The organism is Gemmatimonadota bacterium (assembly GCA_016719105.1).
In the GTDB taxonomy this organism is placed as follows: domain Bacteria; phylum Gemmatimonadota; class Gemmatimonadetes; order Gemmatimonadales; family Gemmatimonadaceae; genus SCN-70-22.
Window position 1 is genome coordinate 230,687 of the sequence record JADKAQ010000013.1, and the last position, 57,671, is coordinate 288,357.

Here is a 57,671-nt window from a genome sequence, read left to right on the forward strand (position 1 = left end):
CACATCTCGGCCATCGTCGGCACGTCCATCCCCTCGGCCCACTTCTCGCGCTCCGACGGCTGGAACGCCCACGGCGAGCCGTTGCGCTCCAGCGACTCGAAGGCTGGCTGGATCTCCTCGGGAAAGCGCGACTCGGTGAGGACGAGGTTGCGCCGCATCTCGTTGATGATCTCGAGCTGGTCGATCGAGACCGGGCACTCGTACACGCAGGCGCGGCACGACGTGCACGCCCACAGCTCTTCCTCGGTGATGAAGTTGTCGAGCAGCTTGTGCTCGAGCACCGCGGCGCGCGTTCCGTCGTCGCCCTTCGCGGCGCCGATGAACGGCATCCCGAAGACGTCGTCGCCACCGACGATCACCGGCGCCACCTCGAGCAATCGTTGCCGGGTGTTCACCACGATCTTGCGCGGCGAGAGCAGCTTCCCCGTGAGGTTCGCCGGGCAGACCGAGGTGCAGCGTCCGCACTCGGTGCAGGCGTAACCGTCGAGCAGGTTCTTCCAGCTCAGGTGCGTGACGTCGGCGGCGCCGAAGACCTCCGTCTCCATCTCCAGGTCCATCGGCTTCATCGCCCCCACCGTCCCCGGCCCGCTCGTGTTGGAGAGGAAGGTGTTGGGGAGCGAGACGATGACGTGCAGGTGCTTGGAGTACGGGAGGTAGTTCAGGAAGGTGAGGATCAGCAGGGCGTGGATCCACCAGCTGGTGTTGCGGACGATCGTTGCAGCTCCCGGCGACATCCAGCCGAGCAACCCGGCCAGCGGCGCCGACAACGGCTGCGCCATGGTCGGGATGTCGGCGCCGAGCACGCGCTCCGCCGCCGCCGTGACGATGAGCGTGACCATCAGCCCGCCGATCACCGAGAGGATGAAGATCGCATCACCCGAGTGCACGCCGTCGCCCTGCAGCCGCTTGGGCTTCACGACGACGCGGCGGTACAGGAGCCAGGCCACCGCGGCCAGCACCGCACCCGCCGTCAGCTCCTGCGAGACGAGGAAGAGCCAGTGCAGGGGCGCGGGGAGGATGCTGGCGTAGCTGAAGCCCGGGATCAGGCCGTGGAGGATGATCTCCAGCGCGCCGACCTGCAGCACGAGGAAGCCCCAGAAGACGAGCGCATGCACGGGCCCCGCTGATGGATCGCGCAGGATCTTCGTCTGCGCGATGCCGATCATGAACAGGTTCCAGACGCGGCGCGGGATGTCGTTGAGCCGGAAGTCGCCGTTCCCGATGCGCAGGTAGCGGACCAGCCGCTGCGCGTTGTACGAGAAGAAGGCCAGCGCCAGCGCGAGGACGAAGGCGAACGCCACGTGGGACATGGAGGGGGGTGCGGAAGGTCAAACCGCGGCGAGCGCTCACGTTCGGCGCCCGCCGCGGCTACAGCATGATCAGTTCGACGACTGCTTGGCCTGCTGCACCGCCGCCGTCAGCGCCGGCACCACGTCGAAGACATCGCCCACGATCCCGTAGTCGGCCACCTTGAAGATGGGGGCCTCCTTGTCCTTGTTGATCGCCACGATGCACTTGGAGGTGCGCATCCCCGCCAGGTGCTGGATGGCGCCGGAGATGCCGACCGCGACGTAGAGATCGGGCGAGACGAGTCGCCCCGTCTGGCCGATCTGGTCGCTGTGCGGGCGCCACCCTTCGTCGGTGACGGCGCGGGTAGCCCCTACCGCCGCATTGCCGAAGGCCGCCGCGAGATCTTCCACCAGCTTGAAGTGCTCGGCCGCCTTGAGCCCGCGCCCGCCGCTGATGATGATCGGTGCCTCACCGAGGTCGAGCTTCTTGGTGTCGCCGAGGACCGTGTCGGTGATGACGACGCGCGCGGTCGACGAATCGGCGGAGAGCGTCGCGCCCTCGGTGCGGCCGGCCCCGGCCTTGGCGGCAGGGGTGATGGCCCCAGGGCGCAGCGAGAAGATGGCCGGCGTGCCGATGAGCCTGAGCGTCTGGACCACCTTTCCGGTGTAACCGGGGTGCGTGACGATCACCGCATCGGCGCTCACCGCAAACGACGTCACGTCGGTCGCAATCGCGCTCCGCAACTTGGCGGCAGTGCGCGGGGCGAGATCCTTTCCCTGCTGCGACGCCGAGAAGACGACGGCACGGTAGTCGCCGCCCTTCACGCGATCGGCGACCAGCGCCGCCGTCGCTTCGGGCGAGTAGTGCGTGAAGCCGGCGTGTTCGCTCACGATCACGACGTCCGCGCCGTACTCGGCGAGCGCCGCCGCCTTGGCCGCGATGCCGGGGGCCCCCACGAGGATCGCATGGACCTCGCCGCCAATCTGGTCGGCGACCTGGCGCGCGGCGGTCACCGCCTCGAACGCCACCTTGCGCAGCTCACCGCCACGCGCTTCTGCAAATGCCAGGACGTTAGGCATCAGAGCACCTTCGCTTCGGTCTGGAGGAGCTTCACGAGCTCGGGGACCGCCGCGGCCCCCTCACCGATGATGCGCCCGGCCGCGCGAGCGGGCGGGAGTTCCATCTTTTCCACCGTCAGGCGCACCTCGCCGAGCTGCGCCGGCTTGATCTCGAGCGGCTTCTTCTTGGCCGCCATGATCCCCTTGAGCGACGGATAGCGCGGACGCGCGATCCCTTCGTCGATGGAGACGATGGCCGGGAGGGAGAACTTCACCAGCTCGCCACCCCCTTCGATCTCGCGGCGCGCCGTCCCCTGGCCGCCGCTGATCTCCAGCTTGCTGCAGGCGTGCACGAGCGGGAGCCCCAGCAGCTCGGCGACGACGAACTGCGTGGCTCCATTGGCCCCGTCGATCGACATCTTGCCGAACATGATGAGGTCGTAGCCGCCGGCCGAGAGTTCGGCGGCCAGCGCGCTGCCCACAGCGAAGGCGTCGAAGGGGACAGCGTCGCACTTGAGCTGGACGGCCTTCGCGACCCCCATGCTCAGCGCCTTGCGCAGCGTCTCCTGCACGACGTCGGAGCCGAGGGAGATGACGTGCACCTCGCTGGCCGGATCCTTCTCCGTGAGCTGCAAGGCCGCTTCGACGGCGTAGCCGTCGAAGTCGGACATGTCCCACTTGAGCCCCGTCTCGTCCACGGACTTGCCGGAGGGGGCGATCTTGAAGTTCACGTCCATCTCGGGGACGCGCTTGATGCAAACGGCGATCTTCACCGTTCAGTCTCCAGGTGTAAGGAAGCGGGGGGAAATCTAGCGGTTGCCCTGCAGGAGTGGAGGACGCGTGAGCGGCCCCTTTGGAATCCCGGGCGCCCGCGCATCTTTCGCCCATGCGTGACGATGCTTCCCCGATGGCGCCCGCCGCCGCCACCCGCCCGACCGCCCTCATCACCGGCGCGACCGCCGGGCTGGGGGCCGCGTATGCCCGCGCCCTGGCGGCGCGCGGGCACCCCCTCGTCCTCGTGGCCCGCGACCGCGAGCGGCTGGCGGCCGCCGCCGAGGCGCTACAGGGGGCGCACGGCGTCCCGGTGGAGACGATCGCCGCCGATCTGTCGACCGACGCAGGGGTCGATACCGTCATCGCCCGGATCGCCGAGGGCGAGGGCGCCGAGGGGCGCGTGGTCGGGCTCCTGGTCAACAACGCCGGCTTTGGCACCAAGGGGTCGATCGCCCGGGGCGACGGCGCGGCGCAGGACGCGATGGTGCGGCTGCACATCCTGGCGGTCCACCGCCTCACCCAGGCGGCGATCAAGGTGATGGTCCCTCGCGGCCAGGGAGCCGTGATCACCGTCGCGTCGGTGGCCTCGTACCTAACGAGCCCCGGAACCGTGAACTACTGCGCCACCAAGGGCTACCAGCGCATGGCGATGGAGTCGCTGGCGGCCGAGGTGGCGCCACGCGGCGTCTACGTGCAGGCGCTCTGCCCCGGCTTCACGCGCACCGAGTTCCACGAGCGGGCCGCGATGTCCATGCACACAATCCCCGGGTGGATGTGGCTCGAGGCCGACGCGGTCGTCGCCGCCTCGCTGGCCGCCATGGAACGCGGCGGGCCGACCGTCGTGATTCCGGGTGCGTTGTACAAGGCGGCCGTCCTCCTGCTGCGCTTCCTTCCGCGCTGGGCCGTGCGCCTGATGAGCGGGCGGTATCGGGAGACGCGACGGGCGGTCGAGGGCTGACCGAGCGCCTGCCGATGCGCGCGCGTCGCAGTCGCCCGCGCGCGGCGGCCCGCGCCTAACGCGTCGCCGGTGCGCCGGGGGGCGGTGGATCGCCGGCGCCGGCAAGCGCAGCGAGATCGCGACGCAACCTCTCCCAATCCATCGACCCTTGCGGGTTCACCGACCGCAGGGCGTGGCGCACGATCCCGTCACGATCCACGAGGAAGGTCGCGCTCTCCTGGATGATGAACAGCGCCCGCGCCAAGCCGTACGCCTTGTACGTCGAGCGGTCGCGATCGACCAACGCGGGATACGGGAGCGCCATGGAGCGCACCAACCCCGTCCCCACCCCACCACCACCGATCACCAGCGCCGTGGCGCCGAGCTGCGTGAGTGTTGCCATCTCCCGCCCGACCCGGGCGGCGTGCCAGAGGCACGACGCTCACGTGAATTCGCGTGTGAAGTGGATGACGACATGATGCCCCTGCCGCACCTCGGCGAGGGAGACGATGCGCCCGTCGAGGTCGGGGAGGGCGAAGTCGGGGGCGCGATCGCCTACTCGCGGATGCGGATCGTCGCTCATGCGCTGGAGAGGCGAAGGATGGGGCGGAGAGTCTCCGCGCGGCCTTCGTCACCCCCAGGACGGTCCTACGGGCGAAACTCGATGGCCGAGTACATCTGGCTGAAGGCGTGGCGCGCCGGCCCCGTGGTGTATTCCTTCGACCGGGTGATCGCGCGCCATCCGACGGTCAACCGACGGATCCGCAGCGCAGTTCCGAACTCGTACTCGTTGACGGTGGGGACGCGCGTCACCTGACGGTCGGGGGTGCGCAGCAGCGTGCCGTCGAGCGAGAAGTCGTGCGCCACGTACTCGCGCCGGCCGGCGGCGCTCACGTTGAACTCCCAGTCGGCGCGCGCGCGCCAGGCGCGCGGGTCCCACGGATGCGACAGGTTGATCCCGAGCCGGAGCTTGCCCCCCATGTCGGCCGCCGTACGGATGTTGCCGAGCGTCCCGCCTACCGACGGCGCGAGGTCGAGAACCCCCACCCCTCCCGGCGCCCAGCGCAGGGCCAGCACGGTCTGGCGGAGCCCCAGCAGGACCCCCGGCTCGAAGCCGACCTGCGTCTCCCACCCCGTCGCCTTGGTGGTGTAGCGCGCGCTGATCTCGTGGGCCACGGCCTGGGCCAGCTTGCCTAACGCGGGGGCCCCGGTGACGCCGAGCGACAGCGCGTACGTGCGCAGCGCCCGCGACGAGACACGGCGCCCCTCGCCCCCGACGTAGAGCCAGGCCGCGTACGGGCGTTCGAACTCCCAGCCGATGTACGAGAAGGGCGGACGATCGAGGTTGGGGGTGTACATGTCCTGCCCGATGAAGAGCAGCGTCGACAGGCAGGCACGATCGCCGGGCTGTGCGTTGAGGCAGGCCGGCGCGCCGCCGCCCAACACCCCGCCCCACGCCGGGGCTCGGAGCGTCTCCATCCCCAGCACCACACCGTTGGTGTACTCCTCGTCGGAGCGGTGCCCGGGATGCAGCCAGAAGTTGTACGCGTCGTTGTCGAGCCGAACGCGCGGCAGCCACCCGGCCGACGGATGACGCGGTGAGCTTCGCGCCGCCTCGTCCTTCTTCTCGGGGGCGGGGCCGTTGCCCCCCGCGTCCTGCGCCTGCGCGCCCCCCGGCATCGCCACGACCAGCGCGAGCAAGGCCCCTACAACAACGAAGAGCCGGCGAGCCGGCTCTCCGAGGTGACGCGTGCGCTGGATCACGCCACGCAACTCAGTTGAACGCATTCAGCCCGGTCACGGCCTGCCCGAGGATGAGCGAGTGGACGTCGTGCGTCCCCTCGTACGTGTACACGCTCTCCAGGTTGGCCATGTGGCGCATCGCCGAGTACTCGGCGAGGATCCCGTTGGCGCCGAGGAGGCGGCGCGCCTCACGCGCGATGTTGGTCGCGATGTTGACGTTGTTGCGCTTGGCGAGCGAGACCTGCTGCGGCGTGAACGTCCCGGCATCCTTGAGGCGTCCCAGGTGCAACGAGACCAGCTGCGCCTTGACAATCTCGGTGATCATGTCCGCCAGGCGCTCCTGCTGCAGCTGGAAGCCGCCGATCGGCTTGTCGAACATGATGCGCGTCTTGGCATACGAGAGCGCCTCTTCGTAGCACGCCATCGCGGCGCCCAGCGCCCCCCACGAGATCCCGTAGCGCGCCTGCGTGAGGCACATCAGCGGCGACTTGAGCCCCCCCGACTTGGGCATCAGCGCGTCGGCCGGCAGGTGCACGTTGTCGAAGGTGAGCTCGCTCGTGTCCGACGCGCGCAGCGAGAGCTTCCCCTTCTGGTCCTTCGCCTTGAACCCCTTGCTGTCGGTGGGGACGACGAAGCCACGGATCGACGAGGCCTCCTTGTCGCCGTTGGTCTTGGCCCACACCACGGCCACGTGCGCCTGCGAGCCGTTGGTGATCCACATCTTGCCGCCGTTCAGCAGCCACGTGCCGTCGGCCTGCTGGTGGGCCATCGTGATCATCCCCGACGGGTTGGAGCCGTAGTCGGGCTCCGTGAGGCCGAAGCAGCCGATCGCCTCGCCCTTGGCGAGCTTGGGGAGCCAGTGGCGCTTATGCTCCTCGCTGCCGAAGGCGTAGATCGGGTACATGACCAGGGCGCCCTGCACCGATGCAAACGAACGGATGCCGGAATCGCCCCGTTCGAGCTCCTGCATGATGAGCCCATACGCCACGTTGTTGAGCCCCGCGCAGCCGTACTCCTCGGGGAGGTTGGCGCCCAGGACGCCCAGTTCGGCCATCTCGGGGATGAGCTCGCGCGGGAAACGCCCGTCCACGTAGCACTGCCCGATGATCGGGAGGACGCGCTCGTCGACGAAGCGACGCACGCTATCACGCACCGCACGCTCGTCTTCGGAGAGCGCGCTGTCGATGTTGAAGAAGTCAGTCGTCATGCGGGAGTAAGATAGCGCCCTCCGACCCGCGCGCCGAGGTAGGCGCTCGTTCCGGCGAGCAGGGCTGGAAAGGCGAGGGTGGCGACCAATGGCGCCCACCCGGGGAGCTGCATCGAGGTCGCCAGCGAGGCGGCAAAGCTCCCTACCGGGGCGCCGCCTACCGAGGCGAGGGCAAGGTACCCCCCCCATGCCAGCGCCCCGCTGCCGGCCGCCGTGAAGCCGGGGCGCGATGTGCGGTGCATCACGAATCCGTACGCGGCGGCCACCACCGGGACGACCCACCAGGCCAGGAGGACGGTGCCTAACGCGATCCCGATCGCGAGCATCAACAGGCGAAGGATGGCCATGTTCAGCGCCCTCCCGGGGTGAGGGTCAATCGCGCCGAGACCTGCGAGGGCGACAGCGAATCGATCGCGCTGGGGACGATGAGCAGCTCGAGGTCGCCGTCGCGCCAGAAGCGCAGGCGATCGGCGTAACGCGGCGAGGCAGGATTCCCGCTCTGCCCGCCCGGATACGTCCCCATCGCCCGAATGCGCGGACCGAGTTCGACCACCATGCGCCAGCTGGAGCCGAACCCTCCGCTCTGCACCGAGGGGTTGAGCGTCCCGCGCCCCCCCTGCACCGCGAGGTCGCGCGCCGAGAAGCCGGGGAGCCCGAGCAGGTGGTTCACCTGCGCCGACGCCGACTTCCCCCACGCCCACCCTCCCTTGGCGGGGGCGCCGTGGCGCTTGAACAGCGTGTCGTAGGCCGCGGCGAGCGCCTCGGCGACGATGGCGTCCCGGTCCTCCACCGCGTTCGCGGTGCCCCCGTCGTCCCACCAGACGCTGGCCGAGTCGGCCATCAGGGCGAGCAGGACCGCCGAACTTGGCGTCGCCACGCGCACGGTGTCGCCCTTCGGGACCAGCTCGTCCCACGTGCGCCGCCCGACGAGCGTCAACGCCGTCTCGAAGAGGATGGCTCCGTTGTTCCCGACGGTGTAGCGCCGGTCCCATGCTCCGAGGATCGAATCGGCGACGGCGAGGTCCTGCGGCGCGGCGCCACGCGCCAGCACCGCGGCGGCAGCGTTGCGCATGTAGGGGACGAACCAGTCGGCTCGCACGCTCCCCGGATCGGTCTGGAACCGGCGCATGTCGTCGAGCGTGACCTTGTCGTTGGCCCGCAGCAGGCGGTTGATCTGCAACGCGCGCCACGGCTCGTAGGCCGCGTCGTAGCCGAGGTAGGCCGGCGCCTGCTGCGGGTCGATCGGTTCCTGGTTGGCCGAGGCGAGGAAGCCCTGCGGCGGGTTCATCGCCTGCGGATACTGCGAGACCGGCCAGTAGCCGGTCCAGTCGCTGGCCGACGTCGAGCCATCGAGGATCGAGAGCCCGTCGCTCCCCGCCGGGCGCAACGGATAGTGCCCGGTGGAGCGGATCGCGATGGTCCCGCCCCGATCGGCGACGATCACGTTCTGCGCCGGCGCGAAGTAGTCGCGCGCAAAGACATCGAGGAACTCGGCGGCCGTCGTGGCGTGTGACGCGTGGTAGAACGCCGAGACGAGGTCGCTGGGCTCATTGACCGTCCAGCGCATCGACACCCACTCCTTGTTGAGCCGCTGGAGCGGGCCGCGATGCGTGAAGCGCACGGTGTCGACGCGCAGCACGCTCCCGGACTTGTCGCGATAGAGCTCTTCGCGCCGTTCGAGCTCCTTCCAGGTGTCGTCGACGAGGTACTTGGTGGGGTGCACCTGGTCGTCGACCGTCTCGCGATAGAAGTCGAGGACGTCGGCCCCCGTGTTGGTTAGCGACCAGGCGACGTCGCGCGTGAAGCCGATGACGATGCCGGGCGAACCGGGGATCGTCACGCCGTACACGTCGAGCTTTCCGGGGACGACCAGGTGCGCCTCGTACCAGATGCTCGGGAGGGTGAGCCCCAGGTGCGGGTCGCCGGCGAGCAAGGCGTGCGCGCTGCGACTGCGCGACGGCGCAACCGCCCAGTTGTTGGAGGCGAAGAGGCGCGAGACCTCTGCGTCGTCGCGCGACCGCATCGTCGACGGCAGATGATCGAGCAGTGCCATCGCCACCGAGTCAACGGCGCCCGGCGCGGGGATGCGCAGCGGGTCGATGCGCGACATCCCGGCGCCGTTAGGCTGGATCGGTTCCTGGATGGGGGTGTGCTCGGGAAAGAGGGCCCGCGCCGCCGCCTCGCCCACCAGCGCCCGCGCCGCGAGGCGGTCGCGCTCGCCGTCGAGGTAGGCGAGCGTGTGCCCCATGCGCGCGTACAGGTTGAGCGAGTGGAGCGGCGTCCAGCGTGTCGGGCGCCTGCCGAGCAGCTTGTACTCCACCGGCCACTCGGCCGGGGAGGCATGATCGAGGTAGGCATTGACGCCATCGGCGTAGGCATCGAGCAGGCGGCGCCCCAGCGACCCGGGCGCCATCGCGGCGAGCTTCTGCTCCGCCCCGCGCGGCATGCCGAGGGCACGCGGCTCGCTGTCGGCGGCCAGGGCCGCCTTGCCGACGAGTTCCGTGAGCGTCCCCGCCCCGGCGCGCGCCTGCAGTTCCATCTGGAAGAGGCGGTCGCGCGCCACGACGTAGCCTAACGCGCGGATTGCATCTTCCTCGCTGGCGGCAAAGATGTGCGGGACGCCGCGCGTGTCGTACCGCACCTCCACCGCGGCGCCCAGCCCCGGCAGTGCGCCGGCGGCGCTGTCGGCAAGCGAGGCGTAGGCCACCGCCCCCCAGGCCCCGCGCACCGGGTCGAGGAAGGGGCCGAGCGGCGGGAGCGGGCCGGCGCCCGAGGATCCGATGTAGAGCGCCCCGCCGAGCACGAGGAGCGCGCCGGCGACGGCGAAGGGGCGGAGTTTCATGAGGGCGAAGATACTGCCGAGTCAGGCAGGTCGTAATGCGACCGCCGCGGGGGGCGCCGGCGGCTAGCGCAACGTGCGCTTGGCGCGCGGCGTCGTTCCGACCTCGTGCGCCTTCTGGCGAAAGAGGGGGCCGTGGTCGATCGGGTGACCGTTCTCCTCCTGCCATTGATGCACCATCTCGTGGAGCAGCGTGTCGAACGCTTCCGTCCACCCGTGCCGCTTGATGTGGCGCCGGCTGATGGCGATCTCGGCCCCCTCTGGGTGCGATCGTGCCGGTGCGTAGTGCCCGAGTCGCGACTTCATGCGGCGTGAGACGGTGACGTGTACGACGCGCAGGGCGCCACCGAAGCAGACCAGGTTGAGTCGCGCATGCGCGCGCTGGAGGCGCTCGGCCATCACGCGGTCGTCGGGGTGCAGCGGGGTGCGGCGCGGCGGGCGCGGGGTGGCGTCGCGCTCCAGCGGATGCGAGACGATGAGGCGGCGCGCCGCGGCGCGCGCCGTGCCGCGCGCGGTGACGAAGACGGCGATGGCGCGCAGCACCTCCTCGGGGGCGCGGGCGAAGCCTTCGTGCACGCGGAGCGTCCCGCCGCGGTACGAGACGAGGGTGCTGCGGTTGCGCGTGAGGCGGAGCGCGCTGATCCCGAGCAGGCCGTGACCGCGGAGGCGCTGGAGAAGGAGGGCGCTCTCGGCGGGGGTGGGGCGAGGTTGTCCCGCCGGCCGTGGTGTGGGGGGGCGGGGGGCGTCGGGCGCGCGCTGCGGGGTGACGGTGGGGGGCGGCGGTGTGACGGGGGACGCCGGCGGTCGCGCGCCGCGACGCGCGTTGCGCCCGCCCCCCGTCCCCGGTGGTCCCTCGCGTCCCCCGTGCGCGACGCCCGTCCCCGCGCCGCCCAGCTCCATCTCGAGCTGCTCGGCCCCGCCGCTCGTTAGGCCGAGTCGTGCGAGGAGCGCGCGAAGCACTTGGAGGGACCGGGGGTGAAGGCCTGGTCGTCCGACGACCAGATGTGGGTCACGATGTGGATCTCGCGGGCGGTGATCGTGATGACGTTCACGCTGGACGGGCGCCCGCCGCGCGAGCGGTTGGAGACCGTGCCCGCGGTCGAGATCACCGTCCCCTTGCGGGTGTGCTCCACGTAGTGAATCGCTTCCTGGTGATCGTGCCCGCACAGCACGAGGTCGGTGCCGATCTGCGCGAAGGCCCCGAGGATCTGCTTGGTGTGCTTGAGGCCGTGGCGCTGCGACAGCTCGCCCTTCACCGGGTTGTGGTGCATCACGATCACCCGCGCATCCCCCGCCGGCGACGCCTCGAACTCACGGCGCGCGCGCTCGATCTGCGACTTGCGCAGGTCGCCGATGATGGAGATGTCGCGCATGTTCCAGGTGAGGGTGCGCCGGTTGACCCCCTGCGACGTGTTGAGCCCCACCACCGTGACGCCGGGGGCGCGCAGCACCGGCTCAAGCTCTGCGTCGACATACTGGCGATAGCGCGTGTACAGGCGGTCGGTGCCGCGCAGGTGCAACGGCGACTCCCACCACGCCACGTCGTGGTTGCCCGGGACGCAGAGCACCCGGCTCACCTTGCGCGCATCGCGGATGAAGGCGGCGGCCCGCTGGAACTCGCCCGCACGCGAGCGCTGCGACACATCGCCCGAGATGGCCACGATGTCGTAGCGCTCGGCCTGGATGTGCGCCTCGATCGCGTCGATCTGCGCGGGGACCGCGGGACGCCCGAAGTGCAGGTCGGAGACGTGAAAGAGGCGGACGGTCGACAAGGGTCGTCAGGCCTTGAGCCGCGCGATGACGGCGTCGGCAAACTGGCGCGTGCCGGCAGTCCCCCCCAGATCGCGCGTGACGGTCTTTCCCTCGCGCAGCGTGAGTTCCACCGCTTCCTGGATACGCCGCCCCAGCGCCTCGTGTCCCACGTGTTCGAGCATCAGGCAGGCGGCGAAGGTCAGCGCCGACGGGTTGGCGATCCCCTGCCCGGCGATGTCGGGGGCCGTGCCGTGCACCGCCTCGAAGATCGCCGCACCGGCGCCGATGTTGGCCCCCGGCGCGAGCCCGAGCCCCCCGACCAGCCCCGAGACGAGGTCGGAGAGGATGTCGCCGAACAGGTTGGTCGTCACGAGCACGTCGAACTGCTCGGGCTTGATCACCAACTGCATGGCGCAGGCGTCGACGATGCGCTCGTCGTAGGCGATGCGCCCCTCGTACTCCTTGGCGACCTGCTGCCCCACCGAACGGAACAGCCCCTGCGAGAACTTGAGGATGTTGGCCTTGTGCACGAGCGTGAGCTTCTTGCGCCCGTGGGCGATGGCGTACTCGAAGGCATAACGAATCACGCGCTCCGAACCGAGGCGCGTGATGAGCGCGATCGACTCGGCCGCCGCCTTCTCGTCCTCGCCGATCTTGATGTAGTGCTCGAGCCCCGCGTACAACCCCTCGGTGTTCTCGCGCACGAGCACGATGTCGACCTTGTCGAAGCGCCCGCCCTTGAGGATCACACGCGCCGGGCGGACGTTGGCATACAGGTCGAATGTCTTGCGCAGCGCCACGTTGACCGAGCGGAACCCTTCCCCCACCGGCGTCTCGAGCGGCCCCTTGAGCGCCAGGCGCGTGCGCTTGATCGACTCGAGCGTCGCGTCGGGCATCGGGTTGTTGTGCGCATGGACCGCTGCCATCCCGGCCAACTGTCGATCGAAGGCGAACGGGGCCCCAGCGGCTTCGAGGATGCGCACGGTGGCGTCGGTGATGTCGGGACCGATGCCGTCGCCGGGGATCAGGGTGCAGGGGATGGTCATGGTTGCGAGGTCGGTGAGCGGGGGACGACGAGATCGGCAACGCGACGCGCCAGGGAGGCCAGGACCGCGGGGCCGTACGCGGCGTGCGGATCGCCCGCCACCTCGCCGACCCACACCACCCGCGACGCGCGGGCATCGACCATCGCCACCTGGAGCACGGCACGCCCGGAGGTCCCATTCAGTATCGGCTCGAGGCGCAGCTCGAGCGGAATCAGGGCGTAGCGGCCATCACTCACCCCGGCCAACGACCGCAACTGCGAGGCGAAGGGCTCGGCGAACGAGTCGTCCGGCTTGCGCATCACCGCCCTAACCGGCCCGAGCGCCCGCACCGCCGCCGGATCGGTCACGTAGGTCGGATTGCGCCTGGCCGCACGCTGCAGCGCCGAGGAATAGACCCAGGTGGTGAGCGCGCGCTCGCCGAGTGCCGCCTCGATGCCAGCGTCGAGCGCCGCGATCAGGACGCGTTCGCCACCGCTCGACGCTCGCCATCCCAGGAGATCGGCGCTCCCGACCGACTGCGTGGGGAGGACGATGACGTTGAGGGCGGCAAAGCGGCCGAGGACCCCGGCCATTGGCGTTACCGTCGTCGCCGCGTCGGCCGATGCCGCCGGGGCCGCGCCCTGCGCAGGGGCGGGAGCCGTCGACACCGGTGGTGGTACCGGCGCAGTCCCTCCGCACGAGACGACGGCGATCAGCGACGCCGCTCGGGCCAGCGTTGAGGCGGTGGTCATGGTGCCGCGAAAGCTAATCGCCGCGCCTCGCGTTGGGAGCGCACCCGGCGTCCCCCTATCGCGCCCCTGAGCGTCGCGCAGCGCCCCCTCTTCGGTCCCCGCGCCGTCCCCGCACGACACGGCGTGCGATCGGCGACGGCTCGTGCGTTGACCCCACCCACCCCCCGCCCCATTTTCGTCGCGCGCGATCCCCCTCCCGCTCCCCCCCAGCGTTCGCTGGGGCGAGCCTTCTCCCGTCTCGATTCTCGTTATGCGTCGACTTCTGACCGTAGTCGCCTGGATCCTCGTCGCCGCCTGCGGCGCCGGGGCGTTCGCGTACATCGCCCTCAACCAGGGCGAACGCGTGAGCGCCGCGTGGCTGGTGACGGCGGCGCTGTGCTTCTACGTCGTCGCATACCGCTTCTACTCGCGCATCATCGCGAGCAACATCTTCGCCCTCGACGCCAACCGACGGACCCCGTCGGAACGGCTCAACGACGGGCGCGACTTCGTCCCCACCAATCGGTGGGTCGTCTTCGGCCACCACTTCGCCGCCATCGCCGGCCCCGGCCCGCTGGTCGGCCCCACGCTCGCCGCGCAGTTCGGCTTCCTTCCCGGGGCGCTCTGGATCGTGATCGGCGTCGCGCTGGGCGGCGCGGTGCAGGACTTCGTGATCCTCGCGGCCAGCGTGCGGCGCAACGGCAAGTCGCTGGGACAGATGGCCAAGGAGGAGATCGGCTCGGTTGCCGGGCTCACGGCGCTCGTCGCGGTGCTCGGCATCATGATCGTGCTCATCGCGGTGCTCGCCCTCATCGTCGTTAACGCGTTGGGCGAGAGCCCGTGGGGCGTGGTCACGGTCGGCCTCACCATCCCGATCGCTCTCATCATGGGCGGCTACATGCGATGGCTGCGTCCGCACAAGGTGCTCGAAGCGACGGTGATGGGGCTCATCCTCCTCGTCTTCGCCCTGTACATCGGGCGTGCGGTGGCCGAGAACCCGGCGCTGGCCCCGACGTTCACGCTGAGCCGCACCGCGCTGGCGTGGTCGATCATGATCTACGGCTTCTGCGCCAGCGTCCTCCCGGTGTGGCTGCTGCTCGCCCCGCGCGACTACCTCAGCGCCTTCGTGAAGATCGGCGTGGTGGTCGCGTTGGCGTTAGGCATCCTGTTCGTCCTGCCGCCGCTGGAGATGCCGGCCATCACCCGCTTCGTCGACGGCTCGGGGCCGGTCTTCGCCGGGAAGGTCTTCCCGTTCTGCTTCATCACGATCGCCTGCGGCGCCATCTCCGGCTTCCACTCGCTCATCTCGTCAGGCACCACCCCCAAGCTGCTCGAACGCGAGACCGACGCGCGCTTCATCGGCTACGGCGCGATGCTCACCGAGTCGCTCGTGGCCACGCTCGCCCTCATCGCCGCCTGCGTCCTGACGCCGGGGACCTACTTCGCCATCAACGCCCCGCCGTCGGCCATCGGGACCACCCCCGAAGCGGCCGCCGTCGCCATCGCCAACTGGGGCTTCACGCTCGACCCGGTCGCGTTCAAGGAGCTGACCGCCAACGTCGGCGAGACCAAGCTCCTCTCGCGCACCGGTGGCGCCCCGTCGCTCGCCGTCGGCATGGCGCACCTCTTCTCCAACGTGCTCGGCGGCTCCACCGCGATGGCGCTCTGGTACCACTTCGCCATCATGTTCGAGGCGCTCTTCATCCTCACCACGCTCGACGCCGGGACGCGCGTGGGGCGCTTCATGCTGCAAGACCTCTTGCGACACGTCTATGAACCACTCGGACGCGTCGCCTGGTACCCGGCGGTCGTGCTCTCATCGGCGATGTTCGTCGCTGCGTGGGGCTACTTCCTCTATCAAGGCGTCGTCGACCCGTTAGGCGGGATCAACTCGCTCTGGCCCCTCTTCGGCATCGCCAACCAGCTGCTCGCCGTGGTGGCGCTCTGCGTGGGCACGACGGTGATCATCAAGATGGGGAAGAAGGCCTACGCCTGGATCACGCTGCTCCCGCTCACGTGGCTCTGCATCGTGACGATGACCGCCGGGTCGATGAAGATCTTCTCCGACGATCCCAAGCTCGGCTTCCTCTCGCACGCGCGCATGGTCCAGGGCCTGCTCGCCGACGGCAAGCTCCCCGGCAACGTGAAGACCGCCGCCGACGCCGCGCGCCTCATCACCAACGATCGCGTGGATGCCGCGGTCGCCGCCTTCTTCATGATCTCGGTCGTCATCGTCATCACCGCCTCGGCGCTCGAGTGGATTGCCGTGGCCAGTGGTCGCAAGGCGGCGCGCAGCACCGAGATTCCCTTCGAGCCCCGCGCCGTCGCGGTCGGGGACTAGTGATCGCCATGAATCACCGGACACCGCTCCCGATGCGTCGCACCCTGGCCGCGGCCCTGCTCGCGGCGGCGCTCGCGCCGCTGGCCGCCGCGCAGGCGCAACGCTCGCTCGCCGACCTCACCATCCCGTGGATGATGCGCGGCCCCGAGGTCTACGGCCGCGAGCCGCAACGCGTGCGCTTCACCCCGGACGGCGCGTGGATCTACTTCCAGTGGCTCCCCGCGGGGAGCGACTGGCGCAAGGCGATGGATCCGTATCGCGTGCGCGCCGTGGCCGGCGCCAAGCCCGAACTCGTCTCGCGCGCGCACATGGATTCGGTGGGGCCGCTGCTCGAGTCCGGCGACCTCTCTCGCGATCGCCTGCGGCGCGTCGTCTCGTATGAGGGCGACCTCTACCTGGTCGACCTGAAGAAGTCGGCGGCACGCCGCCTCACACAGACGACGATCATCGAGAGCGCCCCGACCTTCTCGGCCGATGGCAGGCGCGTCTTCTTCGTGCGCGACGGGATGAACGTCATGGCGCTCGACCTCGACTCGCCGCGCATCGAGCAGCTCACCGACATCCGGCCGGCCCCTGCCCCACCGACGCCGCCCAAGGCCGAGCCGCAGCGCGCGCAGCTCGAGGCGCAGCAGAAGGCGTTGCTCGAGGTGGTGCGCGACCGCGTCACGCGCGACTCGATCGCCAAGGCCGAGCGCGACGCCGACCTCGCCGAGCGCCCCAAGGTGCTCTACCTGCAGGCGGGTGAGCGCGTCACGCAGCTCTCCGTCAGCCCCAACGGGCGCGCCCTGCTGTTCGCCACGAGCAGCGCGGCGCCCAACGCCAAGCAGACCAACGTCCCCAACTACGTCACCCTCAGCGGCTACACCGAGGACCTCCTCGTTCGCACCAAGGTCGGCGACGTGCTCGGCGGTGCGCGCGCCGGGGTGATGCAGCTGCCGAGCGGGAACGTCACCTGGCTCAAGCCCATTCCCGGCGACTCGACGGCACTCCCGTCGATGCTCGCGCTCCTGGGGTGGAACGATGCGGGGACGCAGGCGCTCGTCTTCTCGGAGCAGCGCGACTTCAAGGCGCGCTACCTCCAGCGCTTCGATGCCGACTCGTCGCGCCTGGTCACGCTGGACGTCCTGCGCGACTCGGCGTGGGTCGGCGGGCCGTGTTATCCGTGCGGCGGGTGGCTCCCCGGCGTGGCGCGCGCCTGGTTCGTGAGCGAGGCCGATGGGTATGCGCACCTCTACACGATCAATGCCGACGGCAGCGACCGGCGCCAGCTCACCAAGGGGACGTTCGAGGTGCTCGACGCCTCGCTGTCCGACGATGGGCGGTCGTTCGAGCTGCACAGCAGCGAGGTGTCACCGTTCGAGCGGCACTTCTATCGCCTGCCGGTCGCCGGTGGGAACGCGGTGCGCCTGACGAGCGAGGCCGGCGGCCATTCCGTCGTCGTCTCTCCTGACGCGCGGTGGCTCGCCGATGTGTACTCCACCTCCAATCGCCCCCCCGAGCTCTTCGTGCGGGCCAACCGTGCGGGGGCGCCGGCCGCGCAACTGACCACCTCGCCGACTTCGGAGTGGCTCGCCTATCCCTGGCTCACGCCGGAGATCGTCCGCATTCCCGCCAGCGACGGCGTGCAGGTGCCGGCGCGCATCTATCGTCCGCAGGACGTGAAGGCCGAGCCGAACGGGGCGGCGGTGATCTTCGTGCACGGCGCCGGCTACATGCACAACGTGCACAATTACTGGTCGAGCTATTCGCGCGAGTACATGTTCAACCACTACCTGGCCAGCAAGGGCTACGTGGTGCTGGACATCGACTATCGCGCCAGCGCCGGCTACGGACGCGACTGGCGCACGGCGATCTACCGCTGGATGGGGGGGCGCGACCTGCAGGACCAGGTCGACGGCTCGCGCTACCTGCAGAAGACCTTCGGCATCTCCCCCGAGCGCATCGGGCTGTACGGCGGGAGCTACGGCGGCTTCATGACGCTGATGGCGCTGTTCAACGCCCCCAAGGAGTTCGGCGCCGGCGCCGCGCTGCGGTCGGTGACCGACTGGGCGCACTACAACCACGGCTACACCGCGCGCATCCTCAATCAGCCGCAGCAGGACACGCTGGCGTATCGTCGGTCGTCGCCGATCTTCTTCGCCGAGGGGTTGGAGGACCCGCTGTTGATGGCGCACGGGATGGTCGACACCAACGTGCACTTCCAGGACATCGTGCGGCTGACGGAGCGCTTCATCGAACTGGGGAAGACCGGGTGGGAGCTGGCCGTATACCCGGTGGAGGACCACGGATTCGTGCGTCCCGCCTCGTGGAGCGACGAGTACCGGCGCATCTTCGAGCTGTTCGAGGCCAGGCTTCCCGCGCGCCGAGCGTCCAACAACGGAGGGTCGAGATGAAGTGGGCCACGGACCTCACGACGCGCTTTGCGACGCGCCTCGCTCGCGCGACGTCGACGCTCAACCGGATCATCGGGGCGCCGGACTACGACGGCTACCTGCGGCACCAACGCGTCTGCCATCCGGACCACGCGCCGCTCACGAAGGACGAATTCGTGAAGCAGCGACTGGAGGATCGTTATTCGCGCCCGGGGGCGCGCTGCTGCTAGGCGTGGCGCGGTGGGTGAGTTGCGAGCGGCGGGGAGGAAATTCGTGTGGCCGGCAATCCACGCGAGCGTGGACGACGTAGCTTTCATGCGGCGCTTCACTGCCGCCTTCCCCTCTCCTCGCCCAACGCCTCGTTCGCCGTGCCACTCCCCGTGAAGCGTCTTGCCAAGCTGGCCCTGGGTGCAATCGTCCTCGGCTACCTCGCCATCGCCGTCGTCCTCCTCGCGAGCGAGAAGCGGATGGTCTTCCACCCCGCCGATCGTGCCGTCCCGACACCGTCGCCGACCTATGCGCTACGCCAGCGCGAGGTGCGCTACCCCAGCACCGACGGAACGCCGCTCTCCGCGTGGATCGTCCCGGCCGCGGCCAAGGATTCGTCGGGGATGTGGCTCCTCATCTGCCACGGCAACTACGGCAACATCGGCTACGGCCAGCGTCCCGAGTTCTACGCCTTCGCGCGCGACCTCGGACTCAACCTCCTCGCCTTCGACTATCGCGGGTTTGGGGCGAGCGACGGTGCGCCGGACGAACAGGGGCTCTATGCCGACGCCGAGGCGTCGTGGCGCTACCTCACCGATTCGCTGCAGGTCCCGCCGTCGCGGATCGTGATCTTCGGGCACTCGCTGGGGAGTGGCGTCGCGACCGAACTGGCCACTCGCGTGGAGGCGGCGGCGCTCGCGGTCGAGGGGGCGTTCACCTCGGTGGCCGATCGCGGACAGGAGCTGTATCCGCTCTTTCCCGTGCGCCTGCTCTCGACACAGCGCTTCGCGTCGCTCGAGAAGATCGCGTCGGTGCGTGAGCCCAAGCTGTTCCTCCATTCGCCCGAGGACGACGTCATCCCGTTCAGCCACAGCGAGCGGCTCCTCGCGGCGGCGGCCGCCCCCAAGTCGCTCGTGTCGGTGCGCGGCGGTCACATGGACGCCTTCAACATCGACAAGGCGACGTACTTTGGTGCCCTCGGAGCGCTCGTGCGCACCGTCACACCGGCGACGTCCGCCAGTGCCGCGCACCCTGACGGGGAGTCGGTGACCACCCGTTAGGCACCGACGTCACGCGCCCGGCCGCCGCGTGCTGCGGGGCCGGGCGCGTCGGGGAGGCGTGACGCCGCCTACCGCTCGTCGGCCGTCGGCCCGTACATCGACGGGAGCGGGACGTTGTTGAGGCGCAGGTACACCGAGTACTGGCCGCGGTGATGGATGACGTGATTCATCACGAAGGAGCGCAGCACCGCGATGCGCGGGAGCGTAAAAACCGTGTGCCCGCCATTCTTGAGCGACCACCCCACCATGAAGTCGCCGTCCGCCGCCGCGGCGATCGCCGCGCGCGAGCCGGCCACGTTCTTGTCGAACTCGGCGAGCAGTCCCTCCACGGAATCGAACGACGGCGTCTTGTAGCCCTCGCCCCCGGGCGGGTTCAGGTCCAGCTCCGTCTGCGCCATCGTCACCACGCCCCACCCCGGGAGCGTCGCCAGGTGCGCCACCAGCTGGCCTAACGACATCGACTTCTCGTGCGGCTTCCAGGCCATCTGAGCGATCGGCGTGCGCTCGATCAGCTTGCGGGTGGTGGCCATCTCGTGGTCGAACTCGGGCAGGATCGACTGGGCGATCGACATGGGCGGTACTCCGAAGGATGGTGAGGACGTGCGGCCGGGAATATCGGAGACTCTGGCTCGTGCCGCCAGCCACGCCTCGCGCTCCATCCCCCACACGTCGTGCCGCAACCCGGCGTGGAGCACCTCACGCCAGACGCGAAAGCCGTTGCGCTCGGCGACGCGACGCGACCGGAGGTTCTCCGGGCGAATCAGCGAGATGACGCGCGGCTCTCCCAACTGAGCGAAGACCCAGTCGCGCGTTGCCATCGCGGCCTCGATGGCGTAGCCGCGCCCCCACGCGGCGCGATGCAGCAGGTAGGCGACTTCGACCGACGTCCCGTCATCGCCGCCGAGTTCCTGACGGATGGGGCCGATCTGCCCGACCGCTCGCCCGGAATCCCGCTCCTCGACCAACCAGGGCCCGTAGCCGTCTCGCGCGTAGCGCGCCAGTTGCCGATCGAGCCATGCCGCCGCCCCCATGCGGTCGAGGACGGCAGGGTAGAACTGCATGACCGCTTCGTCGCCGAGCATCTCTGCGAGGAAGTCGAGGTCCGCGGGGACGAGCGGGCGCAGGCGCAGCCGTGCCGTCTCGAGGAGGTAGGACATGGCGGTGGTCGAACGGGTGGACTCAGCGTGCGATGTGCCGCGGGATCACCGTCGGCAGCAAGAGCGCGGCGACGGTGGCGATGGCCGCACCGACCATGAAGGCGGTGGGCGCCCCCCACGCGTCCCACAGGGCACCAAAGAGGAGCGACGCGGGAAGTGCGCCGATCCCTAACGCAAGGTTGTACCAGCCGAAGGCGCGTCCGCGGGCGTCGGCTGGGACCAGGTCGGCGACGAGCGCCTTCGCGCCGCCGTCGGTGAGGCCGAAATAGACCCCGTACACCAGGAAGAGCGCCCACACGGACCACGCACTGTTCGCGTAGGCAAAGCCGAGGTAGGTCGCGGCGTACACGAGCCAACCCGTTGTGATCAGCACGCGCCGCCCGATGCGGTCGGAGAGCGCGCCGGCCGGGGCGGCGGCGAGCGTCTTCACGATGTGCAGGGCGGCCCAGAGGACGGGGATCATCGCCGTCTCGACACCGAGCGAGCGTGCCCGGAGCAGGAGGAAGGCGTCGGTGGAGTTGCCTAACGTGAAGAGCAGGAGGATGGCGACGTAGGCGGCGAAGCGGCCGCCCAGGCGCGTGGAAGGCCCGGGTGTGAGAGGCTCGGGCGAGGGAGGCGGAGGCGATGGGGGCGCTGCGGACGACTCGGCGGACGGTTCTGCGCGGGGGCCCCCCCCCACAAACAACATCGCCTCCTCCGCCCCTCCCGCCGTCACCATTTCCTTCCCCTCCGTACCCTTTCTCCCCTCACGCACCCACCCCACCAACACCAGCATCGCCAACGCCGCCGGAATTGCCGACAGCAGGAAGACGCTGCGCATCGAGAATCCCCCCCACTGCAGCAGCGCGAAGGCCACCAGCGGCCCGATCACCGCCCCCAGGTGGTCCGCGCTACTGTGGAAGCCGAAGGCGGCACCGCGCATCTCGGGCGCCACCGCATCGGCCAGCATCGCATCGCGCGGCGCCGTGCGCACCCCCTTCCCGATGCGGTCACCCACCCGAATCGCGAAGACGTGCGCCCCCACCTGCGCGAGTCCTATCAGCGGCCGCAGGCACGAGGCGATGAGGTAGCCGGCCACCACCAGCGGCTTCCGCCGCGTCAGGCGGTCGCTCCACCAGCCGCTCGCGTACTTGAGCAGCGCTGCCACCGACTCGGCCGTCCCCTCGATCGCGCCCACCGACAGCGCGCTCGCCCCCAGCACCGTGGCCAGAAAGGTGGGGACCAACGGATAGATCATCTCGCTCGACACGTCCGTCAGGAGCGACACCAGCGAGAGCGCGATGACCGTGCGTGGCAGTCGACGTCCGGGCATGCGCCCAATCTATCGCGCGCCCTCGCCCGTCGGCCTTGCGTCCCTCGCACCCCGGGCGCATCTAGACGCATGCCCGCCAGCAACGGCGCCGTCCGGCGCGTCTACGACGCCCTCCTCCCCGCCAGGCGTCATCTCCAGACGTTCGACTCGCAGACGATCGACCGGCAGGTCGCACTCGCCGAAGTCGCCGCCCCCACCGGCGCCGAAGGGGCGCGTGCGGCCGAGGTCTGCCGCCATTGGCGCGCCATCGGCCTCGAGGCGACGATCGACGCGGCGGGCAACGTCATCGCCCCACGCGCGGGCACGAGCGACCGTCCACCCGTCGTCGTCTGCGCGCATCTCGACACCGTCTTCGACGCCGACGTCTCGCACCGCATGACGCGAAGCGGCGAGCGCATCACCGGCCCGGGCATCGGTGACAACGCCCGAGGCATCGCCGGCATGCTGGCCATCGCCCACGCGATGCACGTGACCGGGGTTCGCACCCAGCACTCCATCCTCTTCGTCGCCACCACCGGCGAGGAAGGGAGCGGCAACCTGCGCGGGGCGCGTCACCTCTTCGCCACGGCCGCCGCAGGGGCCCACGCCGCCATCGCCCTCGACGGCGCCGGCGACGAGCGCGTGGTGACCCACGCGTTAGGCACGCGACGCTATCGCGTGCGCTTCGCCGGCCCGGGCGGCCACAGCTGGGCCTCGTACGGCGTGGTCAACGCCATCCACGCCGTGAGCGCCCTCGCCGCGTCGCTCGCCTCGTGGCCGCTCCCCGCCGCGCCGCGCACCGCGCTCACCGTCAGCCGCATCAGCGGCGGCTCGGCGGTCAACGCCATCCCCAGCGACGCCTCCATCGAGGTCGACGTGCGCTCCACCTCGGGGGGGGAACTGGACCGCCTCGACGACGAGATCCATGCTGCCGCCCAGCGAGTCCTCGAGACGCACAACCGCCAGCGTCGCCCCGGGACACCGCCGTTGCAACTGGCGATCGAGATCACCGGCGATCGCCCCGGCGGCGCGCTCCCCGGGAACGCCTTCCTCGGCCAGGCCGCCTACGACGCCACGCGCCTCATCGGCCGCTCCCCCGACAGCGCCGTGGCGTCCACCGACGCCAACATCCCGTTGCACCTGGGAATCCCCGCCATCGCCCTCGGCGCCGGCGGGCGTGGCGGAGAGGTGCACACCCCCCGCGAGTGGTTCGAGAATCGCGACGGAACGCTCGGCCTGGTGCGGGCGATGACGATCCTGGCCGCGGCGGCCGGGCTCCCCTGACGCCGAGGGGCCACCGCCCCTGACTCGCCGCGCGCGCCACGGGGTGCGTGACTCGAGCGCGCGCGGGCACCGCGCACGAATACCTCAGCCGCTGCTTGATGCCGTCGGGGGCACGTTCGTGTCCGGCGGTGACACCGCTGGCGAGCCGGGCGTCGCGGCACTCGCCATCGCCTGGTGCGTCGCCTGTGCCCCGTCCTTCGCCTGCATCCGCTCCTGCGCGCGGGCACGCTGCTTCGCCATGCGCGCCGCCGTTGCGCGGCACACCGCAATGTGCTCGGCGACGATCGGTGCGTCACGTCGGATGTTCGCGATCCCGCCGGTGGCGTCGTAGTTGTGCCCTACGAAGTACAGTCCCGGCTGGTCCGCACTCGTCACGCGGTCGCGGCGGCGCGCGAAGCCCTTCGCGTCGCACGCGATCAGGTCGTCCAGCATCCGCAGCGCCGGCGCAAAACCGGTGGCCAGGACGATCGCATCGAACGGCGCCGACGTCCCGTCGGAAAAGACGGCGCCGTCGGCCGTCAGGTGGTCGATCGAACCGAGCTGCACGCGGGCCCGCCCCGCCTTGATCGCATCGACGAGGTTGAAGCCGATGATCGGGATCGCATCGAGTGCGGAGTGCGGCGGCCGCGGAAAGACGGGAGGACCACGGCGCACCTCCGTGAGGCGCTGCACGCGCTTCACGACCCACTCCTGCGCCGCACGCGGCAGTTTGCGCATCGCGTGCGAGAGGTACTGAATGGGGATCCCCGCAATCGCCAGCGGGACCACGTTGGCCCCGGTGCGCACGAGCATCGTCACCTGCGCCCCCGCCTGCGCCAACTCGCTCCCGATCTCGCCGCCGGAGTTCCCCACCCCGACCACCAGAACGCGTCGCCCGACGAAGCGATCCGCCCGCCGGTAGTCCACGGAATGCAGCAGCTCGCCGCGAAAGGCATCCCGCCCCGCGAGCTCCGGCACACGCGGGTTGGCCATGATCCCGGAGCAGACGACGGCCGAGCTCCCCTCGATGCGCGCGCCGTTGCCTAACGAGGCCGCCCACCCGTGCGCCGAGCGGCGCAGCGCCGTCACGTCACACCCGGTCTCGATCCGGAGCCCGTGGGTCGACGCGTAGTCCTGGAGGTAGCGGACGAACTGGTCGCGCGTCGGAAAGAGCGGTGTCCCGCGTGGATAGTCGAGCCCCGGCAGCGTCGACATGTGCCGGCCGGTGTGCAGGACCAGCGAATCGTACGTCCGCCGCCACGAGGCGCCGAGCGCGTCACCCCGCTCCAGCAGCCGGTGGGCGATCCCGCGACGCGACAGGCACGCCGCCGTCGCCAGCCCCGCGGGGCCCGCGCCGATCACCAGTACCGGATAGTCCGGGTTCGGCCTGTCCATCGGCGTGGGGAGGGGCGGCATGAGAGAGGGGGAGCGCGCCCGACGTCAGGCGCGCTCCCCCAATCTACACACGAACAGACAGCGCACTACCATGATCACGACACAGCTGCACACACCCACCGGCGCAGCGCGCCAGCGACCGGAAGCACCGGCGCGGCTAGGCGTCGGCGCGAACCTCGGAATGATCGCCGATCGTCACCTCGCCGGTGATCCCGGCGAGCACGACCTCGCTGCCGATGAGCGAATTGCTGAGCGTGCAGCGCGCAATCCGCGTCTTGTCGCCGATGACCGTGTCCTTGAGGTGCGCGTGCTCGATGACGCTCCCCTTCCCGATCGACACGTTGGGGCCCACGACGGAGCCGGTGATCGTCACGCCGTCCTCGATGTAGACCGGGTGCACGATCTGCGACGGGTCGATGCCCGCCGGGACGCGGGCGCGCCCCTTGTCCAGCATCGCCCGGTTAGTGTCGAGCAGCGTGTCGATCTTCCCGGCGTCGTACCACCCCTCGACGTCGATCACCTTGATCTTCGCCCCGTGCTCGATCATGTACTGGAAGGCATCGGTCAGGTAGTACTCGCCCTGGTTGGTCGGCTGCGAGAGCACGTGCGCGATCCCCTCGTAGAGCAGCTGCCAGTTGCGGATGTAGTACAACCCGATGTTGGCACGCTTGGAGATCGGCGTCTTGGGCTTCTCGACGATCTTGGTCATGTGGCCGTCGGCGTCAGTGACCACCACGCCAAAGCGCTGGTAGTCCTCGACCTCCTTGGTCCAGATGATCCCGTCGGCGTCGGTCGTCTTGATCACCGAGAGGTCGGCGTCGAAGATCGTGTCGACGAAGATGATCAGGACCGGCGCGTCGACGAACGGCTTGGCCAGCGCGACCGCCCCAGCCGTCCCGTCTTGCACCTGCTGCTCGATGAAGACGCCGGGGATGCCGAAGGCGGTGCGCGCGTGCGCCTCGACCTTCTCCTTCAGGTGCCCCGTGATGTAGATGACCTGGTCGACATTCCCCAGCTTGGCGACGTCGTCCATCACGTAGTCCATCACCGGCTTCCCCGCCACCTTCAACATCGGCTTCGGCGTCAGGTGCGTGTGCGGACGCAGGCGCGTCCCCTTGCCGGCCAGCGGAATGATCACCTTCATGAGTGCCTCATGGTGCGTTCGTCCCCTCGCGTCCGTAGCGGTCCTTGATGCGCACGACGTCGTCGAGCTCGGGCGTCGAGGCCTCGAGCACATCGCAGTCGGTCACGGCTTCCATGTAATGCACCGTTCCGGGGGTGATGCGAAACGCATCGCCCTGCCGCAGGTGCATGTCGCGCAGCTCCTGCTCACCCGGGAGCTTGACCCAGTACTTCATCTCCCCCGACAGCAGGTAGACCGTCTCGTCCTTCACCTCGTGGTACTGCACCGAGAGGGCCTGGCCGGCGTCGATGTGCAGGATCTTCCCGACGTACCGGTCGGTGTGCGCCCAGATGACCTCGTAGCCCCACGGCTTGGAGACGCGCCGGACCTCCGCCCGCCCGCTCACCGTCCCCCCTCGGCCGGCGCAAGCGCCGGAGACGACGGGACACGGGTTGCAGCTGAGGCAGCGGCGTGCAGGTGCGGTGAACGAGGGTGGCGGCGGACGATCATGAGCGGTAACGCAGGGCTCCCGGTGGCGAACGTCGCGCACGCGCACTGTGGTGTGCGTCCACGCGACGGCCGGCGGCAATATCGGCCGCACCCCACCCGCTTGCAACCAGCGTGCCCCGCGGGTGAGTGCCCCCGCCCGCGGCCGTGACTCGGGGCAGGCGCCTCGAAGCGCCCCGTTTCGGGGTCGACGTGCCCCGGGACACGATCACCCGAGGCGGCTCCCCTCGACCAGATGCCGGTGCCCTCCTCCACGGCCCGGGGACGGCCCCCTCCGACGCGCAGGAAGTGCCTCCGGCGTCGAGCAGCAGGACCCTCGCTGCCATTGGCGGTGACTCGACCGCATCGCTGGGTCGGCCGCTTCGCCCGGACTGCTCCCAGACGCAACGCGGGCCACGATCTCGCGTGAGACCGTGGCCCGCTGTCGCAGCCGCTACGCCGGCCGGCCTAACGAAGCCCGGGGGTGAGCCGCGACCGGAGGATGCCCAGGCGCTTGCGCACCGAGCCGTCCATGACCGTGTCGCCAACCTTCACGATGATCCCGCCGAGGATGGCCGGGTTCACGTGCACGTGCGGGACGACCGTCTTGCCCAGGCGCGTGGTGAGCTGCTTGGCGATTGCGGCGCGGTCAGCCTCGGACGCGTCGCGTGCCAGCGTGACCTGCGCGTGCACCCGCCCTTCGGTCTCGTCGACCAGGTTGGCGTACTCCACCGAGATCTCGGGAATGAGCATCTGGCGGCGGTTCTGGACGAGCTTGACCAGGAAGAGCACGAGCGGGCGCGGGAGGACCGGGCCGAAGGCCTTCTGGATGACGGCGATCTTCGCGTCGGCCGAGACCTGCGGCGCCGCGAGGAAGTTGGTGAGGCGCGCGTCGCCGGTGACCGCATCGGACACCGCCGACATCATCGATCCCCACCCATCGAGTGCGTTCGCCTTGCGGGCGAGCGCGAGCAGCGCCTCCGCGTAGTTGCGCGCGATGGTGGTCTCGCGCATTTAGCGGGTCCCCGCGGCGGGGATGCTGGCGAGGAAGTCCTCGACCAACTTGCGATTGCCGGCGTCGTCGAGGTTCTTGGCGATCAGCTTGCTCGCGCCGGCGAGGGCGAGGTCGACCGCTTCGCGCCGCAGGTCGCCGATCGCGCGCAGCTTCTCGTTCTCGATGTCGCGCTTGGCGCGCTCGAGCAGCTCCTGCTGCTGGGCGCGGGTCTCCTCGAGCATCGACGCCTTGAGCTTCTCGGAGGTCGCGCGGCCGTCGGCAATGAACTTCTGCGCCTCGGCGCGCGCCGCGTCGAGCTGCGCCTGCTGCTCGGCGAGGAGCTTGGCCGCGGCGTCACGATCCTGCTGCGCCTTCGTGATCGCCGATTCGAGCGCCGCTTCGCGCGCTTCCACCGCCGCGACGAGCGGCTTGAAGGCGTAGCGCGAGAGGACGACGAGCAGGACGATGAAGATGAGCAGCGTCCAGAACATCAACCCGCCGTTGGGCGAGAGGAGGTTCACCTTCCCGCCTTCTTCAGCGGCGAACGCCGTGGCCGGCGTGGCGAGCAGGATGAGCGCAGTGCTGAGTGGAGTACGCATGGCTATCGAGGATCGGTGCATGAGCACCTGTATGGTCCGGTGCAGGCATCGGGACGTCCGGTGCACGCTCCGGCGACGACCGGCACAACCGCACCGGTACACGCGAAGGGGAGTGGAACAGCACGGTGGTCACCCCGGGGCGACCACCGTGCCCACGAACTAGAACTTGCCCTGGATCTGGAACGCGACGACGACGCCGAACAGCGCGGCGCCTTCGATGAGGGCGGCCAGGATGAGCGCCGCGGTCTGGATGCGGCCGGCCGCTTCGGGCTGACGCGCCATCCCCTCGACGGCATGCGCACCGATGTTGCCGATGCCGATGCCCGCGCCGATGACGGCGAGGCCGGCGCCGAGACCGGCGCCGATGAGGGAGAGACCCTGATTGTTGCTGGTGGCCTCAGCGGCCGCCTGGAGGAGCGGGAACACTTCGATCATTGGAAAGTCTCGTGCCTAACGTTGAACATCAGCGCTCCGCGACGACGAGCCGTCCGTCGCTGCCTGTCACCGGACCCCGGGGCCCAACAGGCGTCACCAACCGCTCGGTTGGCTACAAGACTCAGCTCGGTGAGCGATGCCGAGTGAGTACAGCAACTCAGAAGACGGGAAGACGAGAAGACGAGATGACGAGATACCGACCCTCGGGCGCCGGGACTCGAGCTGATCTCAACCCAACTCGTCTTCCCGTCTTCCCGTCTTCCCTTCATCCGATCTTAGTGGTGCGCCTCGCGGATCTGGCCGATGAAGACCGAGGCCAGCAAGGTGAAGATGAATGCCTGCAGGAAGGCGACGAACAGCTCGAGCATCATGATGGCGACCGCCATCAGGAAGGGAGCCGCCGAGACCGGACCGGCAAAGGTGAAGATCAGGCCGATGAGCGCGAGGACGACGATGTGTCCCGCGGTCATGTTGGCGAAGAGACGGATCGCCAGCGCGAACGGCTTCGTCAGCTTTCCGATCATTTCGACCGGCGACATGATCAGGAACATCGGGATCCGCATGTAGATCGGAAGCTCGGTGTTCCAGTAGAAGATGGTCGAGAGGTAGTGAATCCCCTGGGCGCGCATCCCCGCCACTTCCACGACGATGAACGTCATGATGGCGAGCGTCGCCGTGACCGCGATGTTCCCCGTCGCCGTCGACCCGTAGGGGACGAGGCCGAGCAGGTTGGCGGTGAGGATGAAGAAGAAGATCGTGAGGAGGTACGGGACGAAGCCGTTGCCGTGGTGGCCCACGTTAGGCAGGATGACTTCGTTGCGCATGTAGAGGACCATCGCCTCGAGGCCGGCGGCGAACCCCTTGGGGCGCCCGACCTCGTGATGGTGGCGGGCGTGGGCCCGCGCCGTCCCGATGAGGATGACCGACACCAGCAGGGCGGCGATGAGCATCATCACCACGTGCTTGGTGGGGGAGAGGTTGACCTCCATCCCCCCGAGGTGCACCGGCTCCCACAGCGGGGCGCAGCCGTGCTCGCCCTCGTGGCGGCCGATGCAGATTTCCTTGTAGAACGGCGGAAAGATCGACGGAAGCTCCATGTGATAGGAGTCCGTGATGTGCGGCGTGATGATGTCGACCTTCTCGGCCGCGGCCGCAGCCGGCGCATGGGACTCCTGCGCGGACACGGGGGCGGCAAACAGCGCAGAGGCCAGCAGGAGCGAACGGAGCGCGCTCATGTCTTCAGGAACAGGGGTTCAACCAACGTCGACGCAAACAGGAATACTGCCAGGCTGACCATCGCCACCGGCGACGCCAGCGCAAATGCCTTCACGATCACCAGCACATACACGGCAAAGACGAGGAGGCGCATGATCGCCCCGAGTCCCCACCCGGCAATCACGTTCTTGTCCGCAGACAAGCGAAGGATTGCAAATGCGAGGAGCTGCACCACAAAGGCCACCAGGGCGCTGACGAGAATTGCGTGCCGCGCCTCGGCGCCGCCGTAGACCAGGGTGAGGACCCATCCCAGGACGGCGATGAGCGTTGCCCCAACGACGGAAAACATCACGAACGACTTCACTGGCGGTGTGCTTCCTCCTCGCGACGCAAGTCGGCCATGAGCCGGCGATACATGCTGTAGAACGCCGCCCCTGCCCCGACGAACACACCGATGAGGATCCCCCACGGCTTCGTCCCGAACCGCCGGTCGACCCACTGACCCGCGTACAGGAAGAGGAGGATGGATGCCGCGAACTGCAGGCCGACCCCGCCATACTTCGCGGCCGACCGAGCCAACCGGGCATCGGCCGAATCGTCCAACCGCCCGCCATTCGGCTTCTGTGGATCCCCGGACATTCGGGGCGGGAATCTAGGAGTTTGTGAAATTTTTCGCAAGCGAACTACCGACCGGCGGATTGGCAAAGTCCAACGTGAGGCGACGACCCCGAACTCTCTGATTTTCCTTGAGTTATGGAATCCTGACCGCTTGACGCCCGCTTTATGCGAGGATATGTTCGCACCGCCTGCTCTTTCTGGCCACGTTCTCTCGCGCTCCACCGATCTCCGGCGCATGCAGCCGCGCTCCGCTCCCCTCCTCGTCGCCCTCCTCGTCCTCGCCTCCGCGTGCGGCCCTCGCGCGCGCTCGGCCGAGGCCGCCGCGCACAAGCGCGTCGACGGAGGCCCCCCGGTTGCGTCGTCGCTCGACGTGCAACTCGCCGACGACGTCCAGTTCGCCTTCCACGTGACCAACAGCGCCGCCAAGCGCCTCGAGCTCACCTTCCCCAACGGCCTCACCCACGACATCGTCGTGCTCGATGAGGGGGGACGCGAAGTGTGGCGCTGGAGCGAGGGACGCATGTTCACGCAGACGCTCCAGAACCACATCCTCGAGCGCGACGAGACCGTCTCGTACGGCGCGCAGTGGCGCCCCGACGCGTTGCACGGCTCGTTCGTCGCCGTCGCGTCGCTCCGCAGCGAGAACTATCCCATCGAGCAACGCGTCCGCTTCGTCCTTCCGTAAGCGCGAGCGCCCCACGCACGTCGGTCCCACATCGCGGCGAGTCCAACACCGGACTCGCCGTTTGCGTTGTTGCACGGCGACGCGCGGCGTCGCTGCGTGCGGCTCATCCCGCCCGCCGCGCGACTCGCGTGGACGCTCTTATCGCCACGCCATGCGCGCGTTACCTTCCGGCGACTTTTCTCCCAAGGACACGGCGTGGGGACCACCGACCAGACGCAGGCGTCGCCCGACCAGCGCGACCTCGAACTCCTCAAGAAGCTCAGTGTCGCGCGCAAGGCGCTGCTGGCGCAGATCGGGCGCAAGATCATCGGGCAACAGGAAGTCGTCGAAAACCTCGTGGCCGCCATCCTCGCCGGGGGCCACGTCGTCATCGTCGGCGTCCCGGGGCTCGCGAAGACGCTCCTCGTACAGACCGTCTCAGAGGCGCTCGACCTCACCTTCTCGCGCGTCCAGTTCACCCCCGACCTCATGCCGGGCGACATCACCGGCACGGAGCTGTTGGAGGAAGACCACGCGACCGGGCGCCGCGTCTTCAAGTTCGTGAAGGGACCGGTCTTCGCGAACGTCGTCCTGGCCGACGAGATCAACCGCGCCCCGCCAAAGACGCAGTCGGCGCTGCTGCAGGCCATGCAGGAACGCACCGTCACCGTCGCCGGGCAGACGCACAAGCTCCCGTCGCCGTTCTTCGTGCTCGCCACGCAGAACCCGATCGAGCAGGAAGCGACGTACCCCCTCCCCGAGGCCCAGCTCGACCGCTTCATGTTCGAGCTGAACGTCGGCTATCCGTCGTTTGAGGAGGAGGAGCGCATCGTGACCTCCACCACTGGCGCGGGCGAGGTCACCATCGAGCCGGTGCTGCGCGGCGAGGAGGTGCTCGAGCTGCAACGCCTCGTGCGTCGCATGCCCGCCCCGCCGTCGATCGTGAAGTTTGCCGTGGGACTCGCCCGGTCGACCCGCCCCAGCGAGCCTGACGCGCACCCCGAGATCAAGAAGTACGTCTCCTACGGCACGGGGCCACGCGCCTCGCAGTACCTCGTGCTCGGCGCCAAGGCCCGGGCTGCGATGGACGGCCGCCCGGTCCCGGACATCGACGACGTGCGCAGCGTCGCCATGACCGTCCTCCGGCATCGCATGGTGATGAACTTCCAGGCCGAGGCCGAGGGGATGGGGGCCGACAAGATCGTTTCGCTGGTCCTCAAGCGGTAACGCCTCGCGGCCCGGGGCCGCCAGATGCAGCTTATGCCGCCCGCGGCATGCCGGCCTCACGCCTACGTGACGCCTGCGTGACGCGGGCGGTGCAGTTTGGTGGGTCCTGGAGTCTCCCGTTCGGTGGTGCTGCCCCCGCGGAGTGAACACGTGCTGCGTGCCCTCACCTTTGGCCAGTGCGCCTTCGAGTCACCGCTCGCCCGAATCGCCCCCGATTCGGAGATCCACTTCGCCCTGCTCCTGAGCCTCGCCGCCTCCCCACCCGAGGGGGTGCCGCGCGATGAGCTGGTGACGCGCATCTGGCCGCGTGCCGAGGGCGAGGAGGGGCGACATCGCATGCGACAGGCGATGTACCGCCTGCGGCAGCTGACGATCCCCATCCAGCTGCGCGGGGGGCACCTCTCGCTCGACTGGCCGCAAACGGACCTCGACGTGCACCTCCTGTTGCACGGGGCGCCGCGCCGTGAGGCGCTGGTCCGCCTGGGGGCGCTCCCCTTCCTGCCGTCGTACGCGCCGATGCTGGGCGAGCCCTTCGGGCACTGGCTCGAGTCCTTGCGGGCACGGGTGGCCATGCGGCTGCGGCGCGCCCTCGCCGACGAGGTCAGCTCGGCGCGCGGCCGCGGGCGCTTTCACGAGATGGGGCAGGTGGCGCGTGCCCTGCTCGCCCTCGACCCGCTCAATGAGATCGGCACGATGGGGCTCGCCGAGGCGCTCGCGCTGGAGGGGAGCAAGGTCGAGGCGTTGCGGCTGCTGGGGGACTACGAGGACGAGGTCGGGGCGATCAACGTCAACCTGCAGCTGCCGGTGCGCGTGCTGCGACGCCGGGTCGCCGAGGTGCTGGACGACTCGCTGATGCTGCGGCGGTTCGAGATCCCGTTCGTGGGACGGGAACGCGAGTTCGGCGAGCTGCGACAGCTGCTGCGCGAGGTGCGCGGCGGGGCGTCGCGCGCCGCGATCATCACCGGCGAGGCGGGGATCGGCAAGAGCCGGCTGGCCGGCGAGCTATTGCGGCTGGCGGCACTCGACGGGGCCACGCTCGCCAGCTACACCGCGTCGGCCGGTGACAGCTTCACCCCCATCAGCACCCTGGTGAGCGTGGGCCAGCAGCTGCTCACCTTGCCTGGGGCGCTCGGCTGCGCGCAGGAGCACCTCGCCTACGTGCGGCGATTGGGGACACCCGAGACGGTGACCGCCTGGAGCGTGACCGGGATGGCGGCCGACATCCTCTATGCGCAGTTGGTGCAGGCGCTGGCGGAACTCGTGTCGGCGATCGCCGAGGAGGCGCCGCTGCTCCTGCTCGTGGACGACGCGGAGCGGCTGCATCCCACCACGTGGCGCGTGCTGATGGACGTGTGGGATCGCGTGGGGGCGCGCAGCGCCTGCTTCCTGTTCGCGGCGCGACGGCTCCCGGAGTGGTACGGCTCGGCCGGGCCACGGTCGTGCGAACGGCTCATGCAGCACGTGCGGCTCTTTCCCTTCCGGCGCGAGGAGTCGCTGGAGTTCGTGCAGCGATGGGGGGAGAAGAACCACGTGGCGGTCGACGATGACGCGGCGCAGCGCGTCGCCGCGACGTCGCAGGGCAATCCGTTCTACCTCACGGAGCTCGCGGCGCACCTGGGGCGCGGCGGCGACCCCGTGGAGACCCCACCCAGCATTCGGGAGTTGATTGCGGCGCAGCACTCGGCGCTGAGCAAGCGGGCGCAGCGCGTGCTGTTGGTGATAGCGCTGTTCGAGGCCCGGGCGACGACGAGTCGCGTGACGCAGGTCCTCGAGCTCCCCGCCGGCGAGTTCATGGCGGCGCTCGACGAACTGGAGGAGGCGGGGCTGGTGGGAGCCAAGGGGCCGACGGTATGGTGCCGGCACCGCCTGGTGGGTGAGATGTCGGCCTCGTTAGGAATGCCGAGCATCGTGGCCTTCGCGCACGGTCGCTCGGCCGCGTTGCTGGAGGCCGAAGCCGATGCGACGAACTCGGTGGAGTTGTTAGGCGACTGCGTGACGCATTGGGAGCGGGCGGGTGAGACGCGGCGGGCGTACGAGGCGGCGATGAAGCTTGGCCACCGGTTGGTGGGGATGGGGATGGGGAGGAAGCGGGAAAAGCGTTCGAACGCGCTGAGAACTTGTCAGAGGATCGAGACCAGCTCGTCGCGGCCATAGAAGGACGGATGATCGCATGCCATCTGGCCGCCCGGTGGAGCGTCATTCACGATCTTGCAGCGCAACGTGAGTCGGCCAGGGTCGAGTCGAGTTCGCGGGACGGTGCGAACGATGACTTCGCACTGCTCGCTGCCGAGGCGTCACTGTTCTCGTCCGAAGGGGTGCCGAGGCGTGAATGGCTTCGGGAACTGGCGAGTACAGAGAGATTGCCAAGTCGAACAAGACTCCGAGCAGCCGTTCTTCTTGCAATTCTCGCCGACAATTTCTTCGAGGCAGATCTTCTTCAGTCTGCCTTCTCGACCTCACTCGAACTCCTTGATTCTGGCGACGGCACACCTGAGGAGTCGCTGCTGCACACGATCGTCCACGCAACGGTGGGAGCAAGAGAGCTCGCGACTGCCGCTCTCCAGCGAATGATTCTGCATGCGCGCTCCACTCCCGACTTTTCTTGGCGGCTCCTCGGTCTTCGCAGATCCGCCGAAGCGTCAATGCGTATTGAGATCCCACTTCCGCACTCGAATACGCAATCGAGTCCGCAGAGCTGTCACGGAAACTGAAGCTGCCCTTGCAGGAGTCCCTGTCTCTGGAGCGACTTGTCTCGATCTCGGTGTCCCTCGGTCGAATCAACGAAGCGTTCGAGTATCGCCGACAACTGGATCAAGTCGCGTTAGGCGGCGAGGCCTGCGCCACGATCACTAGGACTCGGCTCATTTCGGACGCGAAGATAGCGTGGGCAACCGGAGACGTTGCTCTGGCGAGCATTGTCACGGAGACAGCCCGAACCATAGAGCCGTCGCCCGTCCCGCGTGCTGAGCAAACGCTTCTAGCCATCCGACAGTCAGCGGGACTGCTTACTGGTCAAGCAGTAGGCAGCACGCCGCAACTCGCGCGACTGAGGGAGCTCTGTCGGATGGGCGCCAGGTTCGGAGATCAGGACTTCGCCGTGTCGGTGCTGCTGGAGAGTTTGCGCCAGTCGGGCGACAGATCGTCAGCAGGTAGGATTCGGTCTCGCTACGTACGAACGTCGCGACTCGAGACGCATCCACTTCCCATGTGTTTTCCAGGGCTTAGGGCGTCCGTCTAATCCGAATCGAAGTCAGGCAGGAATTGGAGTCGTTGGAGGAACGAACTCTGCGAGCCGCCTAAGAAGCCTTTGTCTTGCCTGCGGCATAGCGGAGCGCCTCGCTCTCCCGCTCCTTCTCGATCGACGCATATAGCTCAAGCCATACTTCTGGCGATACGACCCGGTCGCATATCCACGGGTCGAATTGTTTGCCGCGGAACTTCACAAATTCGCTTCGAGCGTCTTCGATGCTCAGAGCTTTGCGATATGGACGATCCGTGGTGATCGCGTCGAGGGTGTCCGCGAACATAATGATCCGAGAACCCAGCGGGATATCCTCGCCCTTTAGGTTCTGCGGATAACCCGTACCGTCCCAGTTTTCATGATGGTGACGAACGGCTGGAACGATGTCCTTTAGGCTGGTCAGCATCCCAACCAGCTCTGCGCTCCGAACTGGATGGCGCTTCATAGTCTCCCACTCATCGGGAGTGAGCCGACCTTCCTTCGCGAGAATGCGCGCGAACTGCTCGTCGATCTTTCCGACATCGTGAAGAAGCGCGGCGACCTCAACGCGTTCCACCTGCTCCGGCTTCAGCCCGAGTGATCGAGCAATGATCTTCGAAGCTCGGGCAACGCGCTTGGAATGGCCCGATGTGTACGGATCTCTAGCCTCGATAGCGGCGACCATGAGGTCCAGGAGCTCTTCGGTTACGCTTGTCAGCTCGATCGTAGTCCGAGAGAGTTGCCGAACCGCGATCATCGGCAAGACCATCCCAGCGGCACCGATGACCCCCAGATTGACGCTGAGCCAAGCGAGGTAGAAGGCGAACACAACCTGAAGTAGCGAGATCGCGGCTGAGGACTTGTTGCTCGCGATCCACGTCTGGAAAATCCGCTGGCCACTAACGGCGCTGATGACTGCGCTGATGCAGAGCGTGTTGACAACGATGAACGCCACAATCAACGCCGTTGTTGGCGCGATTAGCGTGCTGAGCGCCGAGAAGAACCCCTCACCTTTCAGCAACGAAAAGCTGGTGCCGCCCAAGTAGCGGTATGCGGCTGATCCAACGGCGAATCCCAGAGTTACCTGTGCGACATTGAACGCACCCTTTACCAGAGATCGCTTGTTGAGAAGCTGCGTTGCTACCTGGACGACGAGTATCGCGATCATGCCACGCCAGTCCGGAAGTATCAGGACTGTGGCGCTCATGGGAATCAGGGCGACGGAGCCGACTGCGTCGCGACGGGCCTGATAGAATGCCATGAAATCGGCCGCGATGCTGAGCAGCGCCAACAGCGCCGCCAAGCCAAGATCTGCTCCCTGAATCGCCGGCCAAACGCTACCGTGGACGGCCGTCGCACAGATGGCAAGCGCAGTTGTCGCTAGAACGACAGGCGCCGCCCTACGAACCTCGTCGGTGTTCGTAGTGCTGGCGCGACTCGTTCAGTGAGGCGGGCCCACGGACGAGGTTGCAGCCTTGGATCTGCGCTTGCGGCTGTCAAAGTGCTACTGAGCTACGGATTCGGGGGACAGGAAACGCCTTCGCTCACACGGAGGGGAAGTTCGAGTGTCCGCGAGAAGCCCGCTGGACAGGATGGTGGAGAAGAGGCGCCCCCGCTCTCGTGCTAGTGCCAGCTAATAATGTTGGCTAAAGCAACAATCCACTGGACGATACCCATACCAGCGTCACCTCCCTTCGAACGTCATGCCCGGACTGCCGGACATGCGATTCTTCTTAGGTTGGCTCCGCTCGTACTGCTGGTGTTCCCGCTCTACTTCGCTCTCACGGGAACGGGGGCCTCATTTGTATGTGGTCGGAAGTGTCGACGTGCCAGGTTCGAGGGACCAGCGGTTCGTACGTTCAGGCTCCCGCCGACTTGCGCGACAGCCAGCGATTGGTGGCATCCAGCACGGCCAGCACGCTGGCCGTCTCAGGGCTGTCCTTGACCTCACAGCTCCCCGTCAGCAACACGCTCGAGCGTGACTGCTGCGCCGTCACCCCCACGAAGACGAACTCACGGTCGAACGCCTCGATCAGCTTCGCCCCGCCAAGGTCCATCGTCCGGACCCCGGGCTCCCCTTCCGCAATCGCGCGCAGCGCGGCTCGCGCTGCCAGTTCGATCCGCGACCGCTCGTTCTCCATGCCTTCGGCCTCGCCGATGAAGGACTTCTCACCCTTGCTGAGGGTAACGCGGCATGTGATCCCCGTCGCACGCGAACGGCGTACTTCGACGTCCTCGAAGTAAAACGGACGGCGGACGGAACTCTCCCGCCGAGACGCCGGCGCGGGGGCCTGAGCCGTCTCGGCCGCCGACGCGGCCGCCGCCGCAGCTGCCGTCGCCGCTGCGACCTCTCCCTTCCCGTCCTTGGGCCGGCGGGGATCGAGGCTCGTCGCCACGGAGATCTTCCGATGATCCACCCGCATCCCCAAGTGCGCGATCAGCGCGCTCTCGATGTTCCGGACGGTCTGCTTGGGGGTGATCTCCGCCGTCGTCAGAACATGGATCTCGTCCACCGCGCCGCTGTCGCTGGCGATGATCCTCGCCGCTATCACCCCGGGAAGGGTCGACAGGAGCTCCTCCGCCCGCTTGATCGGAAGGACGCTCCCCGCAATCAGGGGCGAGGACTGGGGCTGTGGACTCATCATCCTCCAACGCGGGACCGTTATGCCCCGGCTGCTCTCCCAGCTCCCATGCGGCAGCCGAGTGGTGGTCGGTCAACCCTTCGCCCCTCGCCAAGGCGAGGGCACGCGGGAAGTAAGGTGTAGCCGAAGTTTTCCTTAATCAAGGACAGTTCCTGCCGCATTGCCTAGGAAATCCCTGCTCCCCTTGTCGGCAAAGCGCCTAACTGCGGTGCCTCACCCCCGCCTCACGCACGCCATCGTCGCCGTCGCTCCCCTCCGAATCGTCGATCCCGTCGCTCGCATCGTCGGGGACCAGATGATACTCGCGCAGCTTCCGGTACAACGTGCGCTCCCCGATCTGCAGCACCTCGGCCGCCTTGCGGCGATTGCCGCGTGAGTTGCGAAGCGCCACCTCGATCGCCGCCCGCTCGATCTCGGCCATCGTCATCCCCGGACGCAGCGTGATCCCCAACTCCGCCGGGCTCTCGACGACGGGCTCGAGCCCGCCCACAAGCCCGGAATAGGCCGGCGCCTGACGCACCTCCCCGATCCACTGCCCCGCGAGCTGCGAGGCCAGATGAGGGGGCAGCTGCGCCGGGAGCTGCTGGGACGCCTCATCCATGCGCCGACGCAGCTCCTCCACCTGCAGCTTGAGCTCGACGAGGCTGCGCACGATGAACTCCAGCTCGCGCCCCTCCGCCCCCGCATGCCCGCGCACGACGGGGCCGATGGGGACGGGGAGGAGTCGCGACCCACCCTCGCGGATCTGTGGCGGGATGTCGGCCGGGCCGATCTCCCGACCCGGCGCGAGCACCACCATGCTCTCCACCAGATTGCGCAGCTCGCGCACATTGCCCGGCCACGCGTAGTCGACGAGGAGCTGCATGGCCTCGGCGCTGATCCCGTGGAACGGCCGGTCGTGCTGGCGCGTGAGGTCGCGCACGAAGCGCCGCACGAGGATCGCAATGTCTCCGCGCCGCTCGCGGAGCGGTGGGAGGTACATGCGCAGGACGTTGAGCCGGTAGAACAGGTCGGCACGGAATTGCCCCTGCTCAACCGCGGCCCGCAGCGGATTGTTGGTCGCCGCGACCACGCGCACGTCGACGGGGATCGTCGCGGTCCCCCCCACGCGCGTCACCTCGCGCTGCTCCAGCACCCGCAGGAGCTTGACCTGCACGCTCCCCGGGATCTCGCCGATCTCGTCGAGGAAGATGGTCCCGCCGTGCGCCAGCTCGAAGCGCCCCAGGCGCCGCTCCGCCGCCCCGGTGAACGCCCCCTTCTCATGCCCGAACAGCTCACTCTCGAGCAACGTCTCGGGAAGCGCGCCCACGTTCACGGCGATGAACGGCTTGTTGCGGCGCGGGCTGAGCTGGTGGATCGCACGCGCGATCAGCTCTTTCCCGGTCCCGCTCTCTCCCTCGATGAGGACGGTGCTGCTCACGGGGGCGATCTGCTCGACCTTGACCAGGACCTCGCGAATCGCCTCCGACTCGCCGATCAACCCGGTCTCGCGCGACAGCCGCTGCCGCTCCAGGATGCGCCGCACGCCGGCGGTCGCCTCGTCGAGGACGACGGGCTTGCCGTACACCTCGACGTAGCCCAGCAGGCGCAATCGTTCGTCGATGGCCGCATCGCGCACGTCGGCGAAGCCGATGACCGCCACGTCGTTCCACAGCAGCTCGCGCACCACCTGCACGTTCTGCTGGTCGAGCAATCCCCCCGTGAACACGACAACGCTCGGCTTGGCGCGGCGGATGGCGGCGCGCATGTCGTCGAGCGGCGAGACGACGGCGGTCTCGACCCCCGCCTGCTCGAGCGCCGCGTTGAGACGCACGGCGGGCTCGACGTCGGTCAGCGTGATGAGGACGCTCATGTCGTCCCCCGCCCGGCGGCACCGGGCGAATGATCGGTCGCGTCGTCGCGCACGATGGCCACGGCGTGCGCCAAGATCGGCTCGAGGGCCACAAGGCCATCGCGCACACCACCCGTGGAACCCGGCAGGTTGATCACGAGCGTGCGCGCGCGCGTCCCCGCCACCCCGCGCGACAGCGCCGCGCGCGGGAACCGCTCCAGCTCCACGCCCCGCAACCGCTCGGCGATCCCGGGAGCCTCGCGCTCCAGGACCACGCGCGTGGCTTCCGGCGTGACGTCGCGCGGCGAGAGCCCGGTGCCGCCGGTCGTGAAGACGACATCGGCCAGGTCGCCATCGCACCACGCCACCAGCGCGCGCACGATCTCCACGCTCTCGTCAGGCACGATGTGGCGCACGGTCACATCCCCCCCGGTTGCCGCGGCCCACGCCGCCACGGCGTCGCCCGAGGCATCGGCGCGCAACCCGCGCGCGCCGGCGTCGGAGATGGTCAGGATGGCGATGCGCATGTCCCAGTCGCCTGTCGAACGATCTGCCGCTGCCAACGACTAGAGATGGGATGCGTCCTTGTAGAACGGCGGCTTGACGACGGTCGCTGCCACGCGCTTCCCGCGGATCTCCACCTCGAAGGCGCTCCCTTCCGCCGCCGACGCCGTGGGGAGGTAGCACGTCCCGATCGGGATGCCGAGCGACGGACTCATCGTCCCGCTGCACACGCTGCCGCTGGGCGCCCCGTTGCAGAAGACGGGATAGCCGTGGCGCGGGATCGCCCGCTCGGCGAAGGTGAAGCCGACGAGCTTGCGCGGGATCCCCGCCTCCTTCTGCCTGACGAGTGCCTCGCGCCCGACGAAGTCTCCCTTGGCCAGCTTGGTGATCCAGCCGAGGTTGGCCTCGAGCGGGGTCACGGTGTCGTCGATGTCGTTCCCGTAGAGCGCCATCCCCATCTCCAGGCGCAACGAGTCGCGGCACCCCAGTCCGGTCGGCGTCACGCGCGAGTCGGCGAGCAGGGCGTTCCAGATGGTCGCCGCATGCGCCGGGTCGAAGTACAGCTCGAAGCCGTCCTCGCCGGTGTAGCCGGTGCGCGAGACGTAGATGTTGCCCACGCCGCACACGCTCCCCATCGCGAAGTGATAGTACTTGATGGTCGAGAGGTCGACGTCGGTCAGCGGCTGCAGCACGTCCTTAGCCTCGGGCCCTTGCAGCGCCAGCAGGGCGATATCGTCGCTGATGTCGGTGAGCGTGCAGTCGAACTTCGACAGCTGCTGCGAGATGTGGGCGAAGTCCTTGTCCTTGTTGGACGCGTTCACGACCATCAGGATGCCGTCGGCCTCGCGATAGACGAGGCAGTCGTCCTCGAAGGTCCCGCGCTCATTCAGGATCCCCGAGTACTGCACCTGCCCGATGGCGAGCGCCAGGACGTTGTTGGTCGTGACGTAGTTCACGAACTCGACCGCCTGCGGGCCGCGCACCAGGAACTCGCCCATGTGCGAGACGTCGAACAGCCCGCAGTGCTCGCGCACCGCCTTGTGCTCCACGGTGATCCCGGTGGGGTACTGCACCGGCATCTCGTACCCGGCAAACGGGACGATCTTGGCGCCGAGGGCGGCATGCATCGCGTGGAACGGCGTGCGCTTGAGGGCGGTCGGGCTGGTGTCGGACATGGCGGGGGCGAATGGGAAGGGGAGGTACCGGGGAAATATGCCCGCGCGGGGAGGAGAAGGCGACCGGCGCTCCCCCGCCAGCGCCTCGGTGGCCTGCTACAGCGCCTCTCCCCCCATCAGCACCGCCATGATCGCCTTCTGGATGTGCAGGCGATTCTCGGCCTCGTCCCAGACGCGGCTTTGCGGGCCGTCGATGACCTCGGCCGCCACCTCCTCGCCGCGATGCGCGGGGAGGCAGTGCAGGAAGATGGCGTTAGGCTCGGCGGCCGCCATCAAGGCACCGTCGACGGTGAAGCCGGCGAAGGCGCGCTCGCGGGCTGCCTGCTCCTCCTCCTGCCCCATCGATGCCCACACATCGGTCGTGACGACGGTCGCCCCCCGCACCGCCTCGCGCGGGTCGCGCACGAGCTCGACGCGCCCCCGTTCGCGCGCGCGCGCCAGCAGCGCCGGATCGGGATCGTAGCCCTCGGGACAGGCGAGCCGCAGGTCGAAGCCGAGACGATACGCGGCATTGATCCACGAGTTGGCCATGTTGTTCCCATCGCCGATCCATGCCACCACCTGCCCTTCGTGCGTGCCGAGATGCTGCCGGATGGTGAGGACGTCGGCGAGCACCTGGCACGGGTGCAGGAGGTCGGTGAGCCCATTGATGATGGGGACCGACGCGTCGCGTGCGAGATCCTCGACGTCCTGGTGCGAGAAGGTGCGGATCATGATGCCGTCGACGTAGCGCGACAGCACCCTGGCGGTGTCGCCGATGGGCTCACCGCGCCCGATCTGCACATCGCGCGGCGACAGGAACCAGGCCGCGCCGCCGAGCTGCCACGTGCCGACCTCGAAGGAGACGCGGGTGCGCGTCGACGACTTCATGAAGATCATCGCCAGCGACTTCCCCGTGAGCGGCTTCCTGTCATACCGGCCGGCGCGCATCGCCTCGGCGAGCGCGAACAGGGCGACCAGTTCGTCGGTCGAGAAGTCGGGGATCGCGAGGAAGTCGCGGTGCGTCATGTCAGTCGGAAGAGGGCGACCCCGGGGGAGCGCGGGGGTGCAACAGGCGACCGGTGAAGCGTCGCCCGGAAGGGGGCGAAAGCTAAGGGCGCTCCCGGGGCGACGGCACCCCGCGCCACGGCAAACGACGGTGCGCAGGGACTGCACCGAACGCGCGAAGTGGTCGAGACTCTCGTATGGCGGCCCCCCGAAGTGCGGGGACCGCACGAGCCGGCGTGCGGCGGCCCCGCCCTGTTGCACGCACCTCGCCCTCACGTCGCCTAGCCGTCGCGTCCGTCAGCGGTTCCCGCGTCCACGATGCCAGATTCCACCGTGCCACCGAGCGCCCTTCCCCCCTCGTCCGCCATCGCGGGCGACGCGGAGCATTGGCGCGACCGATGGCAGATCGCGGTGCAGGGCTCGCGTGACGGGATCTGGGACTGGGATCTCGTCACCAACGCCGTCTACTTCTCGCCGCAATGGAAGCGGATCTGCGGCTACGGCGATGACGAGCTCCCCAATGCGCTGGAGACGTGGACCTCGCTCATGCATCCAGACGACCTCGAGCCGACGCTCGCCCAGGTGCGCGCGGCGATCGACGGTTCGCTCGCGGTGTACGAGCCCGAGTTCCGCATGCGTCACAAGGACGGGACGTATCGCTGGATCGTGGCGCGCGGGATGGTGCTGCGGAACGAGCAGGGGCTCCCGGTGCGCATGGCCGGATCGCACAGCGACATCAGCGACCGGCGACGCTCGCACGAAGCGATCGAGCGTGCGTTCGCCCACCAGCGCGTGCTCACCGCGCTGTTGCGCGTGGGGCTCGAGGACGCCTCGCTCGCCGAGATGCTGGATCGGGCGCTGGAGACGCTGACGTCGGCGCCACTCCTGGCGACGGCCACACGCCTGGCGGTGTATCTCCTCGACCCCTCCGACGACACCTTGGTGCGCGTGGCGCACCGCGCCAGCGAGGCGGCACATCCCAGCACGGATATTCCGATCGTCCTCGCCTCGGACCGCCCCACCTGTCAGTGTCGTCGTGCGGTGGCGACCGGCCAGATGCAATTCGCCGTCGAGCACGCCGCTGATGGCTCCGCCCCCTCGGACGGCGCGAGCCGCGGCTCGTACTGCGTGCCGCTCCTGTCCGACGGTGCCTCGATTGGGGTGTTGGTTGCCCAGCTGGACGTCACGCGCGACGCCGAGGGACACGACGACGAGTTCCTGTCCGCGGTCGCCAGCACGCTCGCCGGGATGATCCGGCGGCGACGCACCGAGGACGAGCTGCGCCGCGCGCGCGACGCCGCCGAAGCGGCGAGTCGCGCCAAGTCCGACTTCCTGGCCACGATGAGCCACGAGATCCGCACCCCGATGAACGGGGTGATGGGGATGCTCAGCCTCCTGCTCGATACGCACCTGGGGCGCGACCAACGCGAGTTCGCCGAGACCTCGCTGGCGTCGGCGCAGTCGCTCCTGTCGATCCTGAACGACATCCTCGACCTCTCCAAGATCGAGGCCGGCAAGATCGAGTTGGAGCCGGTGGCCTTCTCGCCGGCGCCGACCTTCTCGGAACTGGTGGAGATCTTCCACGTGTCGGCGCGCGCCAAGGGGCTGACGCTCGTCCGCATCCTGGGGCCGCGCATCCCGGGACGCGTCCGTTGCGATGTCACGCGCGTCCGGCAGGTCATCACCAACCTCGTGGGCAACGCCATCAAGTTCACGGCGGCGGGCGAGGTGCGCGTGGCGCTCCACCTGGCCGGGACCACGGACGCGCCGGCGTTGCAGGTGACGGTCTCCGACACGGGGATCGGGATCGCCGCCGAACAGCTCGCCCACGTGTTCGAGAAGTTCACCCAGGCCGACACCTCGACGACGCGCCGGTACGGCGGGACGGGGCTCGGGCTGGCGATCACGCGACAGCTCGTGGCGTTGTTGGGCGGGACGCTGGCGGTCGACAGCACCCCGGAGGTCGGAACCGCCTTCCACGTGACCATCCCGGTCGAGGTGCTCGACTGGACGCAGACGAACGGCGGGGTGAGCGAGGAACGGCGCGAACTGCAGGCCCGGACCCTGACCCCGTCATCGGTCGCCGCGATCCAGCCGCCACGGCTCGTCCTGCTCGTCGAGGACAACGAGGTCAACGCCCTCGTGGCGTTGCACCTGCTCGCCCGCGCGGGGCACCGCGTGACCCACGCGCGCAACGGCCGGGAGGCGGTCGACGCCTACCGGGCGGAGCGCTTCGACGTCATCCTCATGGACTGCATGATGCCGGAGGTCGATGGCTTCGAGGCCACCGCGCAGATTCGCGCGCTCGAAGCCACGAGCGGGTCGCACACCCGCATCATCGCGATGACGGCCAACGCCTTCACCCAGGACCGCGAGCGCTGCCTCGCCGTCGGGATGGACGACTACCTGGCCAAGCCGCTCGACCAGGAGGCGATCGGCCGCCTCTTCCAGCTCATCGACGCCCCGAACCCGCTCGGCGCGCGCTAGAGGATGTACTTCCGCAGGTCCTCGTCCTCGAGCACTCCCTTGAGGCGCCCCTGCACCATCGCCCGATCGACCGTGACCGCCTTGGTGTCGGGATCGGGGAGGGTGAAGAGCACCTCCTCGAGCAGCGTGGTCATCACCGTGTGCAGCCGGCGGGCGCCGATGTTCTCCATGCGCACGTTGGCCAGTGCGGCCAGCCGCGCGATCTCGGCGACGCCGTCCTCGGTGAAGGTGAGCGATGCCCCCTCCGACTCGACCAGCGCGGCGTACTGCTTGGTGAGCGCGTTCTCCGGCTCGGTCATGATGCGCACGAAGTCGGCCTCGGTGAGCGGCTTGAGCTCGACACGGATCGGGAAGCGCCCCTGCAGTTCCGGGATCAGGTCGCTCGGCTTGCTCACGTGGAAGGCGCCGGCGGCGATGAAGAGGACGTGATCGGTCTTCACCATGCCATACTTGGTCTGCACGTTGGACCCTTCAACGATCGGCAGCAGGTCGCGCTGCACCCCTTCGCGCGAGACGTCGGGGCCGTGCGATTCGCCGCGCGCCCCGGCGATCTTGTCGATCTCGTCGAGGAAGATGATCCCCATCTTCTCCACGCGATCGAGGGCGTCGGTGATGAGGTCTTCCTTGTCGATCAACTTGTCGAGCTCCTGCTCGAGCAGGATGCGACGGGCCTCGGCGACCTTCATCAGGCGCTTCTTGGTGCGCTTAGGGAGCATGTCCTTCAGCATCTCGCTGAACGACTCCATCCCCTCGGGGGCGCCCTGCGGCGTCATGACGTCGAGCACCGGTGAGGCGGCCTGCGCCACCTCGACCTCCACTTCGCGTCCCTCGAGCTGTCCGTCCTTGAGGAGCTGGCGCAGCTTGTCGCGCGTGCGCTGGTAGCGCTCGCGCGCGGCGTCGGCCTCCTTCTCCTGCTGCACCGTCCCGGTGGACGAGACGACAAAGACGTTGCTCGCGGACGAGGCGTCGGGGGCCGCGGCGGGCGGCGCCTGCTTTGCTTCGTTGGGGACCGGGAGGAGGAGATCGAGGATGCGCTCATCCACGCGCTCGTGGGCGAGGTCCTCGATCTCGCCCTCGCGCTCGGTGCGCACCATGTCGATCGCGCTCTCCACGAGGTCGCGCACCATCGACTCGACGTCGCGCCCCACGTAGCCCACCTCGGTGAACTTCGAGGCCTCGACCTTCACGAACGGGGCGCCGGAGAGGCGCGCCAGCCGGCGGGCGATCTCGGTCTTCCCCACGCCGGTGGGGCCGATGAGGATGATGTTGTTCGGCGAGATCTCGGTGCGGATCGGCTCGGGGGCGCGCTGCCGCCGCCAGCGATTGCGCAGCGCGATGGCGACCGACTTCTTCGCGTCGTGCTGGCCGACGATGTAGCGATCGAGCTCGGCGACGATCTGGCGCGGGGTCAGGTCGGCGAGGCGGGCGAGGGCCTGCTCAATTCGGGAGCTCATGTGGTCCTGGAAAACGGGAAGACGGGAAGACGAGAAGACGAGTGACTGCCACCACCCGGTCGTCCCTCAACTCGTCGGTTCGAGCACCGTGATGTTCTGGTTGGTGTAGACGCAGATGTCGCCGGCGATCTCGAGGCTCTTGCGCACGACCTCGGCCGGGGTGAGGGCGGTGTTCGCGACGAGGGCACGGGCGGCCGCGAGGGCGTAGCTCCCGCCCGACCCGATGGCGAGGATGCCGTCGTCGGGTTCGATGACGTCGCCCGTGCCGGAGAGCAGGAAGCCGTTGGTGGTGTCGGCGACGATGAGCAGCGCCTCGAGGCGCCGCAGGACGCGGTCGCTGCGCCACTCACGCGCGAGTTCCACCGCGGCGCGCGGGAGGTTGCCGCTGTAGCGCTCCAGCTTCTCCTCGAACTTGTCGAAGAGGGTGAAGGCGTCGGCGGTGGCGCCGGCGAAGCCGGCGACCACGCGCCCGTTGGCGAGGGTGCGGACCTTCTGGGCGCGCGCCTTCATGACGGTGTCGCCCTGCGTGACCTGGCCGTCGCCACCGATGGCGAGCCGGCCGTCGCGGCGGACGGCGAGGATGGTCGTGGCGTGGAAGCCGGGGAAGGAAGACGACATGTCGTTAGGCGCGGGGGTGGGCCTTCTCGTACACCTGCTTGAGGCGTTCGACGCTGGTGTGCGTGTAGATCTGCGTGGTGGAGATGCTGGCGTGTCCGAGGAGCTCCTGGACGGCGCGCAGGTCGGCGCCGGCGTCGAGCAGGTGCGTGGCGAAGGTATGGCGGAGCGAGTGCGTCGATAGTCCTGCGTCCTCGTCCACTTGGTCGAGAAACTTCGTCACCACCAGCTGGATCCCGCGCGCGCTCATGCGCTTGCCGGTCCGTGAGAGGAAGAAGGCCCGCCGGTCGGCCCCCGTTCCCACCAGCCGGAGCAACTCGTCGCGCTTGGACTCGTAGTTGCGCAGCGCGCGCTGCGCGTGGTCGCCGATGGGGACGATGCGCTCCTTGCGCCCCTTGCCCCGCACCTTGACCTGCTGCGAGACGAGGTCGAGGTCGCCGGTGCTGATGCCGCGCAGCTCCGACAGCCGCAATCCGGTGGAATAGAACAGCTCGAGGATGGCGAAGTTGCGCACGTCGGGGAACTCGCCCTCCCACGCCCGCGCCTCGGCCGCCTGGAAGAGGAGGTCGACCTGTGCCCGATCGAGGTAGCCCGGGAGGTACTTGTCCAGCTTGGGCGAGCCGACGGCACGGGCCGGGTTGGCATCGACGATCTCCTCGCGCTGCAGAAAGCGATAGAAGGTGCGCAGCGCCGAGAGGGCGCGCGCGATCGAGCGCTTGCTCAAGCCCTTGCGCGTGAGGAAGCCGAGGTAGCCACGCATGGTGAGGCGGTCGACGCCGTCCCAGGAGAAGGCCTCGATACCACGCTGCTGGCTGAGGTACGTGACGAAGGCGTCGAGGTCGCGGGCGTACGCCGTGAGGGTGTGCGGCGAAACGTCGCGTTCCTTCTCGAGGTGGATGAGGAAGTCGCTCAGCTCGACGGGGCGCGGGGCGACCGCTGGTTCGTCAGCGCTCACGACCCGCCTCCACCGCCCCGATCCCGACCTCGGCCATCCACGTCGCCAGCGCGCCTAACGCGCGCGCCGAGATGCGCTCCTTCTTGAGCCGCTTGTCGCGCGGCGGGTCCGGCAGCTCCTCCATGAGCCCGAAGTTGGCATTCATCGGCTGGAAGTGGCGCGGGTCGGCCTCGCGCAGGTAGCGGTACAGCGCCCCGAGCATCGTCAACGGCGGCGGGACCACCGCCGGCTCGCCACGCAGCATTCGCGAGAGGTTGATCCCCGCCAACAGCCCCGTCGCCGAGCTCTCCGTGTATCCCTCGACCCCCGTCAGCTGCCCGGCAAACAGCACCTGCGGATCGTCCTTGAGCGAGAGGTGCGGCGTGAGCGACGCGGGGGTGTTGAGGTACGAGTTGCGGTGGATCGAGCCGTAGCGCAGGAACTCCGCCTCCGCGAGCCCCGGCACCATGCGAAAGACGCGCTGCTGCTCCGGGATGCGGAGGCGCGTCTGGAAGCCGACCATGTTCCACATCTGCCCGGCGCGATCCTCGCGCCGCAGCTGCAACACGGCCCACGGGCGGCGCCCCGTGCGCGGGTCGGTGAGCCCCACCGGCTTCATGGGCCCGAAGCGCAGCGTATCGCGCCCGCGCTTGACCATCTCCTCCGCCGGCATGCACCCCTCGAAGTACGGCGCCTGGTCGAAGTCGTGGCCGTGGAACTGGTCCGCCGCGCCTAACGCGTCGATGAACGCCTCGTACTCGTCGCGATTGAACGGGCAGTTGAGGTACGCCCCCGCCTCGTCGGCCCCCGCCATCGTCTCCTTGTCGTAGCGCGAGGCGCGAAAGACGAGCGCCGGATCGATGGAGTCGATGGCGATGATCGGGGCGATCGCGTCGTAGAACGCCAGCGCATCGCCCCCGAGCCGCGCGCGAATCGCCGTCGCCAGCGCATCCGACGTCAGCGGCCCCGTGGCGATGATCCCCGGCGACGGCAGCTCGGTCACCTCTTCGCGCACGACGGTCACGCGCGGGTGTGCGTGCAGCCGCTCGTGCACACCGGCCGCAAAGACGTCGCGATCCACGGCGAGCGCCGAGCCCGCGGCGACGCGCGCGTCGTCAGCGGCGACAAGGATGATCGACCCCAGCGCGCGCATCTCGGCCTTGAGCAGCCCGTGCGCGTTGGAGAGCTCGGTGCTCTTGAACGTGTTGGAGCAGACCAGTTCGGCGAGGCGATCGGTCTTGTGCGCCGCCGTCCCCTGCACCGGCCGCATCTCGTGCAGCACCACGTCGTGGCCGCGCTCCGCCAACTGCCAGGCGGCTTCGCTTCCGGCCAGGCCGCCGCCGACGATGTGGATCGCGCTTTCGGGCTTCTGCATGCTTCAAGATAGAAGACGGGAAGACGGGAAGACGAAGACGAGTTGGTCGTACCCGGCGCCGAGTCTGGCGCCCGAGGGTCGGTATCCCGTCTTCTCGTCTTCCCGTCTTCCCGTCTTCTCGACGCCTACACCGCGGCCACCACTTCCTCTTCCGGGCGCGCGGCGTCCCACTCGTTCTGGCACTTGAGGCAGCGGCGGTACTCGCCGCGCGTCTTGTTGGACTTGGCCTCGGCGCCGACGTAGCCGCACTCCGGGCAGGTCTCGGCGACCGGCTTGTCCCAGATGACGAAGTCGCAGTTGGGATAGTTCTCGCAGCCGAAGAAGGTCTTGCCGCGCGCCTTGCTGCGGCGCTGGGCGATCTCCCCGTTGTCCTTGGGACAGTGCACGCCGGTCGGCATGGAGCGCGTGCCGCGACACTTGGGGAACTTGGAGCACCCCAGGAAGTCGCCCGTGCGCCCGTGGCGCACCACCATCGGCGCGCCGCACTCGTGGCACTTGTAGTCGGTGAGGACCGCCGGCTTGCGCTCGCCCGAGACCGGGCGCGTGTAGTCGCACGTCTTGGGATGATTCTCGCAGGCCACGAACGGCCCGAAGAAGCCCCCCTTCGGCATGAGCTTCCCGCCGCACTTGGGGCACTTCTCGGTGGCCAGCGCGGAGAGGTCGTGCGCCTCGCCGATGAGCGCCGAGACGTCGACGTCGGCGAGCGACTCCTCGAACGGGCTCCAGAAGTCCTTGAGCACGCGCCGCCATTCGAGCGACCCGTCCTCGATCTTGTCCAGCTCCCCCTCCATCTCGGAGGTGAAGCCGACGTTGAAGACGTTGGGGAACTGCTTCACCATCACCTTCTCCACGCTCTCGCCTAACGACGTGGGGGTGAAGCGGCGCTGCTCGAGCAGCACGTAGCGCCGGTCGGCGAGCGTCGAGATGATCGACGCGTACGTGGACGGGCGCCCGATTCCCAGGCGCTCGAGCTCCTTCACCAGCGACGCCTCGGAAAAGCGCGGCGGCGGCTCGGTGAAGTGCTGGTTCGGCGTGATGGCGTTGAGCGGGATCTTCTCCCCCACCTCGCACGCGGGGAGCGCCTGCTCGTCCTCGAGCGCCTTGCCATCGCCCTCCTCGCGCGCTTCGCGATACAACGCAAGGAAGCCGGGGAACTTCACGACGCTCCCCGTGGCGCGGAACTGGTACTGCGGCGCCGCCCCCTTGGCCGGGGCGTCGCCATCGACGCGGAAGTCGATGGTCGTGGTGTCGAAGATCGCCGGCGCCATCTGCGACGCCATGAAGCGCTGCCAGATGAGCTGGTAGAGCTTGAACTGGTCTTCCTTGAGGTACTTCCGCACCGAGTCCGGCGTGCGGCTCGGGTCGGTGGGGCGCACGCTTTCGTGCGCGTCCTGGGCGTTGGCGGCCTGCGCCGCCTGCCCGCGCGCCGACGTCGAGCCGTAGAGCTGCGGCGCGGGGGCCAGGTATTCCTTCCCCAGCTTGAGTTCGCGCTCCAGCACCTCGCGCGCCTGCACCGCCGCGCTCTCGGCGACGCGCGTCGAGTCGGTACGCATGTACGAGATGAGGCCGACCGCCCCCTCGTCCTTCCCCAGCTCGATCCCCTCGTAGAGATCCTGCGCCAGGCGCATGGTGCGCTTGGAGCCGAAGCCGAGCTTCTTGGCCGCTTCCTGCTGCAGCGTCGAGGTGGTGAACGGCGCTGCCGGGTTCTTGCGGCGCTCGCGACGCTTGACGTCGTGCACCGGGAAGACGCCTAACGTACCACGCGCCGCCGCCTTGAGCGACGCGGCGAGCGCCGCCGCCGCCTTCGTGACGTCGTCGACGATCCCCGTCGCCATCGCGCCGTTGGGGATCTCCACCTTCTTCTCGTCGATGGAATGGAGCTTGGCGGTGAAGCGCTGTCCGCCCTTGGCGAGTTCCGCCGCCACCGACCAGTACTCCTGCGCCCGGAACGCGCGGATCTCGCGTTCGCGCTCGACGATGAGTCGCAGCGCGACGGTCTGCACGCGCCCCGCCGACAGCCCCTTCTTGACCGTCTTCCAGAGCAGCGGCGACGCCTTGTAGCCCACCAGGCGATCGAGCACGCGGCGCGCCTGCTGCGCGTCGACGAGCTTCATGTCGATGTCGCGCGGACGGTCCATCGCCGCGCGCACCGCTTCCTTGGTGATCTCGTGGAAGAGGATGCGACGGATCGGTGCCCCGCCCTTCCGGCGAATCTGTTCGGCGACGTGCCAGCCGATCGCCTCCCCCTCGCGATCAGGGTCGGTGGCGATGAAGACGGCGGTCGATTCCCTGGCCGCAGCCTTGAGATCGGCGAGCGTCTTTTCCTTCCCGGCAATCGTGACGTACTCGGGCTCGAAGCCCTTGTCGACGTCGATGCCGAGCTTCTTCTCCGGGAGGTCACGCACGTGGCCAACCGTCGCCTTCACGCGATAGCCGCGCCCCAGATACTTCCCGATGGTCTTGGCCTTGGCCGGCGACTCGACGATGACGAGCGCCGCGGTCCCCGCAGCAATCGGCTCCTCAACCTCGGGCTCCACCGGCACGGCACGCTTGGCCCCCTTCTTGGCGGCCGTCGTGGTCTTCTTCGCCGCCGAACGCTTGGCCGTCTTCTTCTTGGCCGCTGGACGCGCCACGGCGCCGCGACCGGCTACCCGGCGCGTCGTCGGCTCTTCCAGTTCGTCAGCTGGCTTCTTCTTGACTGGCATGGCTCAATGTATGGTCACGTGGTCGGGGGGTGGGCCGATATCATCGAGCCCGCCCGACTCCATGAGCGTGCGAAGATCATCGAGGGCGATGCGCCCATCGACCTGTGACATGGCGCGGTCGATCACGCCTTCCAGCTCGGCGGCGCTCACCATCCCCGCGTTGGTCAGCGAGAGGAGGTGGCCCCAGGCCTCGGTCGTGAATCGCCCGCGTTCGTGCGGCCCGAGCACCCGAAACGGCACCGTCGTGGCAGCGGACGCCGGCCGGGACTCGGCGACCGGCGAAATCTCGGACACCCACGCCGAGACAATCTCACCGATTTCACGCCGATTGTACCCTTCCGACGTCAGGAATTCCTCGACCTCCGACACATCCGCGTCCGCCGGAAATCGCTCGCGGAGCTGCGACAGGAGGTGTGCCAAACGATCGTCCATGGCCTAACCTACCCCCACGCCCCAAGACGAAGCAAGCGCAGCGGCCTGAGAGACAAGTTCTTGTAATGAAAGAGCTTCGGTGTCGAGCACGGCGTCCGCCGCATCATACGACGGTCGTCGTTCCCGCTCCAGAGCGGTCAATGTCGCGAGTGGATCGCTCCCCCTAAGTAGGGGTCGGAGCGCCACTTCGTTCCCCATCCGTTCGATCGCGGTGGCCGGCGAGACCCGCAGGTGGAGGATGCGTCCCGGCGGGCGGAGGAGCGCCGCGACCCCGGGTTGCATGATCCACCCGCCCCCGGGCGCCACGACACTCGGCGTGGCCCCGGCGAGCCGCGCGGTCACCTCGCGCTCCCACTTCCGGAATATCGGCTCGCCGTCGCGGGCGAACATCTCGGCGATCGCCGTTCCGCTCGCCCGCTCGATCTCCCGGTCGAGGTCGACGAACGGAAGGCCGAGCCGCGCCGCCACGAGGGGGCCAAGCGTCGACTTGCCGGCCCCGGGGAGCCCGACCAGGATCAGGTGCGCCGTACGACCGTCACTCACGCCCGGCGGCACTCCCCTCGGCCGACCGCTCGTCCGGCGCCGCCGCCTCGGCGAGGCGCCCGCTCCCCACGCGCTGCGCCACCTGCGCGAGATACCCCTCCACGTTGCGTCGCGTCTCGCCGAGCGAGTCGCCGCCGAATTTCTCGAGCCAGGCCTGCGCGAGGACGAAGGCGATCATCGCCTCGGCGATCACCCCCATGGCCGGGACGGCGGTCACGTCCGATCGCTCGGCGACCGCGGCGGCCGCCTCGCCGGTGGGGATGTCGACCGTGCCTAACGGGCGCATGAGCGTGGCGATCGGCTTCATCGCCACGCGCACGACCAGCGGTTCACCGGTCGTGATCCCGCCTTCGAGCCCGCCGGCGCGGTTGCTCCGGCGCTGCACGTTGCCGGCGCGCGTGCGCCCGGCGGCGGCATCCATCTCGTCGTGCACCTGCGCCCCGGTACGGCGCGCCGCCTCGAAGCCGAGCCCGATCTCCACCCCCTTCACCGCGGGGATCGACATGACCGCGGCGGCGATGCGCCCGTCGAGCTTGCGATCCCACGAGACGTGCGAGCCGAGCCCCACGGGGAGCCCGGTCACGACGACCTCGCAGATCCCGCCTAACGTGTTGCCCTGCTTCTTCGCGTCGTCGACCAGCGCGATCATGCGCGCCTCGGCGTCGGCGTCGAGCGTGCGCAGCGGCGACGCATCGCTCACAACGTTGAGCTCGTGCGGGAGGCGGTCGGGGATGACGGCATCGATCCCGCCCAGGTGCACGAGGTGCGAGCCGACGCGCACCCCAAAGGCGCACAGCAGCTGGCGACAGATGGCTCCGGCGGCGACGCGCGCCGTGGTTTCGCGCGCCGAGGCGCGCTCGAGGATGTCGCGCGCATCGTCGCGGTCGTACTTGAGGAGACCGGCCAGGTCGGCGTGCCCGGGGCGCGGACGGGTCACCACGCGCTTGCGCGGCCCTTCGGCGTCGTCGGCGCGCACGGCTGGATCCATGATCTCGACCCAGTTCTTCCAGTCGCGGTTGCGGATGAGCATGGCGACCGGGCCGCCGAGCGTTTCGCCCGCGCGCACCCCCGAAAGGAACTCGATCTCGTCCTTCTCGATCTGCATGCGGCGCCCGCGCCCGTAGCCCTGCTGCCGGCGCGCGAGGTCGGCGTTGACCTGCTCGGCCGTGAGCGGGATCCCCGCCGGCAGCCCTTCGAGGATGGACACGAGTGCCGGGCCGTGTGACTCGCCCGCGGTGGTGAAACGAAGCATGGACCGTCCTGGAAACGACGCGAGCCCGGCTGGGAGGCCGGGCTCGCGGTGCGACACTGGGGCGGCTAGGGCGCCGCCGGCAGCATCGTCATCGTGGCACGTTGTCGATATCTCCTGACCGAACATCTATGACCACGATCCCCTCTTTGGTCAAGCCGAAGAGCTTCACCACGAGTGTCGGGTCGGCGGAACGCTCGGCCGGCGTCGGAATCGTGGCGCGGAGCGGGCCGTAGAGGTTCTCGCGGATCGGGATGCGTCCGCGCAGGCGATAGCTGTACGAGTCGACGATCTGGATCGACTTGTCTCCCGAGGCGACGAAGGCCACGCGGGCGGTCGAGTCCGCGGTGTTTTCGTTGATGTTGCGCGGGTGGAAGGCGATCCCGGCGCCACTGTTGAAGGTGGCGAACTTGCCCTGCAGTCGCAGCGACGAGTCGGCGAAGAAGGTCTCCTCGCCATGCACGCCGATGTTGGAGCTGTTCTGGTTGATGTCGAGCCCGAAGACCTTGTCCGAGGCGTTGTTCGTGAGGTCGGCGACCTCGATCGGCGCGGAGTAGACCGTCGCATTGGCCGGGGTCCCGCTCGGATCGTAGACCAGGAGGACGCGGCCGGAGCGGTTCGGGGTAGCCCCCTCGCCGAAGGCCACGCGGCGACGGTCACCGCCCACCGCCACGAAGTTCGTGTCGGGGAGGGCGAGCGACGCCACGTTGAGGTCCTTGATCGCCTCGACGTTGCCGTTGATGGGGTCGGAACGGAGTGCCGCGACCGCAGCCTCGACGGTCGTCGAGTTCACGCACACGGCCGTGTCGGGCGACTGCCCTGGCGTGTGTTCGCAGATGACGATCTTGTCCGCCACGCCACTCTGTCCCTCGATCACGTCGACGAAGTCGGCGTTGATGATGACGTAGTGGTTCTTGAGGAAGCCGCCGTACTGCCAGATCTGGCGCGGCTCGGCGCGCGCATCGAGGAAGTTGTCGATGCGGCGGAGCGTGCCCGGGGTGGCGGTCGTGGTGGGACGCGTGCTGTAGTACAGCGCGCCCGACGCCGCCTGCCCGATGAACTGCGGGCGGTCGGAGTAGTCGATGGGCGGGGGCACCTTGAACTTGAAGCCGCCCGAGGTCTCGTCCTTGGAGTACGTCACGTCATACACGTACTCGTTGGAGGTCTTCACGCGCCCGGTCTCCTGGCGATTGACCAGCGACACCTTGGAGATGTTCGTCCCGGCCGAGTTGGCGACGAGGAGGATCGATCCCGAGTTGTCGATGAACATCCCCCACGGCTGGGCACCGACGGCGATGGCCGGCAGCTGCTGCAGCGTGCTGGAGTAGGACCACGCCTCGACCTGGTTCTTGTTCAGGTTGGAGACGAAGACGCGGGTGCGCGCCGTATCGACGGTGATGTCGGCGCCCAGGCTCCCTTCCGGCAAGGCGTAGGTGAGGCCGTAGGCGTAGACGGTCGCGTCGCGGCGGGCCAGCGTGTCGCTGTTGACCGGGACGGTGGCGCCGTTCGGCACGGCGTAGCCGGTGCGGCCGGCGACGTCGGTGGCGTAGGCGGTGATGAAGAGCGCCTGGCCACGGAGGGCGATGGGGGCCCCCCACGCGCGGCGACGGCTCACCTGCTGGGCCGGCGTGGCGAGCGTGTCGGCAGCGCGATAGATCACGCGACCGGTGGCGTCCTTGGCAAGGAAGCCGACGATGCGCACGAGGCCGTCCGAATCCCGCGCCGACAGGTCGACGGAGTCGGGGGTCTCGAGGCGCGCCGGGATGTTCTGGTAGACGACCGGCGGGAGCAGGTCGGGGCCGGCAGCCGCAATGCGGACCTGGAACGGCTCACCACCACCGCGCAGCGCGTCGCGATTCTCGGCGAACGGCGTGATCGTGATCGTGGTCCCCGACGGCAGGCTGGCCGGCAGTTCGAATGAGTACGTGACGGTGTCGCCCTTGGGGTACGGCACCGCGAAGAGCGTGGAGTCGCCCTTGGCGAAGCCGGGGGCGAGCGCACGGTACCCCACCTTGGTGATGCCGGTGGTGTCGAGGACGGCGACTTCGAAGTTGTAGGTCCCGCCGACGATCACGTTGGGCTGCGGCTGCACGAAGGCGATGCGCGGCACATTGGGATCGAAGGCGACGGCCGTGGCTTCGTCGGTCGCGGAGTTCCCCGCGCCGTCGGAGACGACGGTGCGCACGGTGATGCGCTGGCCTGGGCGAACCCCGGCGATGGCCAGCTTGAGGGTCTTGGCAAAGGTGTTCGAGGCGACCGCGAAGGCGCTCGAATCACGGCCCACGAGGGTGGTGTCCGCGAAGACGCGGGTCACGACCCACTGCAGGGCGGCATTGTCCTTGGCGTCGATCGCGACCTGCAGGGGGACGCGGAGTGAGACGGAATCGATTCCGCCGCTCCCCACGATCCCCTCGATGGCCACGCTCAGCTCCGGGAGGATCTTGTCGGATGTCGTCGACGCGATCTCGGTGCTGCCGCAGCCTGCGGCGAGTGCGGCCGCAAGCAGCGCCGGGGCGACGCGACGAATGTTGGTCTTCATCGGGTTAGGCTCCGGAGTGGATTACTTGCTGCTCCCATCGGGCGGGCGCACGGCGTCGCCCTCGTCGATGATGTGCGGCGTGATGAGGATGAGCAGGTCCTTCTTCTCCTCGCGCGAGTCGGACTGCGAGAAGAGGCGCCCGATCAGCGGGAGGTCCGAGAGGATCGGGATGCCGGACTTGTTCTTCGTGACCTGCGTCTGCGTGAGGCCGCCGATGACCGCCGTCTCGCCGTTGTTCACGAGGAGCTGCGTCTTGGCGTTGCGCTTGTTGATGATGAAGCCCAGGTCGCCGCCGACGATGCTGAGGTCCGACTGCTCGGCCTCCATCGTCATGCGGATCTGGCGGTTGTTCGTGATGTGCGGCGTGACCGTGAGGATGATGCCGGTCTCGCGGAACTGGACGTTGGCGCGGACGGGGGCGCCGATCTGCCCCTGCGACCCGGCGTCGATGACGCGGACCGGGGTTTCCTGGCCGACAAACATGCGGGCCTGGCGGTTGTCGAGCGTGACGATGCTCGGCTCGGCCTGGATGTCGGAGAGCTGCGTCTCGCGGAGGGCGTCGAGGAACGACGTCAGCGAGTACTTGCCTAACGCGGTGGAGAAGATGAGGTTGAGCGCCGAGCCCTGCTTGTACTTGCGGCTGGCGTTGGAGACGCCGGCGAGCGCGTCGCCGCCCAGCTCCACGCGGGAGTCGAAGGTCCCCGGGGAGGTCTGCCCCTCGGGAATGCGCGGCATGAGCGTATTGAAGAACGTCCCGCTCGAGCCCAGGTCGTACGACAGGCCGAGCTGCTCGATCTGCGTGCGCGAGACCGAGATGATCTTGGCCTTGAGGGCGACCTGCGGGGTGCGGACGTCGAGCCCCTTCACGTACTGCAGGAGGTCCGGCAGGCGCGAGGTGACTTCGGTGACGATGAGCGAGTTGGTGCCGCTATCGGCCGCGACGGTGCCGCGGATGATGCAGCCGTTGTTGCTGCCCGGGCCGTTGGCCGCGGCGCCGCCGGACGAGGCGCCGATCGGGCATTCCTTGTAGAGGAGCCCCTGCACCGTCTGCACGAGGGAGCTGGCCGAGACGTAGTTGATGTTCACCATCTGCGTGGTGACCGGCTCGCTCGACTGCTTCTCGAGGATGTTCTTGTAGCTGTCGACCGTGATGATGCCCGAGGTTTCCTCGCTCG

At 68.9% G+C, this 57,671-nt stretch carries 50 protein-coding genes (2 of these 50 running past the window's edge); 10 read left to right on the forward strand and 40 right to left on the reverse strand.

The features are described 5' to 3' along the window. The 3 genes from IPN47_14005 to IPN47_14015 all read right to left on the reverse strand — a co-directional run. Positions 1–1,310: the 5' portion of a (Fe-S)-binding protein gene (locus tag IPN47_14005; protein MBK9409128.1), read on the reverse strand. The gene continues 775 nt to the left of window position 1, outside the view; the window shows 1,310 of its 2,085 coding nt (coding positions 1–1,310); it begins with the start codon at positions 1,308–1,310; the stop codon falls past the left edge of the window. A 69-nt stretch (positions 1,311–1,379) separates the two neighbouring features. Then, positions 1,380–2,369 carry an electron transfer flavoprotein subunit alpha/FixB family protein gene (locus IPN47_14010; GenBank protein ID MBK9409129.1) on the reverse strand — a complete coding sequence of 330 codons (990 nt, stop codon included), beginning with the start codon at positions 2,367–2,369 and terminating at the stop codon, positions 1,380–1,382. Beyond that, complete coding sequence (locus IPN47_14015) at positions 2,369–3,121, reverse strand: electron transfer flavoprotein subunit beta/FixA family protein (protein ID MBK9409130.1); 753 nt, start codon at positions 3,119–3,121, stop codon at positions 2,369–2,371. Before IPN47_14015 ends, IPN47_14010 begins: the two co-directional genes overlap by 1 nt. Positions 3,122–3,255: 134 nt before the next feature. On the opposite strand from IPN47_14015, the gene IPN47_14020 reads away from it, so the two are divergent. Continuing rightward, positions 3,256–4,080: an SDR family NAD(P)-dependent oxidoreductase gene (locus IPN47_14020; protein ID MBK9409131.1), complete on the forward strand. Its 825-nt coding sequence runs from the start codon at positions 3,256–3,258 to the stop codon at positions 4,078–4,080. 55 nt (positions 4,081–4,135) lie between these two features. Here the strand turns inward: IPN47_14020 and IPN47_14025 are convergent, their stop codons facing one another. The 10 genes from IPN47_14025 to IPN47_14070 all read right to left on the reverse strand — a co-directional run bounded on the left by IPN47_14025 (position 4,136) and on the right by IPN47_14070 (position 13,377). Continuing rightward, positions 4,136–4,462, reverse strand: coding sequence for a redoxin domain-containing protein (locus IPN47_14025; protein MBK9409132.1), 327 nt, complete (start codon positions 4,460–4,462; stop codon positions 4,136–4,138). Positions 4,463–4,501: 39 nt separating this feature from the next. Beyond that, positions 4,502–4,642, reverse strand: coding sequence for a redoxin domain-containing protein (locus IPN47_14030; GenBank protein ID MBK9409133.1), 141 nt, complete (start codon positions 4,640–4,642; stop codon positions 4,502–4,504). 65 nt (positions 4,643–4,707) lie between these two features. Then, positions 4,708–5,823: a lipid A deacylase LpxR family protein gene (locus tag IPN47_14035; GenBank protein ID MBK9409134.1), complete on the reverse strand. Its 1,116-nt coding sequence runs from the start codon at positions 5,821–5,823 to the stop codon at positions 4,708–4,710. Positions 5,824–5,833: 10 nt separating this feature from the next. Then, positions 5,834–7,009, reverse strand: a complete 1,176-nt coding sequence (locus tag IPN47_14040; GenBank protein MBK9409135.1) for an acyl-CoA dehydrogenase family protein — start codon at positions 7,007–7,009, stop codon at positions 5,834–5,836. Then, complete coding sequence (locus tag IPN47_14045; protein ID MBK9409136.1) at positions 7,006–7,356, reverse strand: hypothetical protein; 351 nt, start codon at positions 7,354–7,356, stop codon at positions 7,006–7,008. Before IPN47_14045 ends, IPN47_14040 begins: the two co-directional genes overlap by 4 nt. A 2-nt stretch (positions 7,357–7,358) precedes the next feature. Further along, on the reverse strand, positions 7,359–9,851 hold the full coding sequence (locus IPN47_14050) for a penicillin acylase family protein (protein ID MBK9409137.1): 2,493 nt from the start codon (positions 9,849–9,851) through the stop codon (positions 7,359–7,361). Positions 9,852–9,914: 63 nt separating this feature from the next. After that, complete coding sequence (locus IPN47_14055; GenBank protein MBK9409138.1) at positions 9,915–10,808, reverse strand: SprT-like domain-containing protein; 894 nt, start codon at positions 10,806–10,808, stop codon at positions 9,915–9,917. Continuing rightward, positions 10,775–11,620 carry a metallophosphoesterase gene (locus IPN47_14060; GenBank protein MBK9409139.1) on the reverse strand — a complete coding sequence of 282 codons (846 nt, stop codon included), beginning with the start codon at positions 11,618–11,620 and terminating at the stop codon, positions 10,775–10,777. Before IPN47_14060 ends, IPN47_14055 begins: the two co-directional genes overlap by 34 nt. Positions 11,621–11,626: 6 nt before the next feature. After that, positions 11,627–12,646: an NAD-dependent isocitrate dehydrogenase gene (locus IPN47_14065; protein ID MBK9409140.1), complete on the reverse strand. Its 1,020-nt coding sequence runs from the start codon at positions 12,644–12,646 to the stop codon at positions 11,627–11,629. Next, entirely contained in the window at positions 12,643–13,377 is a 735-nt protein-coding gene (locus IPN47_14070) for a hypothetical protein (protein MBK9409141.1), read from the reverse strand. The genes IPN47_14065 and IPN47_14070 overlap by 4 nt, the downstream gene beginning before the upstream one ends. 250 nt (positions 13,378–13,627) lie before the next feature. On the opposite strand from IPN47_14070, the gene IPN47_14075 reads away from it, so the two are divergent. The 4 genes from IPN47_14075 to IPN47_14090 all read left to right on the forward strand — a co-directional run bounded on the left by IPN47_14075 (position 13,628) and on the right by IPN47_14090 (position 19,337). Then, positions 13,628–15,697, forward strand: coding sequence for a carbon starvation protein A (locus IPN47_14075; GenBank protein MBK9409142.1), 2,070 nt, complete (start codon positions 13,628–13,630; stop codon positions 15,695–15,697). 8 nt (positions 15,698–15,705) lie between these two features. Next, entirely contained in the window at positions 15,706–18,090 is a 2,385-nt protein-coding gene (locus IPN47_14080) for a prolyl oligopeptidase family serine peptidase (GenBank protein ID MBK9409143.1), read from the forward strand. Then, positions 18,087–18,299 (forward strand): YbdD/YjiX family protein, encoded by a 213-nt coding sequence (locus IPN47_14085; protein ID MBK9409144.1) that lies wholly within the window; start codon positions 18,087–18,089, stop codon positions 18,297–18,299. Before IPN47_14080 ends, IPN47_14085 begins: the two co-directional genes overlap by 4 nt. A 138-nt stretch (positions 18,300–18,437) precedes the next feature. After that, entirely contained in the window at positions 18,438–19,337 is a 900-nt protein-coding gene (locus IPN47_14090) for an alpha/beta hydrolase (protein MBK9409145.1), read from the forward strand. A gap of 68 nt (positions 19,338–19,405) precedes the next feature. On the opposite strand, the gene IPN47_14095 is transcribed toward IPN47_14090, so the two are convergent. After that, on the reverse strand, positions 19,406–20,494 hold the full coding sequence (locus IPN47_14095; protein MBK9409146.1) for a GNAT family N-acetyltransferase: 1,089 nt from the start codon (positions 20,492–20,494) through the stop codon (positions 19,406–19,408). A gap of 22 nt (positions 20,495–20,516) precedes the next feature. Next, positions 20,517–21,443 carry an MFS transporter gene (locus IPN47_14100; GenBank protein MBK9409147.1) on the reverse strand — a complete coding sequence of 309 codons (927 nt, stop codon included), beginning with the start codon at positions 21,441–21,443 and terminating at the stop codon, positions 20,517–20,519. A gap of 432 nt (positions 21,444–21,875) precedes the next feature. On the opposite strand from IPN47_14100, the gene IPN47_14105 reads away from it, so the two are divergent. Then, positions 21,876–23,069: a M20/M25/M40 family metallo-hydrolase gene (locus tag IPN47_14105; GenBank protein ID MBK9409148.1), complete on the forward strand. Its 1,194-nt coding sequence runs from the start codon at positions 21,876–21,878 to the stop codon at positions 23,067–23,069. A gap of 84 nt (positions 23,070–23,153) precedes the next feature. Here IPN47_14105 and IPN47_14110 read toward each other — a convergent pair whose 3' ends face one another. From IPN47_14110 to IPN47_14150, 9 genes are all read right to left on the reverse strand, one after another. Next, positions 23,154–24,443: an NAD(P)/FAD-dependent oxidoreductase gene (locus IPN47_14110; protein MBK9409149.1), complete on the reverse strand. Its 1,290-nt coding sequence runs from the start codon at positions 24,441–24,443 to the stop codon at positions 23,154–23,156. Positions 24,444–24,600: 157 nt separating this feature from the next. Beyond that, on the reverse strand, positions 24,601–25,587 hold the full coding sequence (locus IPN47_14115) for an NTP transferase domain-containing protein (GenBank protein MBK9409150.1): 987 nt from the start codon (positions 25,585–25,587) through the stop codon (positions 24,601–24,603). A 7-nt stretch (positions 25,588–25,594) separates the two neighbouring features. After that, positions 25,595–25,972, reverse strand: a complete 378-nt coding sequence (locus IPN47_14120) for a cupin domain-containing protein (protein ID MBK9409151.1) — start codon at positions 25,970–25,972, stop codon at positions 25,595–25,597. 548 nt (positions 25,973–26,520) lie between these two features. Beyond that, entirely contained in the window at positions 26,521–27,066 is a 546-nt protein-coding gene (locus IPN47_14125; protein MBK9409152.1) for a F0F1 ATP synthase subunit delta, read from the reverse strand. Then, entirely contained in the window at positions 27,067–27,645 is a 579-nt protein-coding gene (gene atpF, locus IPN47_14130; protein MBK9409153.1) for a F0F1 ATP synthase subunit B, read from the reverse strand. A 159-nt stretch (positions 27,646–27,804) separates the two neighbouring features. Continuing rightward, a complete protein-coding gene (atpE, locus tag IPN47_14135; GenBank protein ID MBK9409154.1) occupies positions 27,805–28,080 on the reverse strand; it encodes an ATP synthase F0 subunit C in 276 nt (91 codons plus the stop codon). A 275-nt stretch (positions 28,081–28,355) separates the two neighbouring features. After that, complete coding sequence (gene atpB / locus IPN47_14140; protein MBK9409155.1) at positions 28,356–29,315, reverse strand: F0F1 ATP synthase subunit A; 960 nt, start codon at positions 29,313–29,315, stop codon at positions 28,356–28,358. Beyond that, a complete protein-coding gene (locus IPN47_14145) occupies positions 29,312–29,647 on the reverse strand; it encodes a hypothetical protein (protein MBK9409156.1) in 336 nt (111 codons plus the stop codon). Before IPN47_14145 ends, atpB begins: the two co-directional genes overlap by 4 nt. Positions 29,648–29,655: 8 nt before the next feature. After that, a complete protein-coding gene (locus IPN47_14150; protein ID MBK9409157.1) occupies positions 29,656–29,934 on the reverse strand; it encodes an AtpZ/AtpI family protein in 279 nt (92 codons plus the stop codon). 214 nt (positions 29,935–30,148) lie between these two features. On the opposite strand from IPN47_14150, the gene IPN47_14155 reads away from it, so the two are divergent. From IPN47_14155 to IPN47_14165, 3 genes are all read left to right on the forward strand, one after another. Beyond that, the gene (locus tag IPN47_14155) at positions 30,149–30,598 is read left to right on the forward strand and encodes a hypothetical protein (protein MBK9409158.1); all 450 of its coding nucleotides are present in this window, start codon (positions 30,149–30,151) and stop codon (positions 30,596–30,598) included. A 195-nt stretch (positions 30,599–30,793) separates the two neighbouring features. Further along, positions 30,794–31,804 (forward strand): MoxR family ATPase, encoded by a 1,011-nt coding sequence (locus tag IPN47_14160; GenBank protein MBK9409159.1) that lies wholly within the window; start codon positions 30,794–30,796, stop codon positions 31,802–31,804. A gap of 150 nt (positions 31,805–31,954) precedes the next feature. Next, positions 31,955–33,958 carry an AAA family ATPase gene (locus IPN47_14165; protein ID MBK9409160.1) on the forward strand — a complete coding sequence of 668 codons (2,004 nt, stop codon included), beginning with the start codon at positions 31,955–31,957 and terminating at the stop codon, positions 33,956–33,958. Positions 33,959–35,100: 1,142 nt separating this feature from the next. Here the strand turns inward: IPN47_14165 and IPN47_14170 are convergent. From IPN47_14170 to argF, 6 genes are all read right to left on the reverse strand, one after another. Further along, a complete protein-coding gene (locus IPN47_14170; GenBank protein MBK9409161.1) occupies positions 35,101–36,327 on the reverse strand; it encodes an HD-GYP domain-containing protein in 1,227 nt (408 codons plus the stop codon). 556 nt (positions 36,328–36,883) lie between these two features. Continuing rightward, positions 36,884–37,666, reverse strand: coding sequence for a hypothetical protein (locus IPN47_14175; GenBank protein MBK9409162.1), 783 nt, complete (start codon positions 37,664–37,666; stop codon positions 36,884–36,886). 199 nt (positions 37,667–37,865) lie between these two features. Next, a complete protein-coding gene (locus IPN47_14180; GenBank protein MBK9409163.1) occupies positions 37,866–39,518 on the reverse strand; it encodes a sigma-54-dependent Fis family transcriptional regulator in 1,653 nt (550 codons plus the stop codon). After that, a complete protein-coding gene (locus IPN47_14185) occupies positions 39,515–40,024 on the reverse strand; it encodes a MogA/MoaB family molybdenum cofactor biosynthesis protein (GenBank protein MBK9409164.1) in 510 nt (169 codons plus the stop codon). Before IPN47_14185 ends, IPN47_14180 begins: the two co-directional genes overlap by 4 nt. Positions 40,025–40,063: 39 nt before the next feature. Further along, positions 40,064–41,176, reverse strand: coding sequence for a glycine cleavage system aminomethyltransferase GcvT (gcvT, locus tag IPN47_14190; protein ID MBK9409165.1), 1,113 nt, complete (start codon positions 41,174–41,176; stop codon positions 40,064–40,066). Between the two features lie 96 nt (positions 41,177–41,272). Next, entirely contained in the window at positions 41,273–42,184 is a 912-nt protein-coding gene (gene argF / locus IPN47_14195) for an ornithine carbamoyltransferase (protein ID MBK9409166.1), read from the reverse strand. 297 nt (positions 42,185–42,481) lie between these two features. On the opposite strand from argF, the gene IPN47_14200 reads away from it, so the two are divergent. Next, positions 42,482–44,650, forward strand: a complete 2,169-nt coding sequence (locus IPN47_14200) for a response regulator (protein ID MBK9409167.1) — start codon at positions 42,482–42,484, stop codon at positions 44,648–44,650. Here IPN47_14200 and hslU read toward each other — a convergent pair. The 10 genes from hslU to IPN47_14250 all read right to left on the reverse strand — a co-directional run. Further along, positions 44,647–46,104 (reverse strand): ATP-dependent protease ATPase subunit HslU, encoded by a 1,458-nt coding sequence (hslU, locus tag IPN47_14205; protein MBK9409168.1) that lies wholly within the window; start codon positions 46,102–46,104, stop codon positions 44,647–44,649. The two genes, IPN47_14200 and hslU, sit on opposite strands and share 4 nt — an antisense overlap. Before the next feature lie 66 nt (positions 46,105–46,170). Next, on the reverse strand, positions 46,171–46,722 hold the full coding sequence (hslV, locus tag IPN47_14210; protein ID MBK9409169.1) for an ATP-dependent protease subunit HslV: 552 nt from the start codon (positions 46,720–46,722) through the stop codon (positions 46,171–46,173). Positions 46,723–46,726: 4 nt separating this feature from the next. Then, complete coding sequence (locus IPN47_14215; GenBank protein MBK9409170.1) at positions 46,727–47,674, reverse strand: tyrosine recombinase XerC; 948 nt, start codon at positions 47,672–47,674, stop codon at positions 46,727–46,729. Beyond that, entirely contained in the window at positions 47,664–49,028 is a 1,365-nt protein-coding gene (gene trmFO / locus IPN47_14220) for a methylenetetrahydrofolate--tRNA-(uracil(54)-C(5))-methyltransferase (FADH(2)-oxidizing) TrmFO (protein ID MBK9409171.1), read from the reverse strand. The genes IPN47_14215 and trmFO overlap by 11 nt, the downstream gene beginning before the upstream one ends. A gap of 125 nt (positions 49,029–49,153) precedes the next feature. Then, a complete protein-coding gene (gene topA, locus IPN47_14225) occupies positions 49,154–51,661 on the reverse strand; it encodes a type I DNA topoisomerase (protein ID MBK9409172.1) in 2,508 nt (835 codons plus the stop codon). A 75-nt stretch (positions 51,662–51,736) separates the two neighbouring features. Then, positions 51,737–52,165, reverse strand: coding sequence for a DUF494 family protein (locus IPN47_14230; GenBank protein ID MBK9409173.1), 429 nt, complete (start codon positions 52,163–52,165; stop codon positions 51,737–51,739). A gap of 3 nt (positions 52,166–52,168) precedes the next feature. Further along, positions 52,169–52,681 (reverse strand): shikimate kinase, encoded by a 513-nt coding sequence (locus IPN47_14235; GenBank protein ID MBK9409174.1) that lies wholly within the window; start codon positions 52,679–52,681, stop codon positions 52,169–52,171. 19 nt (positions 52,682–52,700) lie between these two features. Next, on the reverse strand, positions 52,701–53,960 hold the full coding sequence (gene aroC / locus IPN47_14240) for a chorismate synthase (protein MBK9409175.1): 1,260 nt from the start codon (positions 53,958–53,960) through the stop codon (positions 52,701–52,703). A gap of 88 nt (positions 53,961–54,048) precedes the next feature. Further along, complete coding sequence (locus tag IPN47_14245) at positions 54,049–56,496, reverse strand: hypothetical protein (protein MBK9409176.1); 2,448 nt, start codon at positions 56,494–56,496, stop codon at positions 54,049–54,051. A 21-nt stretch (positions 56,497–56,517) separates the two neighbouring features. Further along, on the reverse strand, positions 56,518–57,671 hold the 3' portion of the coding sequence (locus tag IPN47_14250; GenBank protein MBK9409177.1) for an AMIN domain-containing protein. 898 nt of this gene lie beyond the right edge of the window; only the last 1,154 of its 2,052 coding nucleotides appear in the window; the start codon falls outside the window, past its right edge; its stop codon occupies positions 56,518–56,520.

What these genes read in the sequence shown, in the direction of transcription:
- IPN47_14075 (MBK9409142.1), top strand. Translation starts at nt 13,628, where the DNA reads ATGCGTCGACTTCTGACCGTAGTCGCCTGGATCCTCGTCGCCGCCTGC.
- argF (MBK9409166.1), bottom strand. Translation starts at nt 42,184, where the DNA reads ATGACGCACCGCGACTTCCTCGCGATCCCCGACTTCTCGACCGACGAA.
- IPN47_14180 (MBK9409163.1), bottom strand. Translation starts at nt 39,518, where the DNA reads ATGAGCGTCCTCATCACGCTGACCGACGTCGAGCCCGCCGTGCGTCTC.
- IPN47_14125 (MBK9409152.1), bottom strand. Translation starts at nt 27,066, where the DNA reads ATGCGCGAGACCACCATCGCGCGCAACTACGCGGAGGCGCTGCTCGCG.
- hslU (MBK9409168.1), bottom strand. Translation starts at nt 46,104, where the DNA reads ATGAGCTCCCGAATTGAGCAGGCCCTCGCCCGCCTCGCCGACCTGACC.
- IPN47_14065 (MBK9409140.1), bottom strand. Translation starts at nt 12,646, where the DNA reads ATGACCATCCCCTGCACCCTGATCCCCGGCGACGGCATCGGTCCCGAC.
- IPN47_14030 (MBK9409133.1), bottom strand. Translation starts at nt 4,642, where the DNA reads ATGAGCGACGATCCGCATCCGCGAGTAGGCGATCGCGCCCCCGACTTC.
- IPN47_14050 (MBK9409137.1), bottom strand. Translation starts at nt 9,851, where the DNA reads ATGAAACTCCGCCCCTTCGCCGTCGCCGGCGCGCTCCTCGTGCTCGGC.
- IPN47_14045 (MBK9409136.1), bottom strand. Translation starts at nt 7,356, where the DNA reads ATGGCCATCCTTCGCCTGTTGATGCTCGCGATCGGGATCGCGTTAGGC.
- IPN47_14020 (MBK9409131.1), top strand. Translation starts at nt 3,256, where the DNA reads ATGGCGCCCGCCGCCGCCACCCGCCCGACCGCCCTCATCACCGGCGCG.
- atpB (MBK9409155.1), bottom strand. Translation starts at nt 29,315, where the DNA reads ATGAGCGCGCTCCGTTCGCTCCTGCTGGCCTCTGCGCTGTTTGCCGCC.
- IPN47_14080 (MBK9409143.1), top strand. Translation starts at nt 15,706, where the DNA reads ATGAATCACCGGACACCGCTCCCGATGCGTCGCACCCTGGCCGCGGCC.
- IPN47_14095 (MBK9409146.1), bottom strand. Translation starts at nt 20,494, where the DNA reads ATGTCCTACCTCCTCGAGACGGCACGGCTGCGCCTGCGCCCGCTCGTC.
- IPN47_14185 (MBK9409164.1), bottom strand. Translation starts at nt 40,024, where the DNA reads ATGCGCATCGCCATCCTGACCATCTCCGACGCCGGCGCGCGCGGGTTG.
- atpF (MBK9409153.1), bottom strand. Translation starts at nt 27,645, where the DNA reads ATGCGTACTCCACTCAGCACTGCGCTCATCCTGCTCGCCACGCCGGCC.
- IPN47_14085 (MBK9409144.1), top strand. Translation starts at nt 18,087, where the DNA reads ATGAAGTGGGCCACGGACCTCACGACGCGCTTTGCGACGCGCCTCGCT.
- aroC (MBK9409175.1), bottom strand. Translation starts at nt 53,960, where the DNA reads ATGCTTCGTTTCACCACCGCGGGCGAGTCACACGGCCCGGCACTCGTG.
- IPN47_14110 (MBK9409149.1), bottom strand. Translation starts at nt 24,443, where the DNA reads ATGGACAGGCCGAACCCGGACTATCCGGTACTGGTGATCGGCGCGGGC.
- IPN47_14070 (MBK9409141.1), bottom strand. Translation starts at nt 13,377, where the DNA reads ATGACCACCGCCTCAACGCTGGCCCGAGCGGCGTCGCTGATCGCCGTC.
- IPN47_14025 (MBK9409132.1), bottom strand. Translation starts at nt 4,462, where the DNA reads ATGGCAACACTCACGCAGCTCGGCGCCACGGCGCTGGTGATCGGTGGT.
- IPN47_14150 (MBK9409157.1), bottom strand. Translation starts at nt 29,934, where the DNA reads ATGTCCGGGGATCCACAGAAGCCGAATGGCGGGCGGTTGGACGATTCG.
- IPN47_14040 (MBK9409135.1), bottom strand. Translation starts at nt 7,009, where the DNA reads ATGACGACTGACTTCTTCAACATCGACAGCGCGCTCTCCGAAGACGAG.
- hslV (MBK9409169.1), bottom strand. Translation starts at nt 46,722, where the DNA reads ATGTCGTCTTCCTTCCCCGGCTTCCACGCCACGACCATCCTCGCCGTC.
- IPN47_14175 (MBK9409162.1), bottom strand. Translation starts at nt 37,666, where the DNA reads ATGAGTCCACAGCCCCAGTCCTCGCCCCTGATTGCGGGGAGCGTCCTT.
- IPN47_14115 (MBK9409150.1), bottom strand. Translation starts at nt 25,587, where the DNA reads ATGAAGGTGATCATTCCGCTGGCCGGCAAGGGGACGCGCCTGCGTCCG.
- trmFO (MBK9409171.1), bottom strand. Translation starts at nt 49,028, where the DNA reads ATGCAGAAGCCCGAAAGCGCGATCCACATCGTCGGCGGCGGCCTGGCC.
- IPN47_14200 (MBK9409167.1), top strand. Translation starts at nt 42,482, where the DNA reads ATGCCAGATTCCACCGTGCCACCGAGCGCCCTTCCCCCCTCGTCCGCC.
- IPN47_14155 (MBK9409158.1), top strand. Translation starts at nt 30,149, where the DNA reads ATGCAGCCGCGCTCCGCTCCCCTCCTCGTCGCCCTCCTCGTCCTCGCC.
- IPN47_14245 (MBK9409176.1), bottom strand. Translation starts at nt 56,496, where the DNA reads ATGAAGACCAACATTCGTCGCGTCGCCCCGGCGCTGCTTGCGGCCGCA.
- IPN47_14105 (MBK9409148.1), top strand. Translation starts at nt 21,876, where the DNA reads ATGCCCGCCAGCAACGGCGCCGTCCGGCGCGTCTACGACGCCCTCCTC.
- atpE (MBK9409154.1), bottom strand. Translation starts at nt 28,080, where the DNA reads ATGATCGAAGTGTTCCCGCTCCTCCAGGCGGCCGCTGAGGCCACCAGC.
- IPN47_14100 (MBK9409147.1), bottom strand. Translation starts at nt 21,443, where the DNA reads ATGCTGGCCGATGCGGTGGCGCCCGAGATGCGCGGTGCCGCCTTCGGC.
- IPN47_14010 (MBK9409129.1), bottom strand. Translation starts at nt 2,369, where the DNA reads ATGCCTAACGTCCTGGCATTTGCAGAAGCGCGTGGCGGTGAGCTGCGC.
- IPN47_14230 (MBK9409173.1), bottom strand. Translation starts at nt 52,165, where the DNA reads ATGGACGATCGTTTGGCACACCTCCTGTCGCAGCTCCGCGAGCGATTT.
- gcvT (MBK9409165.1), bottom strand. Translation starts at nt 41,176, where the DNA reads ATGTCCGACACCAGCCCGACCGCCCTCAAGCGCACGCCGTTCCACGCG.